The following is a 57,671-nucleotide window of genomic DNA, read 5'->3' as shown; positions in this document are numbered from 1 at the left end:
AGCAAAAACGATTAGCCCGGCAGGGCGCAGAGCAGAGCTGACTCAGCTACGCTGCCCGGCAGTAGAAAATTAACGGCAGCAGCGCAATATTTCCAATGTTCATCCTGTGCGGGTACAGTACCCTTCAGGAAATTAAACCCACTTACGTTGAGAATCTGTCGGTTATGTTCACGGTTTACCACTCCAATCAGCTGGATCTGCTTAAGACGCTGGCATCATGGCAGATAAAAAATCGGCCCTTGCCCAATCCGCTGAATCCGGAAGTGGTGCTGGTGCAAAGCCCCGGCATGGCGCAGTGGCTGCAAATGTCGCTGGCCGAAGATTTTGGTATTGCTGCCAATATTGATTTCCCGCTGCCCGCCAGCTTTATCTGGGACATGTTTGTGCGCGTGCTGCCGGATATTCCGCGCGAAAGCGCATTCAGTAAGTCCGGCATGAGCTGGAAACTGATGGCAATCCTCCCTGACATGCTGCCGGGAGAGGCGTTCGCTACGTTGCGCAATTACCTGAGCGATGACGAGGATAAGCGCAAGCTGTTTCAGCTGGCATCCAGGGTGGCGGATCTGTTTGACCAGTATCTGGTGTACCGGCCTCAGTGGCTGAACGGCTGGGAAAAAGGCGAGCTGACCGAGGGGCTTGGCGAGGCGCAAATCTGGCAGGCTCCGCTGTGGGCAGCGCTGGTTGAGTATACTCATCAGCTCGGCCAGCCCGAGTGGCATCGTGCCAACCTTTACCAGCGTTTTATTCATCGCCTGGAAAACAGCCCGACGCGCCCGGAAAACTTGCCCGACCGGGTGTTTATCTGCGGGATTTCTGCACTTCCGCCGGTCTATTTACAGGCTCTGAGCGCGCTGGGTAAACACATTGATATTCACCTGCTGTTTACCAATCCCTGTCGCCACTACTGGGGTGATATCCAGGATTACGCGTTTCTGGCCAAGCTGCAAAGCCGCAACCGCAGGCACTATCAGGATAATCATGAGGTCCCGCAGTTCCGTGATGCCGACAGCGCATCAACACTGTTCAATGAGGCCGGAGAGCAGCAGCTGAGCAACCCGCTGCTGGCCTCCTGGGGCAAGCTGGGGCGCGATAATCTCTACCTGCTGGCGCAGATAGAGCCCAATGAGGTTTTCGCCTTTGTCGATCTTGAACCGGTTAACCTGCTGCAAACCCTGAAACGGGATCTGCTGGAACTGGAAGATAACGCGGTTATCGGGCTGCAAAAAAGCGAGTGGGAAACCAGTGAGGCCAAACGCCTGCTGGCACCGGAAGATCGGTCAATAGTGATCCATCAGTGTCACAGTCCGCAGCGCGAGGTCGAAGTCCTGCAGGATCGCCTGCTGGCGATGATGGCCGAGGATCCGACGCTGACCCCACGCGATATCATCGTTATGGTGGCCGATATCGACGCCTACACGCCCTTTATTCAGGCGGTCTTTGGCAATGCGCCACCGGAGCGCACGTTGCCGTTTGCCATTTCCGACCGTCGAGCCAGCCAGGCGCACCCGGCGCTGCAGGCATTTATTTCGCTGCTGAGCCTGCCAGACAGCCGATTCACGGCGGAAGACGTGCTGGCGTTGCTTGAAGTGCCAGCGGTGGTGGGGCGATTTGCTATTGATGAAGAGGGCCTGCGGCTGCTGCGCCACTGGGTGGCCGAATCCGGCATTCGCTGGGGCCTGGATGATGACAACGTTAGAGAACTGGACCTGCCCGCCACCGGCCAGCATACCTGGCACTTCGGTCTGACGCGGATGCTGCTGGGCTATGCGATGAACAGCGAAGCGGGAGAATGGCAGGGGATCCTGCCCTATGATGAATCCAGCGGTCTGATTGCTGAACTGGCGGGGAATCTGGCCGATTTACTGATGCAGCTGCACCGCTGGCGGCGCTGGCTGGGTGATACCAGCGATCTGGCGCACTGGCTGCCGCTCTGTCGCCAGCTGTTGGATGATTTCTTTGTCTGTGACGCGGAAACGGAAGCGGCGCTGACGCTGATCGAAGAGCAGTGGAAGCTGGTGATTGGCTACGGCGTTGAGGCCAGCTATCAGCAGGCCGTGCCGCTGACCGTGCTGCGTGATGAACTGGTCTCCCGGCTCGATCAGCAACGCATCAGCCAGCGTTTCCTCGCCGGGCCGGTTAACTTCTGTACGCTAATGCCGATGCGTTCCATTCCCTTCAAGGTGGTGTGTTTGCTGGGCATGAACGACGGTATTTATCCTCGAACGCTGCCGCCGCTGGGTTTTGACCTAATGAGCAAGCAGCTGCAAAAGGGCGATCGCAGCCGCCGGGATGACGACCGCTATCTGTTTCTGGAAGCGTTGAATTCAGCCCAGCAGCAGCTGTATATCAGCTACATTGCCCGTTCAATTCAGGATAATACGGAACGATATCCCTCCGTGCTGGTCAGTGAATTAGTGGAGTACATCTGCCAGAGCTTCTGTTTGCCTGAAGACCGGTCACTGGACGTTGACCACAGTGCGCAAAACGTGGCGAATCATCTGCATCACCTGCACAGCAGGATGCCGTTTGCTGCCGAAAACTTCAGTGCGAATGCGGAGTTCAGAAGCTTTGCTGAAGAATGGCTCCCTGCCGCTAAAGCGTCGGGGATTGCTCATCCGCCATTTATGCAGCCTTTAGCGGCGGAAGATCTTGATACGCTGAGCTTTGAGCGGCTGGTGCGCTTCTGGCGTCATCCGGTCAGGGCATTTTTCAGCATGCGGCTGGGCGTCAGCTTCAGGCTGGAAGAGATGGAATTGCCGGACGCGGAGCCTTTTGCGCTGGACGGCCTGACTCGCTACCAGATGAATGCACAGTTGCTAAACAGTCTGATCGAGGGAGAGGAAAGTTCCCGGCTCTATGCCCGACAGCGTGCTTCAGGTGCCTTGCCCTACGGCGCTTTCGGCGAACTGATTTGGGAAGAACAGGAACAGGAAATGCGCGTGCTGGCCGGTCGCGTTCGCGAACAGCGCGCCGCGGCGGAAAGCCGGGAAATCTCGCTGCAGATTGACGGCGTACTGCTTACCGGCTGGCTGCCCCAGGTGCAGGACAGCGGGCTGCTGCGCTGGCGTCCGGGAAATCTCAACTTTAAGGATGGCCTGACTCTGTGGCTGGAGCACCTGGTTTACTGCGCGCTGGGCGGCAACGGTACCAGTCTGATGCTGGGCCGCAACGATAGCGAATGGCGTTTCCCGGCGATGGCGGCAGATGAAGCCGGGATACAGCTTGCCCACTACATTGAAGGATACCGGCAGGGCATGTGCTCGCCGCTGCTGCTGACAGAATCGGGTGCAGCCTGGCTGGAGGAAAGCTACGATGAATCATCCGGCGATCTGCTGCGCGACGAGGTCACGCAGAAAAAAGCGTGCGGCAAACTGCTGGCGCGCTGGCAGGGGAATTATCAGATTGAGGGCGAGGGCGGCGATCCTTATCTGCAACGGGTGATCCGCACGCTGGATGAAACGCACCTGCAGGTAATGACCGGGCATGCCGAGCGCTGGCTGTTATCGCTGCGTCAGGCGCACCGTTCTGTATAGTATTTGGTGATGTACCACTTTCCCCACGGAAGACATGGGAAGTTTTACGGACAATCAGGATGATCTCCTGTAGTGTTATTTTATAACAATTAAACACCAGCAAAATTGAGGGAGTTTGAATGCGTCGTTATGCAGTCTGGTTAGTTTACTTTGTCTTTTTCGCCCTGTTCAGCCCGCTGACGCAGGCAGAAACCGGATGGCAACCGGTTACAGACATTATCCGCAAAAGTGAAAAAGATCCTCGCGAGTATAAGGCCATCCGCCTTGATAACGGCATGACCGTCCTGCTGGTATCCGACGATAAGGCCACAAAGTCACTGGCCGCCCTGGCGCTGCCGGTGGGGTCTCTGGAAAATCCCACCGATCAGCTTGGCCTGGCCCACTACCTCGAGCACATGGTGCTGATGGGCTCAAAGCGTTACCCGCAGCCGGATAACCTCGCTGAATTTTTGAAAAAGCACGGGGGTAGCCACAATGCCAGCACCGCATCCTACCGCACAGCGTTTTATCTGGAAGTCGAGAACGATGCGCTGCAACCGGCTGCCGACAGGCTGGCCGATGCGATCGCCGAGCCGCTGCTCGATCCGGTGAACGCCGATCGTGAGCGTAATGCAGTGAACGCCGAACTGACCATGGCGCGCTCGCGCGACGGCCTGCGCATGGCTCAGGTTGGTGCAGAAACGCTTAATCCCGATCATCCCAGCTCTCGTTTCTCCGGCGGGAATCTGGAAACCCTGCGCGATAAGCCGGGCAGTAAACTGCACGATGCGCTGAAGGCGTTTTATCAGCGTTATTACTCAGCCAATCTGATGAAGGCGGTGATATACAGCAATAAACCACTTCCCGAGATGGAAAAAATTGCCGCCGAAACCTTTGGCCGCGTAGAAAACCGTCAGGCGACGGTGCCGGAGATCACCGTACCGGTGGTGACCGATAAGCAGAAAGGTATCATTATTCACTATGTGCCGGCACAGCCGCGCAAGCAGCTGCGTATTGAGTTTCGCATTGATAACAACAGCGCCGAGTTCCGCAGTAAAACCGATACGCTGATTGGCTATCTGATTGGTAACCGCAGCAAAAACACCTTATCCGACTGGCTGCAAAGCCGCGGACTGGCTGACTCCATCAGCGCCGGTGCCGATCCGGTTATCGATCGCAACGGCGGGGTATTCTCGATTTCCGTTTCCCTCACGGATAAAGGCCAGGCCAATCGCGACGAGGTCATCGCCGCCGTGTTCAGCTACCTGAATACCTTACGCACGCAGGGTATTGATAAAAGCTACTTTGATGAAGTGGCGCACGTGCTGGATCTGGATTTCCGCTACCCGTCTATTACCCGTGATATGGACTACATCGAATGGCTGGTAGACACCATGCTGCGCGTGCCGGTTGCCGACGTGCTGGATGCGCCTTATATCGCCGACCGCTACGATCCGCAGGCCATTAAAGCGCGACTGGACGGGATGACGCCGCAGAATGCCCGCATCTGGTTTATCAGCCCGAATGAACCGCACGATAAAACGGCCTACTTCGTTGATGCGCCTTACCAGGTGGATAAGATCACCAGCGAAAGATTCAGTCAATGGCAGACCGAGAGCAACAAACTCACTCTGTCTCTGCCGGTGCTCAATCCGTACATTCCTGACGACTTCAGCCTGATCAAGCAGGATAAGAAGTACGATCGTCCGCAGGAGCTGCTCAATCAGCCTGGGCTGCGGGTGTTCTACATGCCCAGCCAGTACTATGCTGACGAGCCGAAGGCCAATATCACTCTGGCACTGCGTAATAAAGCAGCGGTCGATACGGCGCAGAATCAGGTGCTGTTTGCACTGAATGACTATCTGGCCGGCGTAGCGCTGGATGAACTGAGCTCGCAGGCGTCGGTCGGCGGCATCAGTTTCTCCACCGGGGAAGATGATGGCGTGACCTTCAGTGCCAGCGGCTTTACCCAGCGTCTGCCGAAGTTGATGAAACAGCTGCTGGAAGGCTATGCCAGCTTCACGCCGACCGAACAGCAGCTGGAACAGGCCAAGTCCTGGTATCTTGAGCGCCTGGACTCGGCCGAAAAAGGCAAGGCATTTGAACTGGCTATCCAGCCCGCGCAGCTCCTGTCGCGTCTGCCTTATACCCAGCGCAGCGAGCGTCGTAAATTGCTGCCTGCAATCACCCTGCAGCAACTGCTGGACTACCGTAAAATGCTGCTGGAGCAGTCCACGCCGGAGCTGCTGGTGGTCGGGAATATGACCCCGACAGCGGTAAACGATCTGGCTGAACAGGTCAGGCAGCAGCTGAACTGTGAAGGCCACAGCTGGTGGCACAGCGAATTTATTAAAGTGGATAAAAAGGCGCTGGCTAACCTGCAGAAGGTGGGAAGCAGTACGGATTCGGCGCTGGCGGCGGTGTATGTGCCGGTGGGCTTTGATGAACATCAAAGCATGGCCAGCAGCACGATGCTGAGCCAGATTATCCAGCCGTGGTTCTATAACCAGCTGCGTACCGAAGAGCAACTGGGCTATGCGGTGTTCGCCTTCCAGATGCCCGTGGGCCGTCAGTGGGGGATCGGTTTCCTGCTGCAAAGTAACGTCAAGCAGCCTGCTTATCTGCTGCAGCGTTTCCAGGCATTTTATCCGACCGCTGAAAAACGCCTGCGTGCCCTGAGTAAAGAGGATTTTGCCCAGTATCAGGCGGCGATGATCAACGAGTTGAAACAGCGGCCGCAGACGCTGGACGAAGAGGCCGGTCGCTACAGCAAGGACTTTAACCGTGAGAACTATCAGTTTGATACCCGTGAAAAAGTGATTGCGCAGATCCAGGCATTGACCCCGGAAAGCATTGCTGATTTCTTCCACCAGGCCGTGATTGCCCCAACCGGTCTGGCACTGCTGTCGCAGATTTCCGGCAGCCATCACGGTAAGGCGGATTATGCGGCTCCGGCAGGCTGGAAGACCTGGAAAGATCTTTCTACTCTGCAGCAGTCGTTCCCGGTGAGCCAGGATAAACCATGAGTCAGCAGGTTGCCGAAAGGCTGAATGCCTTAAACCTGCCGCTGCACGGCGAGCGGCTGATTGAAGCATCGGCGGGTACGGGGAAAACCTTTACCATCGGTCTGCTTTACCTGCGCTTGCTGCTGGGGCTGGGAGGGGAGTCGGCATTCAACCGCCCGCTGTCGGTGGAGGAAATTCTGGTGGTGACCTTTACCGAGGCCGCCACCGCCGAACTCCGCGGGCGCATCCGTGAAAACATTCACGCGCTGCGCATTGACTGCGTGCGCGGCGAAAGCCGTAACCCGATGCTGCAAGCGCTGATTGAGCAGATCCCCGATCTGCGGCAGGCCTCGGCGGTACTGCTGGCGGCCGAACGGCAGATGGATGAGGCCGGTATCTTTACCATTCACGGCTTCTGCCAGCGGATGCTCAACCTGAACGCGTTTGAATCCGGCATGCTGTTCGAGCAGCAGTTGATAGAGGATGAAACGCCGCTGCGCCGTCGTGCGGCGGCAGATTTCTGGCGACGCCACTGCTATCCGCTGCCTCTGCCGGTTGCCCGAGTCGTTCGCCAGCTATGGGACGGTCCGGAACAGCTGCTCAGGGACCTGTCGCCCTGGCTGGGGGGCGAAGCCCCCTCGCTGAAGTCAGCGCCGGATCCGCAAGAAACGCTGGTACAGCGGCACGAGGCGATCATCGCGCAGATAACGGCCTTAAAGCAGGCGTGGCTGTCCGCAGAAAACCTGTTCGAGCTGGTTGATGGTTCCGGTATCGACAGGCGCAGCTACAACAGTAAGCACTTACCTAACTGGCTGAACAAAATCACCCAGTGGGCGCAAAGCGACACGCTTGATTACGAGGTGGCGAAAGATCTGGAACGCTTCGGCCAGCGGGTGCTGGTGGAAAAAACCAAAAAGGGCGTGGCGCCCGCCCATCCGCTGTTCGAGCAAATTGATGCCTTTCTGGCGCAGCCGCGCACGCTGCGCGACCTGATTATTGCCCGCGCGCTGGAAGAAATCCGCGCCGTCACCCGGCAGGAAAAGCGTCTGCACGCACAGCTGGGATTTGACGATCTGCTTGGCCGTTTCGATGCGGCGCTGCAGCAGCCCGGCGGAGATGTGCTGGCTGCGGCCGTGCGACAGCGCTTCCCGGTGGCGCTGATCGATGAATTCCAGGATACCGACCCGCAGCAGTATCGAATTTTTCAGACGCTGTACGTGGGACAGGCCGACAGCGCTCTGCTGCTGATTGGCGACCCGAAACAGGCCATCTACGCGTTTCGCGGTGCGGATATTTTTACCTACATGAAGGCGCGGGCAGAAGTCAGCGCTCACTACACTCTCGAAACAAACTGGCGTTCGTCACCGGCAATGGTGGCCAGCGTCAACCAGCTGTTTCAGCGTCATCCTGCGCCGTTTGTTTTTCAGGAAATTCCCTTTATTGCGGTGAGCCCGGCGGAGCCCAATCGCTCCCTGAGCTTTAGCGTGGACGGCATAGAGCAGCCCGCGCTGAAGTTCTGGCTGCAGCCCGGCGACGGCGTGGGGGTGACGGATTATCAGCACTATATGGCGCAGCAGTGTGCGACGGAAATTTGTCGCTGGCTGACCGCCGGACAGCAGGGGCTGGCACTGATCGGTAAAGCGCCGCACCTCAAGCCGCTCCAGGCGTCTGATATTACTATTCTGGTGCGCAGCCGCAGCGAAGCCGCCGTGATGCGCGATGCGTTGAACCGGCTGGCCATTCCTTCCGTCTATCTTTCCAACCGCGACAGCGTATTCACCACGCCGGAAGCACGCGAAATCCTTCTGCTTCTGCAGGCCGTGCTGGCACCGGAGCAGGAGCGTATTTTGCGCAGTGCGCTGGCCAGCAGCCTGTTTGGCCTTGATGCGCTGACGCTGGATGCCCTGAGCCGAGATGAGCGTGCATGGGATGCGCTGGTGGATGAGTTCGATCATTATCGTCAGCGCTGGCTGAAGCGCGGCGTGCTGCCAATGCTGCGTGAGCTGATGGTAAAGCGGCAAATCGCCGAAAATCTGCTGGCATCCGACAGCGGTGAACGGCGTCTGACCGACCTGCTGCACCTGGGCGAATTATTGCAGGAGGCGGCGACCTCGCTGGACAGCGAGCATGCGCTGGTGCGCTGGCTGGCGCAGCAGGTGGTGCAGCCCGATGGCCAGGTGGCCAATCAGCAGCTGCGGCTGGAGAGCGATCGCCATCTGGTGCAGATCGTCACTATTCACAAATCGAAAGGCCTGCAGTATCCACTGGTCTGGCTGCCGTTTGTGGCTAACTACCGCCCGGCGGAAAACGGTATCTATCACGACAGGCAGACCTTCGAGGCGCTGCTGGATTTACAGCAGGATGAGGAAAGCGCTCAGCTGGCGGAAGAAGAGCGGCTGGCCGAGGATTTGCGTCTGCTGTACGTGGCGCTGACGCGTTCGGTTTACCACTGCAGCGTCGGGATTGCTCCTCTGATTAAAGGAACGCGCAAGAAAGAGGGCAACAGCGATCTGCACCACAGCGCGCCGGGATATCTCATTCAGCGCGGCGAAGCGGCCGATGCAGCAACGCTGCATCGCCTGCTGCAGGAGATGGAAAGCGATCACACCGCTCTGGCCGCCGTACCGCTCACGGAGGCCAGTCTGTGGCGGCCGGAGGCGGAAGACCAGCTAAGCCTGAGCAGTCAGCAGCTCACCCGTTCGCTGCGGGATGACTGGCGGGTGACCAGCTATTCAGGTTTACAGCAGCACGGCCACGCCGCGGCGCTGGATCTGCTGCCGAGGCTGGATGTAGATGCCGCCGGCGAGGCGCAGGATTCGCTGCTGCCGCAGCTGACGCCGCATACATTCCCGCGCGGTGCGGCACCCGGAACGTTCCTGCACGGCCTGTTTGAGTCGCTGGACTTCTCAGCGCCGCTCGATGAACAGTGGCTGGCAGAACGGCTCGGCGCCGAAGGGCTGGATTTGGCCTGGCTACCGACGATGACGGAATGGATGCAGCGTATTTTGCAGACCCCGCTTAATGACAGCGGCGTCAGCCTGAATCAGCTTTCACCGGATACGTGCCGGGTGGAGCTGCAATTTTATCTGCCGATTTCCCGCCTGCTGATGGCCGACGATCTGGATCGGCTGGTGCGTCAGGATCCGCTCTCTGCCGGATGTCCACCCCTCGATTTCTATCAGGTCCGCGGCATGCTGAAAGGGTTTATCGACCTGGTATTCTGCTGGCAGGGAAAATATTACCTGCTCGACTACAAGTCTAACTGGCTGGGTGAGGAGAGCAGTGCCTATACCCAGGAGGCGATGGCGCAGGCGATGCAGTCTCATCGCTATGATTTACAGTATCAACTTTACAGCCTGGCGCTGCATCGCTACCTGCGGCAGCGTCTGGCCGGTTACGATTATGAACAGCACTTTGGTGGCGTGATCTATCTGTTTCTGCGCGGGCTGGACGGCACGGAAGGCAGTAACGGTATCTTCAGCACGCGGCCGCAGGCGGAGTTTATCAACGCGTTCGACCGGTTGTTTGCTGGCGAAGCGGAGAGTGAAGCATGACGCTTATCGATTACCTGCAGCTGGCCTGCCGCCAGCGCCTGCTGCGTACGCTGGACGTGCAGTTTGCCCTGATGGTAGCGGGTGAGCAGCAGCCCGCACTGATGCTCGCTGCGGCGTTAGTCAGCCGCGACGCCGGGGAAGGGCACGTTTGCCTGCCTCTTGAACTGCTAAATCCGCAGGAGATGTTCGCCGGGCGTCATCCGGAACTGGCGCAGGCAATCTGGCAGGCTGCCGGTTCACCCACTGACTGGCATCAACTGTTGTCGGATAATCCTGCTGTGAGCGACGGTTCGCATGCTACGCCGCTGGTGCTGCAACAGCAGAGGCTCTATTTGCACCGCATGTGGCAGAGCGAAGGGGAGGTGGTGGCGTTTATTCACCGCCAGCAGCAGCCTTTGCCGGTTGATGAGGCTGCGCTACGGGCAACGCTGGACCACTATTTCGGCCAGCAGCCGGAAGACTGGCAGAAAATTGCCGCAGCGGTTGCCCTCACCCGGCAGGTTGCTGTGATTTCCGGCGGCCCGGGCACGGGGAAAACCACCACGGTTGCCAAGCTGCTGGCCTGCCTGATTGAGCTGTATCCCGGCACGCCACGCATTGAACTGGCGGCACCCACCGGCAAGGCCGCAGCACGCCTGACCGAATCGCTGGGGAAAACGCTACAGCAGCTGGCGCTGGATGAGGCCGTGCTGAAACGCTTCCCCGCTGAAGCGACAACGCTGCACCGTCTGCTGGGGGCGCTACCCGGCAGCCAGCGTATGCGCTACCACGCCGGTAATCCATTACACCTTGATGTGCTGGTGGTGGATGAGGCGTCGATGGTGGACTTGCCGATGCTGGCGAATCTGATTGCCGCGCTGCCGCCGCAGGCGAGGGTGATCTTCCTCGGCGATCGCGATCAGCTGGCCTCCGTAGAGGCGGGGGCCGTGCTGGGGGATATCTGCCGATGCGCCGAGTACGGTTACAGTCCGGCGCGTGCCGCGGAACTGACCCGGCTCACCGGCTGTGAGGTGATCGGGAATGAGGATGCGGCCGCTCCGCTCGTCCGTGATGCGATCTGTCTGCTGCGCAAAAGCTATCGGTTTACGGCTTCCTCGGGGATTGGTCAACTGGCGATGGCGGTGAACGCCGGAGATATCAAACGCGCCGACGCGGTGTTTAGCGGTGAGTTCAACGATATCCGTCGCTGTGGCTTAAGCAGCAGCGACGAGTATCAGCAACTGCTTAACGACTGTGCGGCTGGCTATCGTGACTATCTCACGCTGCTGGCTCAGGGGGCGACGCCTGCTGAAGTACTGCTGGCATTTGGTCGCTTCCAACTGCTGTGTGCGCTGCGCGAAGGGCCGTTCGGCGTTAGCGGTCTGAATGAGCGCATTGAAGCCACGCTGCGCCACAGCGGGCTGATACGTCGTATGACGGCGGCAAACGGTAAGTGGTACGTCGGCAGGCCGGTGATGATTGCCCGCAACGATCGCATACTGGGACTGTTTAACGGTGATATTGGCATCGCCATGCTGGATGATGAGCGGGCGCTGAAGGTCTTTTTCCCGCTGCCGGATGGCTCGATCAAGGCGGTGCAGCCCAGCCGCCTGCCGCCGCACGACACCGCGTATGCGATGACGGTGCACAAATCGCAGGGATCGGAATTCGAGCACACGCTGATGGTGCTGCCGAATCAGGTGATGCCGGTATTAACCCGCGAGCTGGTTTATACCGGTATTACCCGTGCGAAGCATCAGCTGACGCTGTACGCCGATACCCGCGTCTTTAACAGCGCGGTGAAAATGCGTACCCAGCGGCGCAGCGGGCTGGTGGAACGACTGTAAAAACGGCGCGGCGCCGGTTAGCTCTGGCGCACGTGCACGCTGTTTTCCCGAAGATCCACCATCAGCACCTTGGAACGGCGCTGGTAGTTGTACATTTCTTTCTTACTGCTCGGCAGCAGCTCCACGTCCACCGGCTGGAAGCCGCGCTCCTGGAACCAGTGAATGCTGCGTGTGGTCAACACGAACAGCTTTTTCAGCCCCATCTGGCGGGCCTGTAGCGCAACACGCTCCAGCAGGGCTTCGCCGCGTGAGGAACTGCGGTAATCAGGATGGACCGCAACACAGGCCATTTCGCCAATCTGCTCTTCCGGGAACGGATACAGTGCGGCACAGCCAATGGTCAGATTATCGCGCTCGATAATGGTGAATTTGTCGATTTCCATTTCCAGCTGCTCGCGTGAGCGACGCACCAGAATACCCTGCTGCTCCAGCGGACGGATCAGCTCCAGGATGCCGCCGATATCGTTAATGGTGGCGCGGCGAATTTGTTCGGCGCTCTCCATCACGATCTGCGTACCAATACCGTCACGAGAGAACAGCTCCTGTAGCAGAGCCCCGTCTTCCTGATAGCTGATCAGGTGGCTGCGGCGTACGCCGCTGCGGCAGGCCTTCACCGCACCGCGCAGAAAACGCACGGTGCCGGAATGATAATCCCGATCGTTTTCCAGCTCTTCAATGCGCTGCTGCGCTTCATTCGGGAACAGCTCGGAGACAATATCACCGTTGCGGTTGGTCACGCCCTGTTCTGAGCAGAAGCCGATCATCTTTTCTGCCTTCAGCTTAATCGCCAGCTGGGTGGCCACTTCTTCCGAGGTCAGGTTGAAGCTTTCACCGGTAACGGAAACCGCCACCGGGCCCATTAACACGATGGCACCGCTGTCCAGCTGGCGGTGAATCGCCTCTTCATCAATGCGGCGGATACGGCCGCTGTGGCAGTAATCTACCCCGTCATCCACGCCCAGCGGCTGGGCGATAATAAAGTTGCCGCTGACTACATTAATATGCGCGCCCTGAAGCGGCGTATTGTTCAGGCTCATTGACAGGCGAGCGGTAATATCCAGCTGCAGTCGACCGGCCGCCTGCTTGACCAGCTCCAGCGACTGGGCGTCCGTTACGCGGGTGTGTTTGTGATAAATGGGCTCGAGATTTCGCTCAGACAGGTTGGCATCGATCTGTGGCCTGGCCCCGTAAACCACCACCAGGCGGATGCCGAGGCTGTGCAGCAGGCCAATATCGTTAATGATGCTCGAGAAGTTCTCATGCTCGATGGCTTCACCACCCAGCATAATGACAAACGTCTTACCACGGTGGGCATTGATATAGGGAACGGTATGGCGAAAACCCTGAACCAGCTCGGTACTACGTTCCTTCACGGCAAACCCTCTTTGCATTATTATTCGGTAATTGTGTATTTTTATTCTTTTATTGCTTCCGGTGCAAGTGGGATTTTTCCTTATTTATCACCCGGTACAGATTTTTTTCCTGGCTAATGTGCTGCATTTAATCGCTTTTTTGGGGTGACACTGGCAATGGGATTCGCTAAAGTTTTTGCAAAAAACGAACGTTTGTCTTTTTATTAAACAATTCACCGCAACTGGAGTGGCATGACCGATTCAACATCCCTTAACCGCCGACGGCTTTTACAGGGGGCAGGAGCAATATTACTGCTCAGCGTCAGCCGGGCAGGTATGGCTGCCGGCGGCCATGTTGTGGCCATTCGTATCTGGCCATCATCGACCTATTCTCGCCTGACCATTGAGTCCAATATCCCGCTGAAGTATAAGCAATTTGCGCTGAGTAATCCCGATCGCGTGGTCATCGATATTGAAAACATTCAGCTCAACCGTACGTTGAACGGCGTGGGCAATCTGGTTCGCCAGGACGATCCCTATATTAAAAATGCCCGCGTGGGTCAGTTTGATGCCAGCACCGTGCGTCTGGTACTGGAACTGAAGCAAAACGTTTCACCTAAGACCTTCACGCTGGCACCGGTCGCCGGGATCAAAAACCGTCTGGTACTGGATCTCTACCCGGTGAAACAGCCGCACGATGATGATCCGCTGCTGGCATTACTGGAAGATTACAACCAGGGCGAACTGGATCGCAGTCAGCCCGCCGCCGCACCGCTGCCGGGGAAAGCCGGGAAAGATCGTCCGATCGTGATCATGATCGATCCCGGGCACGGCGGTGAAGATTCCGGGGCGGTGGGTAAGCATAAAACCCGCGAGAAGGACGTGGTGCTAAAGATTGGCCGTCGTCTGAAGGCGCTAATCGATAAGCAGTCGAATATGCGTGCGTACATGACGCGTAATGAAGATGTATTTATTCCACTCAAGGTTCGGGTGGCGAAAGCGCGCAAGCAGCGTGCGGATCTGTTTGTCTCAATCCACGCCGATGCTTTTACCAGTCGCGCCGCTCGCGGGTCGTCGGTTTTTGCGCTGTCGACCAAAGGGGCAACCAGCACCGCCGCACGTTTTCTGGCGCAAACCCAGAACGAATCGGATTTAATTGGCGGCGTCAGCATGAGCGGCGATCGCTATCTGGACCATACGATGTTTGATATGGTGCAGAGCCTGACGATTAACGACAGCCTGAAATTCGGTAAAGAGGTGCTTTCAAGGATGGGGAAAGTGAACCATCTGCATAAGCGCAGCGTCGATCAGGCCGGGTTTGCGGTACTGAAAGCACCGGATATCCCATCAATACTGGTTGAGACGGCGTTTATTAGCAATATAGAAGAAGAGCGTAAGCTGCGAACCGCGCATTTCCAGCAGCAGGTGGCCGAGTCGATTTTTGCCGGGATTAAGGCTTACTTTGCTAACGGCGCATCGCTGAGCCGACATAAGTAGACAGGACAGGGCGGGTAAACCGTCCGCTTTGCGTCGATGGGTAAACTGCAGATACAAAAAAACACCCTGAAGGGTGTTTGATTGGTTGCGGGAGCCGGATTTGAACCGACGACCTTCGGGTTATGAGCCCGACGAGCTACCAGGCTGCTCCATCCCGCGTCCGTGTTGTCACTTCCATCGCGACATTTTCTTTACTGCTTTCGCATTACCGCTGCGAATTGGTTGCGGGAGCCGGATTTGAACCGACGACCTTCGGGTTATGAGCCCGACGAGCTACCAGGCTGCTCCATCCCGCGTCCGCGTTGTCGCTTCCATCACGACACTTTCTTTTTCTTTCTTTCGCCTGACTGCTGCGAATTGGTTGCGGGAGCCGGATTTGAACCGACGACCTTCGGGTTATGAGCCCGACGAGCTACCAGGCTGCTCCATCCCGCGTCCGTGGATGCGCACTATACGCCGCATGGTTTTTCTTGCAACCCCTTTTTTAAGATAAGTGGGAAAAAGCGCTCCTCTTACTCATTATTTGAACCAAATGGTGGAATGTTGCACAAAACAGAGCGCCGGGGCCGATGGCGCATTTAATTATGCCAGTGGCTTTGCTATCTTCGCGCAGGGTTTCTGCATAAAGGTAGATAAAGGATGAAAGGACATTGGGCTAAATATCTGGTGACCGGCACGCTGATGGCGTTGCTGGTTGGGTGTTCGTCAAAACCGACCGATCGCGGTCAGCAGTATAAGGACGGCAAGCTGGAGCAGCCGCTGGCTTTGGTTAATCAGCCCAATGCGAAAGGACGCCCGGTCAACGGCAAAGACTTTGCCGATCAGGTTTCACAGATTCGCTCGTCATCCTCCGGCATGTATTCACGCCAGTCCGGCACCTACAGCGCGGTGCAAAGCTGGCTGATGGCCGGCGGTGATACTCGCCAGCTGCGCCAGTTCGGCCTTGATGCATATCAGATGGAAGGGGCCGATAACTACGGCAACGTGCAGTTTACCGGCTACTACACCCCGGTGATTCAGGCGCGTTACACCCGTCAGGGTGAGTTCCAGTATCCTCTATATCGCATGCCGCCGCGCGGCAAGGGCAAGCTGCCCAGCCGGGCACAGATCTACAGCGGTGCGCTCGGGGATCGCTATATTGCGGCCTGGAGCAATTCGCTGATGGATAACTTTATTATGGATGTGCAGGGCAGCGGCTATGTCGACTACGGTGACGGCCGTCCTCTGATGTTCTTCGGCTACGGCGGCAAGAATGGCCACGCCTATCGCAGCATCGGTAAGGTGCTGATCGATCGCGGTGAGGTGAAGCGCGAAGATATGTCGATGCAGGCTATCCGTCAGTGGGGCGAAGAGCACAGCCCGGAGCAGGTGCGCGAACTGCTGGAGCAGAATCCTTCCTTTGTCTTCTTTAAGCCGGAGAGTTTTGCCCCGGTTCGTGGAGCCAGTGCTGTGCCGCTGATTGCGAAAGCCTCGGTGGCGGCCGACCGCGCATTAATCCCACCGGGAACCGCGCTGCTGGCTGAGATCCCGCTGCTGGACAATAACGGTAAATTTACCGGAAAATATGAGATGCGTATGATGGTGTCGCTGGATGTTGGCGGCGCAATTAAAGGGCAGCATTTTGATATTTACCAGGGCATTGGTCCGGAAGCCGGACATATGGCCGGATGGTTCAATCACTATGGCCGCGTCTGGGTGCTGAAAGCCGCGCCGGGAACCGGTATGCCGATGTTCTCTTCTGCCGCCACGCAAAACCAAACTCAGGGTTCGTTACTGGTCAGCCAGTAACTCCCTCACGGGCCGGATAACCGGCCCGACGTTTTTTTCGAGGAACAATCAATGACTGCTTTATCTGACGCCTGGCTGCAACGCTTCGGCGGTACGGCGCGCCTGTACGGTCAGTCCGCGCTACAGCTGTTCGCGGAGGCTCACGTCTGTGTGGTGGGTATCGGCGGCGTGGGCTCGTGGGCGGCTGAGGCTCTGGCGCGCACCGGTATCGGCGCGATTACGCTGATCGATATGGACGACGTTTGCGTCACCAATACCAATCGCCAGATCCACGCGCTGAAGGATAACGTCGGAAAGGCAAAAACAGAGGTCATGGCGGAGCGCATTCTGGAGATTAATCCGGAGTGCCGGGTGACCTGCGTCGATGACTTTATTACCCCGGACAATACCGCAGCGCTGATGGACCAGGGATTCAGCTACGTTATTGATGCCATCGACAGCGTCAGGCCCAAAGCGGCACTGCTGGCCTGGTGCCGCCGTAATAAGGTGCCGCTGATCACCACCGGCGGCGCGGGCGGGCAGATCGATCCGACGCAGATTCAGGTCGCCGATCTGGCGAAAACGATTCAGGATCCGCTGGCGGCTAAACTTCGCGAGCGGCTGAAGAGTGATTTTAAGATTGTTAAAGGCAGCAAGGGCAAGCTCGGCATCGACTGCGTGTTCTCTACCGAGGCGCTGAAGTATCCGCAGCCGGACGGCTCGGTTTGCGCCTCACGCAGCACCGCCGAGGGGCCAAAACGGATGGACTGTGCCGCCGGATTTGGTGCGGCGACGATGGTGACGGCCACCTTCGGCTTTGTTGCGGTTTCACACGCGCTGAAAAAAATGGTGGCGAAGGCCGAACGCGCGGAATAACGCGAATCCGACCAGATCCAGCAGGGACCTGGCGCTGTGATCAAAAGCAGACATTTTCCGACAGGATGACGTCAGGAAACAGAGGCGGTCGGAGTGATATTCGGGCTGCCTGTCATCCCAACGTTTTACCGACCCGCGACTAATATCTTTCATGCTGAGGGCCCGCCGGGGACGCCATTTTTCGCTTATTCCTTCGCCGCGCGGATCACCGCATCGGCCAGCGCCTGAAGCCCTGCGCTGCGCGAGGAGCTCAGCTGATCCTTCAGCCCCAACTGGCTAAACAGCTGTAGCGGATCCTCCTGCAGCAGTTCGTTCTGAGTTTTACCTTCCACGGCGGTCAGCAGCACCGCCAGCAGGCCGCGAACGATCCTGCCTTCACTATCACCGTAAAAATGCAGCCTGCCGTCGGCCGTGCGCTGATGCCCCAGCCAGACGCGATTTTCACAGCCGCTGAGCTCAATGCTGCTGGTTTTCAACGCCTCCGGCAGCGCGGGGAGCTGCTTGCCTAACAAAATCAGCTGGCGGTAGCGATCTTCCCACTGTTTGAAGGCGGCGAACTGTTCAAGCAGGGAGGCGGAGGTAATTTGCGTGCCAAAAGGATGTGGCGCAAGCGTTTCTGTACTCATTAATCAGTCTGCCAGTAGTGTCAGGGCGGTGGTCATGGCCGCGATCAGCGCGTCCACATCGGAAAGCGTATTATAGGGGGCAAATGAGGCGCGTAGTGTACCGCTGACCCCCAGCGCCGCCAGTAAAGGCTGGGCGCAGTGCTGCCCGGCTCGCAGGGAAATCCCGCTTTCCGCCAGCAGCGTCACGACATCGCTGTGATGCACCCCGGCAATATCAAAGGCCAGCAGGCTGGAGCCGCTGCTGCGGAAGCTGCGAAAACCCGGCAGTGAAGAGAGCCGGGCTTCCGCTAAATCAGCCAGATCGCAGGACCAGCGTTCTGCCGCCGCGACATCGATGGTCTCCAGCCACTCCAGTGCGGCACTCAGACCGACGACACCGGCAACATTTGGCGTGCCGGGTTCAAAACGCCAGGGCACGGCCTGCGGCGTAAAGCCGTCGAAGCTGACGGTGGTCAGCATTTTTCCGCCGCCCTGCCACGGGGCCATCTGCGCCAGCAGATCGGGATGACCGTACAGTGCGCCGATGCCCATCGGGCCATACAGCTTATGGCCGGAAAAGGCATAGAAATCAATATCCAGCGCCTGGACGTCCGGCGGGCAGTGAACGATGCCCTGCGCACCGTCAACCATCACTTTGGCACCTGCCGCATGGGCAAGGGGGATGATGGCTGCCAGATCCGGACAGCCGCCGGTCACGTTGGACATCTGCCCGATGGCCAGCAGGCGCGTGCGCGGGCCCAGCAGGGCGGGAAGCTGTGCCATATCCGGCAGGCGGTCCGGGCCAATCGGCCATTTCACTACCTTTGCACCGGTCTGCTCTGCCACCATCAGCCAGGGCACCAGGTTGGCATGATGCTCTGCCTCGCTGACGAGGATCTCATCCCCCGGCTGCAGCCGGGGGCGCAGATAGCTTTGGGCAACGAGGTTGATGGCTTCGGTGGTGCCTTTCGTCCAGACGATGCTGTTAGCGTCGGCAGCATTCAGCAGGCGAGCGACCTGGCTGCGGGCATGTTCGTAGCGTTCTGTCAGGCGGCGTGCGGCGGCAAACTGGCTGCGGTGTACGGTGCCTGCACTCAGGCGATAAAACTGTTCGGTGGCCTCAATGACCGCCTGAGGTTTCAGGGCGGTGGCGGCGCTGTCGAGATAGCAGCCGGTTTCGTTGAGCGCAGGAAACTGCTGGCGAAACCCCTGCGGGGTAAATGACTTCATACACTCCTCATTAACCCTGCGGGTTAGTCGATTCATTTAGGACCAGGCTGAAAAAGTCGCGGTTTCCTGGCAAAGCTGCAAAAGCGGGTTATGCTGAATATTGCATGCTTTAAGCAATTACCCGCATAAGAGAACCGTCTTGTCAGTTTTTTTTATCGTCATTTGTCGGTTTACAAGTCGTTCTGCGGGTGATTTTTCGAATTACTATCTGCAAGGAGATAAAGATGAAAAAATTAGCCGCAGTTCTGGTCGCAGGTACAATGGTGTTCACGCTGGCTGCCTGCTCAAGCAACTATGTGATGCACACCAATGACGGGCGCACGATTGTTGCTGAGGGTAAACCTTCGGTCGATAACGATACCGGTATGATCAGCTACAAAGATGCTAATGGCAACAAGCAGCAGATTAACCGTTCCGATGTGAAAGAGATGGCCGAGATGGGGCAGTAATTTTTGCCTGGCAATAAAAAAAGCACCGCAATTTGCGGTGCTGAAAAAATAACTATGGACAGACAGGGTAAATCTACAGGAATAAACGGTAGCCGGGCTACCAGACCTTAAAAGAGTCAGGTCAATTGCAAACACAACATCACGACCACAAGCCAAAAGCCCTCAAAATTCAGCGTGTTAACGCAAAACTCCAAAACACTTTTCGTTCCGGCTCAGGAAGTGCGGCAACTATAGGTATTTGCTGGTAGTTCCTCAACGGACAAATTATAATGTCTCGGATAAAAAAAACTAATACGTTACTCTGTGTTGCAAAGTAACTTCCGGCTGTGAATCAAAAGTGCCCATCTACCATGTCTAAACGTTTACCACCGCTTAATGCGTTGCGTGTTTTTGACGCTGCCGCGCGTCAGCTCAGCTTTACCAAAGCCGCAGAAGAACTGTTTGTTACCCAAGCTGCCGTCAGCCATCAGATTAAGTCCTTAGAGGATTTTCTGGGGCTGAAGCTGTTTCGTCGCCGCAACCGGTCGCTGCTGCTGACCGAAGAAGGGCAGAGTTACTACCTCGATATCAAAGAGATTTTTACCGCACTGAACGACGCCACCCGCAAGCTCCAGGCGCGCAGTGCCAAGGGCGCGTTGACCGTCAGCCTGCTGCCGAGTTTTGCCATTCAGTGGCTGGTTCCCAGGCTGACCAGCTTTAACTCAGCTTATCCGGGGATTGATGTGCGTATCCAGGCGGTAGACCGTGATGAAGAGAAACTGGCCGACGATGTGGATGTGGCGATTTTCTACGGCCGCGGCAACTGGCCGGGGCTACGGGTGGAAAAACTCTACGCGGAATATCTGCTGCCGGTATGTTCGCCGCAGCTGTTAACCGGTGAACATCCGCTGACCTCGCCCGCCGTGCTGAGCAACCACACGCTGCTGCATGACGCTTCACGCCGCGACTGGCAGGCCTACACCCGACAGCTGGGTCTGAATGCGATTAACGTGCAGCAGGGGCCGATTTTCAGCCACAGTGCGATGGTACTCCAGGCCGCTATTCACGGCCAGGGCGTGGCGCTGGCGAATAACGTGATGGCGCAGAGCGAAATTGAAGCGGGACGACTGGTGTGCCCGTTTAACGATGTATTAGTCAGTAAAAATGCTTTTTATCTGGTTTGTCATGACAGTCAGGCAGAACTGGGTAAAATAGCCGCCTTCCGCCAATGGATCCTGGCGAAAGCCGCGAGCGAACAAGAAAAATTTCGCTTTCGCTATGAGCAATGAGCGGCCAGAACGCGGTCATTTCCGCAGGTTTTGATTAAGGAATACTCGAATGTCCAGTCGTGCAATGCTGATTTTTTCAGCGATTAGTGGCCTGTTTTTCGTCGCGCTTGGGGCGTTTGGCTCCCACGTATTAAGTAAATCTCTGGGCGCGATAGAGATGTCATGGATGAAGACCGGCCTGGAGTACCAGGCGTTTCATACTCTGGCTATTCTCGGTATGGGCGCCGCGATGCTGCGCCGTGCCAATATCTGGTTCTACTGGAGCAGCGCATTTTTAGCTCTGGGCACGGTGCTGTTTAGCGGCAGCCTGTACTGCCTGGCGCTCTCACACCTGAAAGTCTGGGTATACGTTACACCGATTGGCGGCACCTGCTTCCTGATCGGTTGGATATTGATGTTGATTGGCGCACTGCGTCTGAACAAAAAGGCAGAACGCCATGAATAAAGTTTTACTCTATTGCCGTCAGGGTTTTGAGAAAGAGTGTGCGGCGGAAATCACGGCGAAGGCCGCCGAGCGCGAAGTGTATGGCTTTGCCCGGGTAAAAGAAGACTCGGCCTACGTACTGTTTGAGTGCTACCAGCAGGGCGAAGCGGAAAAGCTGATTAACGAGCTGCAGTTCAGCCAGCTGATCTTCGCCCGCCAAATGCTGGTGGTCGGTGAATTGCTGCGTGATTTACCGCAGGAAGACCGCATCACGCCGGTGGTCGGCATGCTGACCGGAGCGGTAGAGAAGGGCGGAGACCTGCGGGTTGAAGTGCCGGACACCAACGCCAGCAAAGAGCTGCTGAAATTCTGCCGGAAATTCACCGTGCCGCTGCGCGCCAGCCTGCGTAAAGCCGGCGTGCTGCTGAACTACGAAAGCACCAAGCGCCCCGTCGTTCACGTGTTCTTTATCGCGCCGGGCTATTGCTACGTCGGTTATTCGCTGTCGCATAATAATTCGCCGTTCTTTATGGGGATTCCGCGTCTGAAGTTCCCGTCGGATGCGCCAAGCCGCTCAACCCTGAAGCTGGAAGAGGCCTTCCACGTGTTTATTCCTGCCGATGAATGGGATGAACGCCTGGCCAGCGGAATGTGGGCGGTTGATCTGGGTGCCTGCCCCGGCGGCTGGACCTATCAGCTGGTCAAACGCAGCATGATGGTAAACGCGGTAGATAACGGCCCGATGGCGCCGAGCCTGATGGATACCGGGCAGGTTTTCCACCAGCGTGAGGACGGCTTCAAATATCGGCCTACCCGTAATAACAACTACTGGCTGGTCTGCGATATGGTGGAAAAGCCGGTGCGCGTGGCTAACCTGATGGTTGACTGGCTGCTGAACGGCTGGTGCCGGGAAGCGATCTTTAACCTCAAGCTGCCAATGAAAAAACGCTATGAAGAGGTGTCGCAAAACCTGGCGATGATTGATGAAAAGCTGAAGGCGGAAGGGATCAATGCCCAGATCCAGGCGCGCCAGTTGTATCACGATCGTGAAGAGGTGACGGTGCATATTCGTCGTATCTGGAGCGCCGTTCCCGGCCGCCGCGACGAGCGCTGATTGGTTTTACGATCATCGTAATGAATTTGCCTGCTGTACCGCTACGGCAGGCATTCAGTTTACCCATCCCAACGTTTCATCACTCAGGAGTATGTCGATTCCAGGGCGAATTTCATCCGGCGCATTTGCAACCGAACAGACACAAGACGGCGCTTAACCTCTGACGGGCAGCCGTAATTCCTTCAGATTGCCTTCCAGCTGCAAATCGGTTTTCAGCGTAGCCACCTGCTTACAGATCCCGGCCATTTCCTGATGCTCGATTAATTTAGTGCGCCACTTTTCGGGTACCGCATCAATCTGCCGGTAGATCTCTGCCAGCGTACCGAACTGCTGAAGCAGCTGCGTCGCGCTTTTCCCGCCGATGCCGACAACGCCCGGGATCTTACTGCTGCTGATTCCCGCCAGCCCCCAGTAGTCGGTGAGCTGCGCTGGCGACACGCCAAACTCGGCGGCGATAAAGGGCACGTCCAGCCAGCGTTTCTGGAAGTAGTCGCGGATCATTACCTTAGGGGCCAGCAGCTGGCAGTAGCCTTTATCGGTTGAAACAATCGTTGCCTGATGGCCAGCTGAGGCGACCTTACTGGCCAGCGTGGCGGCAAGATCGTCAGCTTCATCGCCCGCAGAGTGCCAGCTGGCAATGCCGACGCTGGCGAAAGCCGCCCGCAGCAGCGGCATCTCATCGCGCAGTGAATCAGGCATCGGCGAGCGCCCGGCTTTGTACTCCGGCAGCAGCTGATGTCGCCAGCTGTCATGCCGATCCTCATCATCAAACACCGCCACCGCATGGCTGGGCTGGCTGTGCATCAGCAACTGCCTGACCGCATTCAGACAGGCTTCCTGGCAGGGCGATCCCTGAACCGCGTGAATGCGCCGAATCAGATTCAGCGCATCGATAATTAACAGGTGAACAGACATAAACACGAGTCCTGAGCGGCCCGCAGACCGCTCGCAGGGTTACTTAATGATTTCGTAGCAGGGGACATAAGCGCTGCCCGGCAGTTTCATGCGCTGCTGGGCAACAAAGCCCTGCAGCAGCTCATCCATACGGAGCATAAGCTGGGGATCGCCGTGCAGTTTATACGGGCCTTTTTCTTTGATTGCGCGAATGCCCACGTCTTTAACGTTGCCCGCCACAATGCCGGAAAACGCCCGGCGCAGTGCGGCCGCCAGTTGCTCTGCGGGCTGATCGGGATAGAGGTTCAGGTTGGCCATATTCTCATGGCTGGGGACGAACGGGATCTGCAGATCCGGTGCGATACGTAGCGCCCAGTTGAAACTGTAGGCGTCACCGGTTTCCCGGCGATACTCTTTCACCTTCGGCATCGCTTTTTTCATCTGCCGTGCGACTTCAGCCGCATCATCAATGATAATGCTGTAGTGTTTGCGCGCCTGCTCGCCCAGCGTGGTGACGATAAACTCATCCAGCACGCGGAAGTAATCGGCACTCTCTTTTGGCCCGGTCAGGATCAACGGCAGCACCTGATCGTGGTTGTGCGGATTCATCAGAATACCCAGCAGGTAGAGCAGTTCTTCCGCCGTTCCCACTCCACCCGGGAAGATCAGGATACCGTGCGCAATCCGTACAAACGCTTCCAGCCGCTTTTCGATATCCGGCATGATGATCAGCTCATTGACCAGCGGATTTGGCGGCTCGGCGGCAATGATTGACGGCTCAGTCATACCGATAAAACGGCCTTCTTTGTAACGCTGCTGTGCATGGCCTACCGCCGCGCCTTTCATCGGAGCCTCCATCACGCCGGGCCCGCAGCCGGTACAGATATTCAATTCGCGCAGACCCAGCTGGGCACCGACGCTGCGGCAGTACTGATATTCCACCGCATTGATGGAGTGGCCACCCCAGCACACCACGGTGTTCGGCTCTTCGCCCACGTGCAGCGCGCGCGCGTTACGCAGAATCGAGAACACCATGTTGGTGATATGCACGGAGTTTTCGGTGTTCAGGTCCTGTAAACGTCCGGCATTATCAATTTGACCGCTGACGAAAAGAATATCGCGCAGCACGGCAAACAGGTTGGCCTGCAGCGCACGGATCAGGCGCCCGTCGACAAAGGCATCCTCAGGGGGATTGATCAGTTCAAGCTTTACGCCGCGTTCGCGGCGCAGCACGTTAATATCAAAACTTTCAAATCGGGAGAGTAACTCCTGGCTGCTGTCGGTCTGGCTTCCGGAGTTAAGTACGGCAAGAGAGCAGTTACGGAACAGCTGGTAGAGATCGCTGCTGGCCGTGCGCTTCAGCATATCGACTTCCAGTTGGGAAAGCAGGTCCATTGAGCCGAGTGGGCTGATTTGTGTAATCAATTGAACTCCTTTACACCCGCCAGGGTGAGCAGTAACGCCATGGCAGCCGCGACAGGATACATCGTGGCCACCCTGGTCATAATCCTGGGCAGCTAAGCCGCTGCCTCCCTTCAGATTAGCCCTGTCTGATGATGTTTAACAACAGGATACGTGCTTCGCTTCGCAATTACTGACGCACCAGCCGCGCCCGACCAGGTGCAAAATCGGCGTTGGTTCGCCACGGATTGATATCCAGCCCGCCGCGCCGCGTGTAGCGAGCGTAAACGCTCAGGGTTTCCGGCTGGCAGAAGCGCAGAATATCGCTGAAGATGCGTTCAACGCACTGCTCATGAAATTCATTATGGTGGCGGAATGAGACCAGATAGCGCAGCAGCGCTTCCCGCTGGATGCGTGGGCCACGATAGCTGATTTGTACCGATCCCCAGTCCGGCTGGTTGGTGATCAGGCAGTTTGATTTTAGCAGGTGGCTGACCAGCTGTTCTTCCACCACGTCGCCGTCGGCGGCATCGCGCAGATAGTCGGCGTTAAATTCATAGCTGTCGATGACGATGTCCTGCTCATCAATGCAGTGGCCGTCAAAGTGCCCGATGGGCTGCCCTTCAATGTCCTGCAGACGAAACAGATTCGCGCTGACTTCGCCTTCGGCGCAGGCGCTCAAATCGCGTTCCAGCGTGTGGCGAACGTCATCCCAGTCGCTGAACGACGTCTGATTAAAGCTGTTGAGGTAAAGCTTAAAGCTTTTGGATTCGATCAGATTCACGCTGTCGGCAGACAGGGACACTTCCCCTACGGCAACCTGCGGCAGGCCCTTGCTGTTCAGCCAGGACAGTTCATACAGTGTCCAGATATCGGCGCCGCAGAAGGGCAGATTATCGGGATATAACCCCAGAGGTTCACGGTTCAGGCTACGCGGCACCGCCTGCAGCAGCGCAGGCTGATAGCTGTCGTGGTATTCTGTGGGCTGACCCAGCGTCAGGCCCTGCAGTGCCTGATGATTGTTGTAGTTAGACATCGTGTTACCTTATCGCCCGTACTGGCAGGCGCTGTTGCGAATTCGTCGGTCATCCGTCCGGAGGCGATCCGGGCAATAGTGGGCGCTAGTGTACCTCAGCCAGGAAAGAGTGAAAAAAGAATGATTGAACAAACCCCCGAGGCTTTAAACGATTTTACCCGGCGCTACTGTGAACGGTGGCAACAGCAGACCGGCCATGCCCCGGCCAGCAGCGATCTTTACGGCATTCCCTCGCCCTGCATCGTGGCGACACAGGAGGATGAAGTCTGGTGGCTGCCGCAGCCATTCTCGCTGGCAAAAAATCTGGATGCCGTTGAGCGCGCGCTGGATATTCACCTTCAGCCTGCAGCCGTGGCGTTCTATACCGCACAATTTGCCGGTGACATGGCCGGAACTTATGATGGAAAAGTGCTGTCATTAGTACAGGTATGGAGTGAAGACGATTTTACCCGCGTTCAGGAGAACCTGATCGGCCATCTGGTGATGAAGCGTCGTTTGAAACATTCTCCCACGTTATTTATCGCCACCACCGAGTCTGAACTGGAAGTGGTTTCGGTATGCAACCTCAGCGGTGAGGTAATTATTGAGCAGTTAGGCACACAGAAAAAGCAGGTAATTGCCCCCTCGATTGAGACTTTTCTTAACTATTTACAACCTCTTACTTCATCTGATTAAGACTGTGACGATTCATGGTGTGAGAGATATCTCACATGGCGTGTGAGAGATCGCTATGGATCGCAGAGACATCTCATACGTAAAAGTTATGAAGTGTCGATAGATCATGAAGTTAACAAAATTACCCCAAATTACCTCCCTTCGCCTGGGAAAAAACTGCCTACAGGTACCTTGTTTGCTTATCTCAATCAGGCAAACTTATCGCCATCACGAAGGACACTCAGAACATCGAGGCTAACATCAGGATGATGTACTCATGGAACGAGTGGAACCCATCGGGATGATGATGCAGGGACAGGCTTCACAGATGAAGCAAGGACACCTCAGGGAGAGGTAAGGGACACCTCCAGGATGGAGAATGTGAACCGCACAGGAAGGCGGTGGTTACGGATATTAAAGGATTACCGCCAGGACGGCATCGCTCAGGATAGCGCAGGAAAAGTTTTCAAGGATGAGCAGGGAGCATTAAGGTAGCAGGATAGCTGCAAACGAACCGGGAGCACTGTTTTACAGTGCTCCCTTTTTTTATGCCTGTTTTTCGCCAGCAAGCCGCTAATCTTATGATGATGGCCGGTGTTGCGGGTCTGGCCGCGATAGGTATATGCTTTGCGCCCTTTTCCTGGCACATATTTAAGAGGTGAATCATGAGCCGTGAACTCGAAGTTCAGGAACGTTTGCAGGCTATTGAGCAGCAGCTTAAGTCCTGTGGCCTGTGGCAGTCCTTTGCCCCTAACAGCCAGGCCTTTGCCAGCACAGAACCCTTCTGCGTCGATACGATGACTCCGCCACAGTGGCTGCAGTGGATTTTCCTGCCGCGTATGCAGGCGCTGCTGGACGCGGGAGCACCTTTGCCGACGGCGCTGGCGATTGCGCCTTATTATGAAGTGGCGCTGGAAGGCGATATCCCGCAGCGTGCGCAGCTGCTGCACTGTCTGAATGCTATTGACCAGTTGTTTGAGTCGCCGAACTGATGCTGGAAATCATCTATCAGGATCGCTGGCTGGTGGCAGTGAATAAGCCCTCCGGCTGGCTGGTACACCGCAGCTGGCTGGATCGTCATGAAACGGTTTTTGTGATGCAGACGGTGCGTGACCAAATCGGCCAGCACGTTTTCACCGTTCACCGGCTCGATCGCCCCACCTCCGGCGTTCTGCTGATGGCATTGTCGAGTGAAACGGCTCGCCTGCTTTCGCAACAGTTTGAGCAGCATCAAATTCAGAAAACTTACCATGCCGTGGTGCGGGGCTGGCTGGAGGGGGATGAACTGCTGGATTATCCTTTGACCGAAGAGCTGGACAAAATCGCCGATAAATTCAGCCAGCCGGATAAGGCGCCGCAGCCCGCCACGACACACTGGCGCGGTGTGGCAACCACCGAACAGCCGGTGGCGGTCAGCCGCTATCCCAGCTCGCGCTATTCTCTCGTGGAGATGCTGCCGCAGACCGGGCGTAAACATCAGCTTCGTCGCCATATGACCCACCTGCGCCACCCGATAATTGGCGACAGCGCCCATGGGGACCTGAAGCAAAACCGCAGCGCCGCGCAGCATTTTGGGATGAACCGGCTGATGCTGCATGCCAGCAAACTGCAGCTCATCCACCCGGTAACCGGTGAGCCGCTTGAGCTGCTCGCCGGGCTGGACGGCGTCTGGCAGGGGGCAATGCAGCAGTTTGGCTGGCAGGATTGTCTCCCTGAGCTTCCCAGGGTTGAGTTAAACGAGGAAACCCCGCAGGATAGTGGGCAAATTTAGCATCCGGAGAAAATGATGGCTGAAGTAGGCATTTTTGTGGGTACGGTATACGGCAACGCGCTGTTGGTGGCTGAAGAAGCAGAACCGCTGCTGGTGGAAGCCGGTCACCAGGTGAAGATTTTTGAAGATCCTAAGCTGGATGACTGGAAGCGCTATGAAGGCCAGGTGGCGCTGGTGATTACCTCAACGACCGGGCAGGGCGATCTGCCGGACAGTATCGCGTCGTTGTTCCACGGGATTAAAGACAGCCTCGGCTATCAGCCAACCCTGCGCTACGGCGTTATCGCGCTGGGTGACAGCAGCTATGACGATTTCTGTGGTGCGGGCAAAAAGTTCGACGAACTGTTGCAGGAACAGAGTGCGGTCCGCGTGGGTGATGTGCTGCTGGTGGATGCCGGTGAAAACCCGGAGCCGGAAGAAGTGACCTCGCCGTGGGTAGAGCAGTGGGCTAAGCTGATTAGCTAATCCATGCTCAAGGGCGGCCCTGGCGGTCGCCCTGCTTTCAGACGTGACGGGATAGCCTGTGAAAATTGTTATCGCCCCAGACTCATATAAAGAAAGCCTTTCTGCCCTGGAAGTCGCCTCGCAGATTGAAAAAGGCTTTCGCGAAATCTTCCCCCATGCCCACTACGTTAAACTGCCGGTTGCCGACGGCGGTGAAGGGACCGTTGACGCCATGGTCGCCGCGACGGGCGGTAAGATTATCCCTCTTCGCGTTACCGGTCCGCTCGGCGATACCGTGGATGCCTTCTACGGTCTTTCCGGCGACGGGCGCTGCGCGATTATCGAAATGGCGGCGGCCAGCGGACTGGAGCGGGTTCCTCCGGCTCGGCGTGATGCTCTGCGTGCCACCAGCCGGGGAACCGGCGAGCTGATCCGCCACGCGCTGGATAGCGGTATTGAACATCTGATCATCGGTATCGGCGGCAGCGCAACCAACGACGGCGGTGCTGGCATGGTGCAGGCGTTGGGGGCAAAACTGCTGGATGAGCAGGGGGCATCTATCGATCCCGGTGGTGCTGCGCTGGCTCGCCTTGCCGCGATTGACGCCAGCGGTTTTGACCCACGCATTGCGCGCTGCCGGATTGAGGTGGCCTGCGACGTCACTAATCCTTTGACCGGCGAGCAGGGAGCCTCTGCGGTATTTGGCCCACAAAAGGGCGCAACCCCGCAGCAGGTAATACAGCTGGATGCGGCGCTGACGCATTTTGCCGCTATTGTTCAGCGTGACCTGGCGGTGGATGTGCTTACCGTTCCCGGCGGCGGTGCCGCGGGCGGCATGGGGGCCGGGCTGTATGCGTTTTGCAGCGCGACGCTGCGTCCGGGCATTGAGATCGTCACCGATGCGCTTGGGCTGGATGCGCTGGTACAGGATGCCACGCTGGTGATCACCGGTGAAGGTCGCATCGACAGCCAGACCATTCACGGTAAAGTGCCGGTCGGCGTGGCACGCGTTGCGAAACGCTACAACAAGCCGGTGATCGGCATCGCGGGCAGCCTGACGGCGGATGTTGGCGTGGTTCACCAGCACGGGTTGGACGCGGTATTCAGCGTGCTTTATCGGATTTGCAGCCTTGATGAAGCATTACAGGAAGCGGCGGATAACGTGCGGCTGACCGCACGCAATGTCGCGGCGACGCTGGCCGCCGGGCAGCAGTTCTCCGGCAGCTAACCGCTTCTGTCTGAGTCCGTAGCCGGGTCGCTGCGGACTCAGGCTCGTTATATTTTCAGCTGTTCTCTGGCCAGTTCCGCCACATTGTCCATCTCATCGAGCAGCTCCAACAGTTCCGGCTCAATGGCGGCGATATCCTCATGGTTCATTAAACTCTGTTCCAGCGCCTGGCACAGCTTTTTCATGTGCGGTACGCCGCTGTAGCTGGCGCTGCCGTGCAGTTTATGAATGATATCGCGCAGGCCTGCCGGGTTGTTGCTGGCCATATACTGCTCCACCAGCGTGCGCACCTCGGGCAGGAAATCCACCAGCATTTGCAGCAGATCGCGTGCCAGATCGGGTTTGTTCGCGGCCTGGCGCAGCGCAAGCGGCCAGTCAAGGGACGCGGACGTGCCCGATGTCGGCGGCAGAACCTCTTTCCGGGCGGGTAGATAGCGGGCCAGCAGGTGACTCAGCTTTTGTTCATCAATCGGTTTCGCCAGGTAGTCGTTCATTCCGGCTTTCACCAGCTGCTCGCGTTCCCCTTCCAGCGCGTGGGCCGTCACTGCAACAATCGGCGTATTGTGATGCTGAGGAAGTTCGCGGATCACTTCACTGGCGCGGATGCCGTCGATATCGGGCATCTGAATATCCATCAGAATAATATCCAGATTCTGCTGCCTCGCCTGCTGAATCGCGGCCTCACCGCTGTCGCACAGGACGATATGCTCAACCAGTTCCTCCAGCAGTGCGCCGATCAGCTTCAGATTGGCCGGGTTATCATCAACGGCCATCACCCGGATAGGCAGGCGGGTGGTACCGGACTGTGGCGTCATCTCCCGCGCATGGTGATCCACGAGGATTGGCAGCAGCCTGGTCATGGAAAGCGGCTTAATCAGACAGGCGGTGACGCCCCGCGCTTTAAGCTGTTCGGCATAGATTTGCATCTGGAACGGCAGCGCCAGGATCAGGCTGTCGGCGCGCTGCAGCAGCGGCTTCAGCCGTTCCCCGGTGATTTCCTGATTGTTCTGCATATCAATCGATAACCCGACTAACAGCACATCGTAGTGCGCGTCCTGCAGTTCGGCCAGCGACGGGCTGTAGGTGACTTTCATCGGCGTGGCGCTCAGCATGCCCAGCATTGCCTGGGCGGCCGCATTATTGGGTTCAACATACGCCATATGCTGACCGGTGAGGCAGTCGAGCATGCGCGGATCGCTGGCGGCGTTGGGATTCAAGGCCAGATTAACGTGGAACCAGAAGGTCGAACCGTGATTCAGACGGCTGTGGAAGGAGATTTCTCCGCCCATTTCATTGACTAGTTTCTGTGTTATCACCAGCCCCAGTCCGGTACCACCGTGGCGGCGGGAGATACTGGCATCCGCCTGGCGGAAGGCCTGGAACAGCTGCGACTGCTGCTTTTCCGAGATGCCGATGCCGGTGTCGTGGATCTGCACCTCCAGCTCCATGCGATTGTTGCTCAGCGCGCGTTTCTCCACGCGGATGTCGATATTGCCGCGTTCGGTGAATTTAATGGCGTTGCCGAGCAGGTTCACAATGATTTGCTGCATGCGCAGCGGGTCACCGATGGCGTTATCCGGCACATCGCTCTGAATGTTCAACGTCAGTTCCAGACCCTTCTCATGGGCCGACTGCGCCAGCAGCACCACTACCTCATCCAGCGTTGCGCGCAGCGGGAACGGAATGGTTTCCAGCACCAGCTTACCGGCCTCAAGCTTGGAGAAGTCCAGCACGTCGTTAATGATGCTCAGCAGATTATTCGCCGACCGCTCAATGGTATTCAGGTAGTCGCGCTGGGTGGAGTTCAGCGTGGTTTTCAGCGTCTGGCGGGTAAAACCGATCACCCCGTTGAGCGGCGTTCGAAGCTCGTGGGACATATTGGCCAGGAATTCCGATTTGATGCGCGCCGCTTCCTGCGCGCGTTTCTTGGCCAGGTCCAGCTCGACGTTCTGAATTTCCATCTGCTCAAGGGTTTCACGCAGATCGGACGTTGCCTGATCGATATTCTGCTGCATCTCCTCATGATAGGCGGTCAGCGACATCGCCATTGAGTTAATGCCGTTTTTCAGCACGTCCAGCTCACCGAGCATATAGCCCTCCATCCGGCTGTCGAGCTGGCCGCGACGAATGCGGTCGACGGTGCTGACCATATTACGGATCGGCCCGGTCACGTCGCGCATAAGGCGATAGGCAAACAGCATCGCGATGCACAGGCAGAGCAGCACCAGCAGCGTGGAAATAAACACCTCTTTATACTGCTGTAGTCTGACGGATTGCAGATCGAGCTCAATCGCAACGTAGCCCAGCGGATTACCGTCAGGCTTGGCGTCCCAGCCCGGCGATTCATCCGGGTAGTAGCTTTCCGAGAGGATCGGCGTGCGCAGGATCACCGAGTTACCGTGGCGTTCTTTCAGGTAGCGGGCGGTCAGCGGTGTATGGTCGGGCAGGCGCAGCAGATCGGGGTTTTGCAGATAGTTTGAGGTCACGAACAGCTGGTTTTTGTCATCAAATACCGAAATAGCCCGCACGATATCGGAGTGGCGGCGGTGCAGCAGACTGACCAGCTGGCGCACCGACTCGCGGCTGCGGAAGGTCATGCCATACTCACTGGAGACGGCCAGCGGCTCAATAATATTGATCCCGGCGTCGGTGAGCTGGCTCTGTAGTTCGTTATAGCGGTTGACCACGAAAAAAGTCGAGAGCAGCAGTCCGATCATCAGCGTTGGCGCCAGGATCAGAATCATCATTCGCGCCCGCAGGCTGTATTTGGTCATAGTATTCCCTGTGAGAAACGGCTTGCTCCGCTTTCCTGCGACATTTTATCCTGTACAGGTCGAATTCCATCACTCGCAAGGGTAGGCTACGCCGGTTTTTTCGGCACTGAGTTTGAGAAGCAATGAAATAATGGCGCAATTCTACTCTGCAAAACGACGCGTGACGACCCGGCAACATAGTATTACGCAATGCCCCATTATGAAGCCCGAACTTAATGCGTTAATTCAGCCACTTTATGCTTCGTTAAGCGATTTACAGGCCTTCAGGCGCCTCGGCCAGGTCGCGCTGGTGCTGGCCGATAACGGTCCGCTGCTGGTTTTGCGTCATTTTGCTGTGCTTCGCGCTGCGGATCGTCAAAAACTGGAACAGTTTTCGCATAAACATCAGCTGTCGCTGTTACTTGCGCCAGGCACTGACAAACTGGAGCAGCTTAAGGGGAGATGCCGGTTATCCACTTTGGTCAGCGGGATCTGCTCTGTTGAATAGGCAACTTTACCCTCTCAATGGGAAATTTGGCTGAAAATGTCGTGGGTGTGGAAGGCGTTGCAGCATTAGTGGCAAAGGCTGGGTATAATGCAGCATTAAATAATCTGAACAATGTCGCGTTTTATCAACATAACCTTGAGGAAGACGTGACAAGCCAGCCCTGGGCCGGCGAAGGATTCAATAAGGTGTTACTGGACCCGGCGCGTGCCGGACAGCCGGGGTGATGGAGCATATGGTTAAACTTGCGCCGGAACTCGTGGTCTATGTTTCCTGTAACCCGACCACACTTGCAGGGACAGTCAGGGACTCCTGAAGTCCGGCTACCAATTGGAGCGGGTGCCAATGCGCGATATGTTCCCACATACCGGGCATCTGGAATCCATGGTGCTGTTTAGCCAAAATAAGCCCTGAACGGGGCCATGCCAGGAGAGGATATGGTTGCGGTAAGAAGTGCACATCTGAATACGGCAGGCGAGTTTGCCCTGGACCAATGGATCACCAGTCTGGGGATTGCCAACCCGCAGTCATGTGAACGACTGGCCGAGACCTGGCGCTATTGTGAAACCGCGACCAAAGAACACCCTGATGCCGCGCTGCTGCTGTGGCGCGGCGTTGAAATGGTGGAAATCCTCTCCATGCTCAGCATGGATAACGAAACGCTGCGCGCGGCACTGCTGTTCCCGTTGGCCGATGCCAATGTGGTTACCGAAGAGGTGCTGGAAGAGCACTTCGGCAAGGCTATCGTTTCACTGGTCCACGGCGTGCGCGACATGGATGCCATCCGCCAGTTGAAAGCCACCCATAATGATTCGATGGCCTCCGAGCAGGTCGATAACGTTCGCCGCATGCTGCTGGCGATGGTGGAAGATTTCCGCTGCGTGGTGATCAAACTGGCCGAGCGTATTGCCCATCTTCGCGAGGTCAAGGACGCGCCCGAGGACGAGCGCGTGCTGGCGGCGAAAGAATGTACCAACATCTATGCTCCGCTGGCTAACCGGCTGGGTATTGGTCAGCTGAAGTGGGAGCTGGAAGACTTCTGCTTCCGCTATCTGCACCCCGATGAATACAAACGCATTGCGAAACTGCTGCACGAGCGCCGTATCGATCGTGAAGATTATATTGATACTTTCGTGCAGTCGCTGCGTGACGAAATCGTTAAAGAGGGCGTGAAGGCCGAGGTGTACGGTCGACCGAAACATATCTACAGCATCTGGCGCAAGATGCAGAAAAAATCGCTGGCCTTCGACGAACTGTTCGACGTGCGCGCGGTGCGCATCGTGGCCGAACGTCTGCAGGACTGCTACGGCGCGCTGGGGATCGTCCATACCCTTTATCGCCATCTGCCCAGCGAGTTCGATGACTATGTGGCTAACCCGAAACCGAACGGCTACCAGTCAATTCATACCGTGGTGCTGGGGCCGAAGGGCAAAACCGTTGAGGTCCAGATCCGTACCCGCCAGATGCATGAAGACGCTGAACTGGGTGTGGCCGCGCACTGGAAGTATAAAGAGGGCGGTACGGGCGGCAGCGCGCGCGGTGCCTCCGGCCATGAAGAGCGCATTGCCTGGCTGCGTAAGCTGATTACCTGGCAGGAAGAGATGTCGGACTCCGGCGAAATGCTTGACGAAGTTCGCAGCCAGGTATTCGACGATCGGGTCTACGTGTTTACCCCTAAAGGCGACGTGGTGGATCTGCCCGCCGGTTCCACGCCACTGGACTTTGCTTATCATATTCACAGCGATATCGGCCACCGCTGCATCGGCGCCAAAATCGGCGGCCGCATTGTGCCGTTTACCTATCAGCTGCAGATGGGCGATCAGATCGATATTATCACCCAGAAGCAGCCGAACCCGAGCCGCGACTGGCTGAACCCGAACCTGGGCTATGTCACCACCAGCCGCGGGCGTTCGAAGATCCACGCCTGGTTCCGCAAGCAGGATCGCGACAAGAATATTATTGCCGGTCGGCAGATTCTGGATAATGAACTGGATCATCTGGATATCAGCCTGAAGGATGCCGAGAAGCTGCTACTGCCGCGCTACAACTTCAACACGCTCGACGAACTGCTGGCGGCGATTGGCGGCGGCGATGTGCGCCTCAATCAGATGAGCAATTACCTGCAGTCGAAGCTGAACAAGCCGAGTGCGGAAGAGGAAGATCGCGAAGCGCTACGCCAGCTGACGCAGAAATCGTCCAACAGCGTGCCGCGCAGTAAAGAAAGCGGCAGGGTAGTGGTGGAGGGCGTGGGCAATCTGATGCACCACATTGCCCGCTGCTGCCAGCCGATCCCGGGTGATGACATTACCGGTTTTATCACCCAGGGCCGCGGTATTTCGATTCACCGCGCGGACTGCGATCAGCTGGCCGATCTGATGTCGCATGCGCCGGAGCGCATTGTGGATGCGGTGTGGGGGGAAACGTATTCCAGCGGTTATTCGCTGGTGGTGCGGGTGACGGCCAACGATCGCAGCGGTTTGCTGCGCGACATTACGACCATTCTGGCGAACGAGAAGGTTAATGTGCTCGGCGTTTCCAGCCATAGCGATACCAAGAAGCAGTTGGCGACGATTGATATGGATATTGAGATTTACAATCAGCAGGTACTGAGTCGGGTGCTGGCGCGGTTGAATCAGGTGCCGGATATTATTGATGCGAAGCGTTTGCACTGATAGTTGGTGGTGATTGCTGGCTGCGTGGCGGGGGATCGTCGCGGCGCGATCGGCGGTTGGCTTATCGGTGCAGGCCAGCTTGGCTGATAATCGGTGATGTATTCCTGGATGGGGCGTGGCTGGGTGTTTCGTCGCTACAGGATCGGCGATTGGCCTATCGGTGCAGGCGGGCTAGGCTGATAATCGGTGATGTATTCCTGGATGGGGCGTGGCTGGGTGTTTCGTCGCTGCAGGATCGGCTGTTGGCCTATCGGTGCAGGCGGGCTTCGCGGACTCGCCGTGGATACCTCCCTGTAGGCTCGACGGGCGCGTCCATGCGCCCGACGGTCCGCGAAGCCCGCCTGCACCGATTGCTTAACGGCTTTTGTGTTGCTGTGAGTTAAACCGAATTATCTCTGTTGGCCTTGCGTCTGTTCGAAAGCATATCGTTGCAATAAACCCCTTGCCGGTTAGCTTTTTGAGCGCTGTTGCTTTCCCAACGCTCATTATGATGCTGGAACTGGAACTGGAACTGGAACTGGAACTGGAACTGGAACTGGAACTGGAACTGGAACTGCGATTGCGACCAGAACCAAAGCTGGAAGAAGAAAACCGTGTTCGTGTAAGCCATATGAGTTCTTTACAGCCAGCGCGAAAGAGATATTATCGCGACACGTTTATCTGCATGGTGAACGTGTATGCCGAATAAGTCAGATCTTCGTAACAGTAATGAAATCAATATCATCCTACCCTTTTGCCAGAATCCCAGAATCCCAGAATCCCAGAATCCCAGAATCCCAGAATCCCAGAATCCCAGAATCCCAGAATCCCAGAATCCCAGAATCCCAGAATCGCCAACCAATACGACTTTGTTGATCTTCCCGGCGCTGTTACCTGCAAGTTGAATTCTGCAGGGTTGATAAGCTTGGACCCTGGGTTACGACATCAATATCACTCACTTTTTTGCTACAATCCCGCAATCGCTAAACACGCAGACTTGTAGTTTCTTGCTTGCAGCAACACGATGATCTGAAGGTGAACGTTATGGGGCAGAAAAGCCGAGTGTCTGCGGCAGGGAGGCCGCAGCCAAGCCCACACGGACGTGTTAACGGCGGCTCGGCGTTCTGCCCCATAACGGTCGCCCGGGCACAGAGCCTGAAGCGCCTTTAAAGCCCCATTAACGAAAACAAGGACTCACCACTATGAACGCTCTCGATCGCCTGCTGGGCATCATGAAAACCCTGCGCGATCCGGAACACGGCTGCCCGTGGGATCGCCAGCAAACCTATGCCACTATCGCTCCCTACACCCTGGAAGAAACCTATGAAGTGCTCGATGCCATCGACCGCGCCGACTTCGACGACCTGCGCGGTGAACTCGGCGACCTGCTGTTCCAGGTGGTGTTTTACGCCCAGATGGCGCAGGAGGAAGGGCGCTTTAACTTTGACGATATCTGTAACGCCATCAGCGACAAGCTGGAGCGCCGCCACCCGCATATCTTTGCCGGCGCGACGGTGGCAGACAGCGCTGAGGTGCTGGTGAACTGGGAAAAAATCAAAAGCGACGAGCGTGCGGAAAAGGCACAGCACTCGGTGCTGGATGATATTCCCCTGGCGCTGCCTGCGCTGATGCGTGCGCATAAAATCCAGAAGCGCTGCAACAGCGTCGGGTTTGACTGGGACACGCTGGGACCGGTGCTGGGTAAAGTGTACGAAGAGATCGACGAAGTGATGCATGAAGCGCAGCAGGCCGTGGTCGACCAGCAGAAGCTGGAAGAGGAAATCGGCGATCTGCTGTTTGCGACGGTGAATTTGTCACGCCATTTGGGTACAAAGGCAGAAACCGCGCTGCAAAAAGCCAATGTTAAGTTTGAGCGTCGATTCCGCCAGGTTGAGCAAATTATCACCGAACAGGGAATGGAAATGCAGCAGGCCACACTTGAACAGATGGAAGCAGCGTGGCAGCATGTCAAATCTAAGGAATAATTGGCTGACACGATTCAACAAAAATGTGACGCACATCAACATCCTGATTTAAGAAATCAGGTAGTCTCGGAGTGATAAAAGCGGTGGAATAGTCACAACATGGAAACGATTAATTGTCGGCAACAGGGGTTTCGGGTATACTATTTTCCCGTCCTGGTTATTCATTCCATCGTCTTTAAACCTACATTCTCAGGTTCAGCATGACAACGAACTATATATTTGTGACCGGCGGGGTCGTTTCCTCTCTGGGTAAAGGCATTGCCGCAGCCTCCCTGGCCGCCATCCTCGAAGCGCGTGGTCTTAACGTGACCATCATGAAGCTGGATCCGTACATTAATGTGGATCCGGGCACCATGAGCCCAACTCAGCACGGCGAAGTGTTCGTCACTGATGACGGCGCGGAAACCGATCTGGATCTCGGTCACTACGAGCGCTTCATCCGTACCAAGATGAGCCGTCGTAACAACTTCACTACTGGCCGTATTTACTCTGAAGTCCTGCGCAAAGAGCGTCGTGGCGACTATCTGGGTGCGACCATTCAGGTGATCCCGCATATCACCAATGCCATTAAAGAACGCATCATTGAAGGTGGCGAAGGCCACGATGTCGTGCTGGTGGAAATTGGCGGTACCGTGGGTGACATCGAATCCCTGCCGTTCCTCGAAGCGATCCGCCAGATGGCGGTAGACGTCGGCCGTGAACACACCATGTATATGCACCTGACTCTGGTGCCGTATATGGCGGCAGCGGGAGAGGTGAAAACCAAACCTACTCAGCATTCAGTGAAAGAACTGCTGTCTATCGGTATTCAGCCTGATGTGCTGATCTGCCGTTCAGATCGCGCCGTACCGGCTAACGAACGTGCGAAAATCGCCCTGTTCTGTAACGTCCCGGAAAAAGCGGTTATCTCACTGAAAGATGTTGATTCAATCTACAAAATCCCAGGCATGCTGAAGTCTCAGGGCCTGGATGATTACATCTGTAAACGCTTCAACCTGAACGCGCCGGAAGCAAACCTGGCCGAGTGGGAGCAGGTGATTTACGAAGAAGCCAATCCGGGCGGCGAAGTGAATATCGGTATGGTCGGCAAATACGTCGAACTGCCTGACGCTTACAAATCCGTGATTGAAGCGCTGAAGCACGGTGGCCTGAAAAACCGTGTAACCGTAAACATCAAACTGATTGATTCACAGGATGTTGAAACCCGCGGCGTTGAACTGCTGAAAGATCTGGATGCTATTCTTATCCCTGGCGGCTTCGGCTATCGCGGTGTGGAAGGCAAGCTGATGACCGCGCAGTATGCCCGTGAAAACAACATTCCATACCTGGGTATCTGCCTGGGTATGCAGGTTGCGCTGATGGAGTTCGCTCGTAACGTGGCGCATATGGAAGGCGCGAACTCTACCGAGTTCGTACCGGACTGTAAGTATCCGGTTGTGGCGCTGATCACCGAATGGCGTGATGAAGAAGGCAACGTTGAGCAGCGTACCGAGCAGAGCGATCTGGGCGGCACCATGCGCCTGGGCAGCCAGCAGTGTCAGCTGACCGACGACAGCCTGGTGCGCAAGCTGTACGGCAGCGACACCATCGTTGAGCGTCACCGTCATCGTTATGAAGTCAACAATATGCTATTGAAGCAGATTGAAGCGGCGGGATTACGTATTGCAGGCCGCTCCGGGGATGACCAGCTGGTAGAGATTATCGAAATCCCTAACCATCCATGGTTTGTTGCGTGTCAGTTCCATCCGGAATTCACCTCAACACCTCGTGACGGACACCCGCTGTTCAGTGGCTTTGTTAAAGCCGCCAGCGAGCACCAAAAGCGTTTGGCAAAATAAGTATTTTCATAACTCTCTGAAACCGCAGGGTTTCAGAGGGTGTGTCTAAGTTTAAGCTAACTTGTACTGAGGAAAAACTAATGTCCAAAATCGTTAAAGTCATCGGTCGCGAAATCATCGACTCCCGTGGAAACCCGACCGTTGAAGCCGAAGTGCATCTGGAAGGCGGTTTCGTTGGTCTGGCAGCGGCACCATCAGGCGCTTCTACCGGTTCCCGCGAAGCGCTGGAACTGCGTGACGGTGACAAATCTCGTTTCCTGGGTAAAGGCGTAACTAAAGCCGTTGCAGCCGTTAACGGTCCTATCGCTGAAGCGGTAACCGGTAAAGATGCAAAAGACCAGGCAAACATCGATAAGATCATGATCGATCTGGACGGTACCGAGAACAAATCCAAGTTTGGTGCTAACGCCATTCTGGCTGTTTCTCTGGCTGCTGCTAAAGCCGCAGCTGCCTCTAAAGGTCAGCCACTGTACGAGCACATTGCTGAACTGAACGGCACCCCGGGCAAATTCTCTATGCCACTGCCAATGATGAACATCATCAACGGTGGTGAGCACGCCGACAACAACGTCGACATCCAGGAATTCATGATCCAGCCTGTTGGCGCGAAAACCATCAAAGAAGCGATCCGTATCGGTTCTGAAGTTTTCCACAACCTGGCTAAAGTTCTGAAAGCGAAAGGCCTGAGCACCGCTGTAGGTGACGAAGGTGGCTACGCGCCTAACCTGGGTTCTAACGCAGAAGCACTGGCTGTTATCGCTGAAGCGGTTAAAGCAGCAGGCTACGAGCTGGGCAAAGATGTTACCCTGGCGATGGACTGTGCCGCTTCTGAGTTCTACAAAGACGGTAAATACGTGCTGGCTGGCGAAGGCAACAAAGCCTTCTCTTCCGAAGAGTTCACTCACTTCCTGGAAGACCTGACCAAACAGTACCCAATCGTTTCTATCGAAGACGGTCTGGACGAATCTGACTGGGCTGGTTTCGCATACCAGACCAAAGTGCTGGGCGACAAAATTCAGCTGGTGGGTGACGACCTGTTCGTAACCAACACCAAGATCCTGAAAGAAGGTATCGATAAAGGCATCGCTAACTCCATCCTGATCAAATTCAACCAGATCGGTTCTCTGACCGAAACTCTGGCTGCGATCAAAATGGCGAAAGACGCTGGCTACACTGCGGTTATCTCTCACCGTTCAGGCGAAACCGAAGATGCAACCATCGCTGACCTGGCGGTAGGTACTGCAGCGGGCCAGATCAAAACCGGTTCTATGAGCCGTTCTGACCGTGTTGCTAAGTACAACCAGCTGCTGCGTATTGAAGAAGCGCTGGGCAACCGTGCGCCATTCAACGGTCTGAAAGAAGTTAAAGGTCAGTAATCACTGACGGTTCGCAGCGGCCTGCGCGGCTGCGGACAGATTGAAAAAGCCCCGTCTTGACGGGGCTTTTTTATTTCTGGCTGGCGAGATTGCCAGCCGATAGTCAGTGCTTTTAACCTACTGCGGCCACTTCATTTCGCCCTTCAGCACTTTGGCACTCAGTTCCAGTGAAGACTCATCCTTCAGCTGCGGATAGTGCTGCTTCATCGCATTAATAAACGCCTGAGAGTCTTTGGTTTTTACCAGTTCTGCCTCAGCCGTTTGCAGGTAGCGCAGGGTGAAATTGACCGAGGCGACACTCTCATCGGCACCCGGCAGGAAGTGCCCAGGTACCACACGGACTGGTCTCAGCGCCTTGATATCTTCCAGCTTCTGCTGCCACGCCGAGCGCTCCTGTTTACTCTGCGCATCCGCCAGCCAGACGTGGATATTATTGCCGGACACCACCACGCCGCCGAGCACGGTTTTCAGTGCCGGAACCCACAGATAGCTGTCGTGCGGCTGCGGCCCTTTCAGCCCTTTAATCTCTACCGTCTCGCCATCAACCTTAAAGCTGTCGCCCTGAATCACCTCGGGCACGATCAGCGACTGCGGCGCGTTGTCGCCCATCTTCGGCCCCCAGAAAGCCAGCTTGCCGTCTTTGGTCTGCTTGATCAGCTCAACGGTCGGCGCGGTAGCGACGATTTTCGCGTCGGGGAAGGCGCGGTGCAGGGTGTCCAGACCGAAATAGTAATCCGGGTCCGACTGGCTGATAAAGATGGTCGTCAGGCGCTTACCGCTGGCCTTGATACGCTTAACCAACGCTTCGGCATCGTTGCGCTGGAACTGAGCGTCGATCAGCACCGCTTCGGTCGGACCGGTGATGATTTCCGATGAAACGGCGAAAATGCTGTTTTCTCCGGGGTTATAGACGTCAAGATTGAGCGGTTGGGCGGCATACAGCGACGGGCTGGCAGCAAAAGCCAGCAGCAGGGCGAAACGAGTTTTCATTTTAAAATTACCTTAGCCGTAAAATAACCAGTTTAGGTTGCATATCCCGTGGAATAAACCGACTATCAGGCAACAGATTGTTGCATAAATCGGACATATAATGGACAGACTGACGGCGGCAAATGTTTTTATCACCATTGTGCAACGGGGCAGCCTGACGGCAGCGGCGGACGTACTCGGCATGTCGCGGGCGATGATCACGCGTTATCTGAGCGAAATGGAAACGTGGTCCGGCGCGCGGCTGTTGCATCGCAGCACCCGTCGACTGAGCCTGACTCCGGCCGGAGAGCACGCGCTGGTGCGATGTCGGCAGATGCTCCTTCTGGCGGGTGAAATTGAGCAGAGCAACCAGCCGGAGGGAGAAGCGCTCGCCGGGCTGCTGCGGATTTCCTGTTCTCTGTCGCTGGGCAACAGCGTGCTGGCCGCGGCGATAACCGCCTTCCAGCAGCGCTATCCGCGCATTCGCATCGATCTGCATTCCAGCAACCAGCTGGTGAATCTGGTGGAGGAGCGTATCGATCTGGCGCTGCGCATCACCGGCCAGTTGGAGCCGAATCTGATCGCCCGACCGCTGAACACCTGCGAGTCGGTCCTTTGCGCCACGCCGGCTTATCTGGCCCGTGAAGGCACGCTGCAGCATCCTGAACAGCTCATCCACCATAACTGCCTGACCTATTCGAACTTTGGCAAAAGCCTGTGGAACTTCAGCCGGGGGGAGGAGCACGACACGGTCGCGGTCAGCGGCAGTATCAGCGCTAACGACTCTCTGATGCTGCTCAGCGCCACGCTGGCCGGGGCGGGCATTTCTATGCAGCCGCTGCACAGCGTGGGGGCGCTGCTGGAGAGCGGCAGGCTGGTTGCGCTGCTGCCGGAGTATCAGCTCGACAGACTGGGGATTTTTGCCATCTATACCTCCCGCCAGCACCAGTCGCGTCAGCTGCGCGCGCTGCTCGATTTTCTGGTGGAATGGTTTGCCGGTGAAGAGGCCTCCAGGCGTTTACAGGGGTTAATTTAGGCAGCCTTAAATTTTCTTACCACATGCAGCGCAGGCTTTGGTTGGTCCCGGGCCGACAATCTGCCATAATCTGCGACCGTAATTTAACCATCAGCCGAGAAGTCGATGCAGTACCCGATAAATGAAATGTTCCAGACGTTGCAGGGCGAAGGTATTTATACCGGCGTACCGGCAATTTTTATCCGCTTACAGGGCTGCCCGGTGGGCTGCAGCTGGTGTGATACCAAACACACCTGGGATAAGCTGGCCGATCGGGAAACCTCGCTGGGGGATATTCTGCTCAAGACGGTGGAAACCGATGCCTGGGGCGCGGCGGATGCCGATGCGCTGATTGGCGTGATCCGTGGTAACGGCTGGACGGCCAACCATATCGTGATCACCGGCGGCGAGCCGTGCATTCACGATTTGACTCCGCTGACAGCAAGCCTGCAGCAGCAGGGCTTCAGCTGTCAGATTGAAACCAGCGGCACGCACCCGGTGCGCTGTACGCGGGAAACCTGGGTCACGGTATCACCGAAGGTCAACATGCGCGGCGGCTATGACGTGCTGAATCAGGCGCTGGTTCGCGCCGATGAGGTGAAGCATCCGGTGGCGCGTCAGCGCGACGTCGATGCGCTGGATGCGCTGCTGGCTACGCTGGATGACGACAAAGCCCGCATTATTGCCCTGCAGCCGATCAGCCAGAAAGCGGATGCGACTCAGCTGTGCATCGATACCTGTATTGCCCGCAACTGGCGGCTGTCGATGCAGACGCATAAATACCTGAACATCGCCTGACGAAAGAGGGGACAGCCGCAACGATGCAGCGTCCCCTTATCGCTTACTGACCTGATTTCGCTTTCCAGGCATCGTACGCCGACTTAATTTCTGTCTTCGCCGCAGCGGTATCACCGAAACCGTTCAGCTCAACTTTCTTTCGTCCGTCCGGCAGCTGCTTGTAGACGCGGAAGAATGCTTCCAGACGTTCCTGCTCGATCTTAGGCAGGTCGCTCATCGATTTGATATCGTCATAGGTCGGATCGATCTTGCTGGCCGGAACCGCGACGATCTTGTCGTCGGACTCGCCGCCATCGATCATCTTCAGCACGCCGATCGGACGCAGTTTGATCAGCGTACCCGGCGCCATCGGTGCGCGAGTGTAGAAGATCACATCCAGCGGATCGCCGTCACCGCCCAGCGACTGGGTCAGCGAGCCGTAGTTGGCCGGATAGGCCACCGGCATGGACTGGAAGCGGTCGGCAACGATAAAGCCGGTTTTCGCGTCGGTTTCATACTTGATGATGCCACCGGCCGGGATCTCGGTCAGCGCGTAGAACTCTTCCGGGTTGTTATCCGGCTGAGGGAAGTCGAGGATGTTAATGGTGCTGGCCTGGGCGCAGGCGGAAAAAACCAGAGCGATAACGGAAAGTTTGCTGAAAAGCTTCATTGAGATTCTCTCGATCTTTAGTGGAGAGCGACAGACTAGAGAGCGGGCGTGACAGGAATATGACAAAATATTTCAAATACGCCCGCGAACGGGCGTGGGAGGCGGTGGCGCAATCGCAGGCGCAAAACGGGCTGAGGATGCAGCCCGCTGCGGGTTTATTTGGACACGTCAGTGCCGAAGTATTTGACTGAGATACGCTGCCAGGTGCCGTCGCTCTTGATATCGGCCAGCGCCTTATCAATCGCCTCTTTCAGCTGCGGGTTACCTTTCTCAATCAGAATGCCTACCTGCTCGGCATCGGAACGGCTGGCGACGATCTTCACCGGCGCATCGGGCTTGTGCTTTTTGAAATCGAGGAACGACAGGTTATCGTTGATCGTGGCATCTGCGCGGCCCTGGGCCACCAGATCAACCGACTGGTTAAAGCCATCGGTAGCAACGATTTCCGCGCCGTAGCCGCGCGCCAGCTGGGCATAGTTACTGGTCAGGGTGTGCGCAGATTTTTTCCCCTTCAGGTCCTCAAAGGTTTTGATCGTCTTATTGTCGTCACGCACAATCAGCGCCGCTTTTGAAGACAGGTACGGCGTAGAGAAATCATATTTCGCCTGGCGCTCCGGGGTGATCGACACCTGGTTAATCACTGCCTCATAGCGTTTCGCATCCAGACCGGCGATCAGGCCGTCCCATTTACCCTCAACGAATTCAGCCTTCACCTTCAGGCGTTTTGCCACTTCGCGGCCAATATCAACGTCAAAACCGGTTAACGCGCCGGAAGCATCGTGGAAGGTAAACGGCGGATAGGTGCCTTCGGTACCGATTTTAAACACGCCCGCCGACTGGATTTTTGCCAGATCGGTTTCCGCCAGCGCTGCGCCAGAAAAACCGATTTGTACCATGCCTGCCAGCAGCAGCGTTGCGATAGTTTTCATAGTCATAACTCCTGAATGGGTTGGGTAATACAGTCTTAACGTCAAATTTCCCATGAATCGGGCAGGGTTTCGGTCAGGGTGGAGATAAACGCTTTAGTTCGGGCTTTTTGCGCCCGGGTAAAAATGTCCTGTGAGGTGCCGGTTTCAACAATTTCACCCGCTTCCAGGAATACCACCTGCTGGGCAATGTTGGCCGCCAGCCGCAGGTCGTGAGTGGCCATCAGCATGGTCATCCCTTCTTTGGCCAGCTGTCGTAATACCGCCACCACTTCAAGCGACAGTTCGGGATCCAGCGCGGAAGTCGGCTCGTCGCACAGCAGCACCTTCGGCGAGGGGGCCAGCGCGCGGGCAATCGCCACGCGCTGCTGCTGGCCGCCGGAAAGATTGGCTGGCCAGGCATCGCGCTTGTGCAGCAGCCCTACTTTGGCCAGCAGTTCCTCAGCGCGTTCCTTAGCCTGTTTCACCGACTGCTTATGCACGGTAATCAGGCCTTCGGTAATGTTTTCAATCACCCGCAGATGAGGGAACAGCTGGAAGCTTTGAAATACCATGCCGGTCTGCTGGCAGATGCGATAAACATCTTTTCTGCCGGCGCGCCCGCTGCCGTTAAATACGAGTTTTTCTTTTCCGAGCGTTAATTCCCCGGCCTGCGGAACTTCAAGAAGATTCACGCAGCGCAGCAGGGTACTTTTCCCACTGCCCGACGGACCGATCAATGCCGTCACGCTGCCTTCTTTAATCGTCAGGTTAATGTTTTTTAATACGGGATTGTCGTCGAATCTTTTTTCAATGCCGGACAGCGTTATCATTCTCTTTCTCCTTCACTGCGCCTGTATTTTCCAGTTTTTTCTCCAGACGGGTCTGTAGAGAAGAGAGTACTGAACTGATAATTAAATAAACGATTGCCGCTTCGGTATATAATATTAATGGCTGATAGGTCACTGCCGCAATTCGCTGCGCGGCAAGGAACAGCTCGGGCACGGTAATCACCGAGGCCAGCGACGTATCTTTTACCAGTGAAATAAAGGTATTCGACAGCGGCGGCACGGCAATGCGCGCCGCCTGGGGAATAATCACCCGGCGCAGCGCCTGAGCCCAGTTCATGCCGATAGAGTGCGCCGCCTCCCACTGGCCTTTCGGCACGGAAAGCAGAGTGGCGCGGATCACCTCTGACGTATAGGCGCCGATATTCAGCGTAAAGCCAATTATCGCGGCGGGAAACGCATCCAGCGTAATACCGGCGCTGGGCAGAGCATAGAAGATCAGAAACAGCTGCACCAGCAGCGGGGTGCCGCGAATAAGCCACACATAAAAACGAACAACCTTCTTTAACGGCTCCGGTCCATATAAACGGGCCAGTGCAGCAACAAAGCCCAGGGATAAACCCAGAATAAAGGAAATTAACGTTAATGGGATGGTAAAGGTCAGTCCGGCATAAAGCATCGGCCAGAATGAATCAATTGCTAAATTAAGCCATGCGGGCACGCGACACCTTCTCTTAATAAGTTATTATTATTGACCTGAACTTATGGCGAGAGACTATCACGAACTCAAAAAACGACCATATATCGTGATTTGCTATTATATATTCGATAAGAATATATAAATATGAACAAAGCTATGCCAGATTTCGCATAAGGAAGTAAGATTGATTTTTAAGGCTTATTTTCATTTTACCGAGATATATCAGTGTAAGGGCAGAGAGAACGATACAGATGGGGATGAGGTCAGTCTGAGGTAAGCCGGACGTCACGCGGCAGGGATGCCGCGTGCCGAGGCCCGCATGGAGCGTCTTTTGCCGTTCCGGTGTGCTCAGACTGGCCTTATCCCGGACGCCGACTATCAGGCAACGGAATGAGGATCGCTCTGCGTTGCCAGCGGTGACCGGCAACGGGACCAATTAGCCGCGATAAACGCACCCGGCGGTGCAGGTCTCTTTTACCATCACCGCACTCAGCAGCGGCAGTGCTGGCTTCATCTGCTGCCAGATCCAGGCTGCGAGCACTTCACTGGTGGGATTTTCCAGACCAGGAATATCGTTCAGGTTGTAATGGTCCAGTCGATCGTAAACCGGCTTAAAGGCCGCTTTGATCTCGGAAAAGTCCATTACCCAGCCGGTATGCGCATCTACTTCGCCGGTGATCTCCAGACGCACCATAAAAGAGTGCCCGTGCAGTCGGCCGCATTTGTGCCCGGCAGGCACATTCGGCAGATGGTGTGCGGCTTCGAATTGAAAATCTTTAAACAGCGTGGTCGCCATGGTTACAGTCTCAGTCTTGATGGTGAAAACCGCCGCAGGATACCGGAAAACGGCTTTTTTCGCACCCGTTTCCCGGCAACGGCGCCCGGTCAAAGTGTAAACCAAATGCCTGATGTTTTAACTGGCTGATAAATAAAAACATTATCAACCTGTTTTGCCAATAAGCCTTACCTGAAAAACCATTTAGTCATTTTGGTTATTAATTATTGCCAACCCTTATTTAAGGGTTATTCTGCTTGCCCTTACCCTGTCAGTAAACAGATCTCCGACACTGGAATTATCGACGCAATGACGACTCAGGCACCTCTCAATATGCTTCCGCTGAATCCCGATCAGCTTGCCCGCTTACAGGCAGCGACCGGAGATTATACCCCTACCCAGCTGGCGTGGCTGTCCGGTTATTTCTGGGGCATGGTCAACCAGGCTCCCGGTGCCGTTGTCGCTGCCGCACCGGCTCAGGTTGAAGTGCCAATCATCACCATCCTTTCTGCCTCACAGACCGGCAACGCGCGCCGCTTGTCAGAGCAACTGCGGGATGACCTGCTTGCGGCGAAGCTTAACGTCAACCTGGTGAATGCCGGTGACTATAAGTTCAAGCAGATTGCGCAGGAAAAACTGCTGGTGGTGGTGACCTCCACGCAGGGCGAGGGTGAACCGCCGGAAGAGGGCGTGGCGCTGCATAAATTCCTGATGTCGAAGAAAGCGCCAAAAATGGACGCCAGCGCCTTTGCGGTGTTCGGCCTGGGCGATACCTCTTATGAATTCTTCAGCCAGGCGGGGAAAGATTTCGATAACCGGCTGGCCGAGCTGGGTGCCGCACGCCTGCTGGATCGCGTGGATGCTGACGTTGAGTACGCCGCGGCGGCCGAAGCCTGGCGTAAACAGCTGGTGGAAATCCTACAGGCGCGCGTGCCGAAAGAAGCCCCTGCCGCTGCGGCGGTCACGGCGGCAGGCAGCGTCAATGAGATCCACAGCAGCCCTTACACTAAAGAAGCGCCGCTGACTGCCAGCTTTGCGGTCAACCAGAAAGTCACCGGCCGTGATTCCGATAAAGACGTGCGCCATATTGAGATCGATCTCGGTGAATCAGGGCTGCGCTACAAGCCGGGTGACGCGCTGGGCGTGTGGTTTGAGAACGATCCCGCGCTGGTGGAAGAGCTGCTGGCCCTGCTGTGGCTGAAGGGCGATGAGCCGGTCAGCGTGCACGGTGAAACGCTGCCGCTGGCGGAAGCGCTGCAAAAACACTACGAACTGACGGTGAATACTCCGCAGATCGTCGAGCAGTATGCCAAACTTTCCCATAACGACGCGCTGCTGGCGCAGATCACGGATAAGGCCAGCCTGCAGCAGTATGCGCAGAATACGCCGATCGTCGATATGGCCCGCTTCGCGCCGACCGAGCTGAACGCCGAGCAGCTGACCGCTCTGCTGCGTCCGCTGACGCCGCGCCTGTATTCGATCGCCTCTTCTCAGGCCGAGAACGAAACGGAAGTGCACATTACCGTTGGCGTGGTGCGCTATGAAATTGAAGGCCGCGCCCGTGCGGGTGGAGCCTCCAGCTATCTGGGCGATCGCCTGGCCGAAGACGATGAAATCCGCGTGTTTATCGAACACAATGACAATTTCCGTCTTCCTGCCAACCCGGAAACCCCGGTGATTATGATTGGCCCGGGCACCGGTATCGCACCGTTCCGCGCCTTTATGCAGCAGCGCGATAACGACGGCGCGGGCGGCAAAAACTGGCTGTTCTTTGGTAATCCGCACTTTACCGAAGACTTCCTTTATCAGGTGGAGTGGCAGCGCTACGTGAAAGACGGCCTGCTGACCAACATTGATTTAGCCTGGTCACGCGACCAGAAACATAAAATATACGTACAAGATAAAATCCGCGCGAAAGGGGCGGAAGTGTGGAGCTGGATTCAGGAAGGCGCACACATTTATGTCTGCGGCGATGCCAATCGCATGGCTAAAGACGTTGAGCAAGCATTACTGGAAGTGGTAGCCGAATACGGTGGCATGGACATCGAAACGGCAGATGAATTTTTAAGTGAGCTGCGCATTGAGCGCCGTTACCAGCGAGATGTGTACTAATGAGCAATGAAAGATACCCTGGGCCGCTGGTCGTCGAAGGTAAGCTGGTCGACGCCGAGCGCCTGAAAAAACAGAGCAACTATCTGCGTGGCGGCATTGCCGAAGATCTGCACGACGGCCTGACCGGCGGCTTCAACGGCGACAACTTCCTGCTGATCCGTTTTCACGGTATGTATCAGCAGGATGACCGCGACATTCGCGCCGAGCGCGCCGAGCAGAAGCTGGATGCGCGCCATGCGATGATGCTGCGCTGCCGTCTGCCGGGCGGCATCATGACGCCGAAGCAGTGGCTGGGCATTGATAAATTCGCCACGGATAACACCATTTATGGCAGCATCCGCCTGACTAACCGCCAGACCTTCCAGTTCCACGGCATTCTGAAGGGCAACGTCAAACCTGCCCACCAGATGCTGCATGAAGTGGGTCTGGACGCGCTGGCGACCGCCAATGACGTGAACCGTAACGTGCTGTGCAGCTCAAACCCGATTGAGTCTGAACTGCATCAGGAAGCGTACGAGTGGGCGAAGAAGCTGTCCGAGCACCTGCTGCCGCAGACCCGCGCCTATGCGGAAATCTGGCTGGATCAGGAGAAGGTAGCGACCACCGACGTTGAGCCGATCCTGGGTGAAACCTATCTGCCGCGTAAGTTCAAAACTACCGTGGTGGTGCCGCCGCATAACGATGTGGATCTGCACGCCAACGACCTGAACTTTATCGCCATTGCTGAGAACGGCAAGCTGATTGGCTTTAACCTGCTGGTCGGCGGGGGTCTGTCCATCGACCACGGTAACAAAGCCACCTATGCGCGCACCGCCAGCGAGTTTGGTTATCTGCCGGTCGAGAAAATTCTCGACGTGGCGGCTGCGGTGGTGACCACCCAGCGCGACTGGGGCAACCGTACCGACCGTAAAAATGCCAAAACCAAATATACGCTGGAGCGCGTGGGGCCGGACGTCTTCAAAGCTGAAGTGGAGCGCCGTGCCGGTATCACCTTCGAGCCGATCCGTCCGTATGAGTTCACCACCCGTGGCGATCGCTTCGGCTGGGTAAAAGGCATTGATAACAAATGGCACCTGACGCTGTTTGTGGAAAACGGCCGCCTGCTCGACTATCCGGGCCGCCCGCTGAAAACCGGTCTGGCGGAGATCGCCAAGATCCACCAGGGCGACTTCCGCTTAACCGCTAACCAGAACCTGATTGTGGCCGGCGTGCCGGAGTCTGAAAAAGACAAGATTGAGCAACTGGCGAAGCAGCACGGCCTGATGGAAAGTGTCAGCCACCAGCGTGAGAACTCCATGGCCTGCGTGGCGTTCCCGACCTGCCCGCTGGCGATGGCGGAGGCCGAACGCTTCCTGCCGGAGTTTGTTACCCGCGTGGAAGGCATCATGACCGCGCACGGCGTGGGCGATGAGCATATCGTGCTGCGTGTCACCGGCTGCCCGAACGGCTGCGGTCGTGCGCTGCTGGCTGAGATCGGCCTGGTGGGCAAGGCGCCTGGGCGCTATAACCTGCACCTGGGCGGTAACCGCATGGGAACCCGTATTCCGCGTATGCATCGCGAGAACATTAATGAAACGGAAATCCTGGCGACGCTTGATGAACTGATCGGCCGCTGGTCGAAAGAGCGCGAAGCAGATGAAGGCTTCGGAGACTTTACGATTCGCACCGGCATCGTCAGACCGGTGCTCGATCCGGCCCGTGATTTCTGGGAATGATGGAGGTGTAAGATGGCGGTACTCGATCTCTCTGAACTGAATGCACTACCGAAGGTGGAGAGCGTGATGGCGCTCGCCGAGATCAATAACCGGCTGGATAAGCTTTCAGCCGAAGATCGGGTGATCTGGGGGCTGGAAAACCTGCCGGGCGAAGCGGTGCTGACCTCCAGCTTCGGTATTCAGGCGGCGGTGAGCCTGCATCTGGTCGCCCGCCAGAAGCCGGATATCCCGGTTATCCTCACCGATACCGGCTACCTGTTCCCGGAAACCTATCAGTTTATTGATAAACTGACCGAGCAGCTGGATCTAAATCTGAAGGTGTTCCGTGCAGAACACAGCGCGGCCTGGCAGGAAGCACGCTACGGTAAACTGTGGGAGCAGGGCGTGGAGGGCATTGAACGCTACAACCAGATCAATAAGGTTGAGCCGATGAACCGCGCGCTGGAAAGCCTGAATGCACAAACTTGGTTCGCCGGTCTGCGCCGCGATCAGTCCGGTAGCCGGGCGCATCTTCCGGTGCTGGCGATCAAGAAAGGCGTATTCAAGCTGTTGCCGATTATCGACTGGGATAACCGCCAGGTTTATCAGTACCTACAGCAGAACGGTCTGGACTACCATCCGCTGTGGGAGCAGGGCTACCTCTCCGTTGGCGATACCCACACTACCCGTAAATGGGAGCCGGGTATGGCTGAGGAAGAGACGCGCTTCTTTGGTCTGAAGCGCGAGTGCGGCCTGCACGAGTAACATCCGTGCGATATGATATTCGCCTGCATAATATGCCGGGGCTGAACGCTGAAGAGTTCTATTTTGGTGCGTTACGGGCGAGTGATACGGCGAATATCATTCCCGGCAAAGATCTGCTGAAACTGACGGTGCTACCCCAATAAACCTGTTACGAATTCAATAATGTCTTGCAGATAAATCGTAATCAGTGCGAACAGTATAATTAGAGCGAAGACTGTCATCGCGGGCTGAAAGGCTATCGTTGCCATTCCCAGTATTCCTGCGGCGGCCGCAACGCGGTGCTCTTCCTTATGCGCCCAGCCGATGATGCCCAGGATCACCGCACCGCAGGCCATTACCGTAAACTTCCTATATTCACCCGTTACCCAACATCTCCCGGCGTGACGCGTATTGCGCGCAAAACGCAGGGAGAAGCGGCAGGATCAAATCCCCGTCAGTGCCGCGAATTTATTCGCCGAGCGGGTGATATTGATTTTGGTCACCTCATAACTCGCCACCTGCTGGAACGGATCTTCGGCCAGAATGACATCCAGCTGCTTACGGTCCATTTCTTTCACCATAATCATCCCCCCGGTGCGCGGCTCTTTACGCCCGGCACTGATAAATGCGCCAGCGGTGAAGTAGCGGTTCAGCCACTCAATATGCGGTTGCAGCAGCGCTTCCACTTCTTCCATCGGGCGGGTGTAACTCAGAAAAACGATATACATTAGTGTCTCCACATATCAGGGATTGGCCAGTTCGCGGATCAGCGGCAGCAGCACGGCCACGGTACTGTGGGTTCGGCTGGTAATGCGGCCCGGAAGCCAGCGGTCAATGTAGGCCAGATTATCACGTTGCGCCTGATTGCGTAGCCCAGCGGGAAAATGCTGTTTCAGCACCGTGGGCACTTTGCCAGGCGGGCCGTCGCTGGTGCTGACCGTCATTAGCGGAAAACCGGCGCGGTCGAACGGGCTGCCGTTAGCATTTTTTTCTTTTTTACCGACGGCATAAATCCCGCTGCGCCTGGCCAGCGTCAGCGCCCGATCGCGAGTCTGGCGCATCACCGCCTGCGGGGTCGTGTTTCCGCTGCTGAAGGTGAGATGATTGCCGACGATCAGGCTGTTGAGGTTTATCACCAGCAGAGTATTTTGTTTCTCTTCCGGCTTCATTCGCGCCAGATAGTCTTCGCTGCCGCGCTGGCCGATCTCTTCCCCGCTGAGCGCGACAAAGCGCAGGCTGTAGTGCAGATGCTCCTTGCTTAAGCGCTCAGCCAGTTCCAGCATCACTCCCAGACCGGAGGCGTTATTGTCCGCCGCCTGAGCGGTCAGCCCGCCGAGGTTTTTCTGCACGTCGGCGTCGCTCTGCGGTGATGTGCTGTCGCTGTGGGTGATAATCAGGATCTGCTGCGGGACCTCGCCTTCGCGGGCGGCAATCACCGAGGTTGCACTGATGTTGCGCCAGGTATCTTCGCCGTCCCGATGGTGCCAGGGGTAGCGAGTGTTAAAGCGGCGCGTATCGCTTTTGTAGCCCAGTGCGCTGAACTGCTGCTGCAGGTAGTCGGCGGTCAGCATCTCCGCCGGGCTGCCCGCCATGCGTCCGGGAAAATAGGTGGCAATATGGCGCAGCTGCTGCTCGGCAATGCTGCCCACTTTTCCCGTCGTTGCGCCTGCCGGCAGGCTTATCCCGCACCCGATTAACGCTGCCAGCGCCCCCAGACGCAGTAAGGTGAACATTCGAAATTCCTTAGTCGTTATCCCGGGTTAAATCGGGCGAAAATTTTTGCCCCGCTAGTATGAAATTGTGACGCGGGTTGCACAATTTCATTTGCTCTGAAATACCCGAAATATCATCCGTTAAGCACATTTTGTTCGCAGCTTTACCAGTACGTTATTCCATTAGGTAACTACTCATTCCAATTAGTAATTTCATAAGCCTTAATGCGGGGACGTATAGTCCTGTTAACTTTATGTGATAAGCGACAGGGTTTACGTGGATTATCTTCCTCTATTTGCTGATATCAGACACAAACCGGTGCTGGTAGTGGGCGGCGGCGATGTGGCTGCGCGCAAAATTGAACTCCTGCGACGCGCCGGAGCGCGGGTACTGGTGGTATCACGCGAACTCTGCGACGAGCTGGCCGAACTGGAAGCTCAGGGCGAAATCGACTGGCTGGCGAAGGCCTACGATGCCGGTCAGCTTGACCGCGTATTTTTTGTCATTGCCGCCACCGACGACGGCGACCTAAACGGCCAGGTGTTCCAGGACGCCACCGATCGTTTCCTGCTGGCGAACGTGGTGGATGACCAGCCGAAATGCTCCTTTATTTTCCCGTCGATCGTCGATCGCTCGCCGCTGGTGGTCGCTATCTCTTCCGGCGGTACCGCGCCGGTGCTGGCGCGCCTTCTACGTGAAAAAATTGAAACCCTGCTGCCCGCCACGCTGGGCCAGATGGCGGAGATTGCCGGCCAGTGGCGCGGCAAGGTCAAAGCCCGCTTCAGTAAAATGTCCGATCGCCGTCGCTTCTGGGAAAAAGCCTTTAACGGGCTGTTTGCCAGCCAGGTCGGTTCCGGCAACGTGGACGGCGCTCGCCGCACGCTGGATAAGCAGCTGGATGAGCCGGAAGCCGCGCAGGGAGAGATTATCCTTGTGGGTGCCGGTCCGGGCGACAGCGGTCTGCTGACGCTGCGCGGGCTGCAGGTGATGCAGCTGGCCGACGTGGTGCTGTATGACTATCTGGTCAGCGATGAAATTCTGGATTTAGTCCGCCGCGATGCCGACCGCATCTGCGTTGGTAAGCGCGCTAACGCCCACAGCGTACCGCAGGAAGAAACCAACCGACTGCTGGTCGAGCTGGCCAAACAGGGTAAACGCGTGGTGCGCCTGAAGGGCGGCGATCCGTTTATCTTCGGCCGCGGCGGCGAAGAGCTGCAGGCGGCGGTGGAAGCCGGTATTCCGTTCCAGGTGGTGCCGGGCGTGACCGCAGCCGCAGGTGCCACCGCCTATGCCGGGATCCCGCTGACCCATCGCGATCACGCGCAGAGCGTGCTGTTTGTTACCGGCCAGTGCCGCGCCGACAGCAGCGGCACCGACTGGCCGTCGCTGGCGCGTGCGCGTCAGACGCTGGCAATTTATATGGGTTCGGCAAACGCCGGCGACATCGCCAGCCAGCTTATCGCCCACGGGCGCGACCCCAAAACCCCGGCGGCGGTAATTGGCCGCGGCACCCGGCAGGATCAACAGGTGCTGACCGGCACGCTGGACCAGCTGGACGAACTGGCACGCAACGCCCCAACCCCGGCGCTGTTAGTGATTGGCGAAGTGGTCAATCTGCATCAGCAGCTGGCGTGGTATCAACATTCTGCGCAGCAGGACGGACGCGAGTCCGCCGTTGTGAATTTGGCTTGAGGAAAAGTTATGGATCAAAAACGTCTGACTCATCTGCGTCAACTGGAGGCGGAGAGTATCCATATTATCCGCGAAGTGGCGGCAGAGTTCGCCAATCCGGTGATGATGTACTCCATCGGTAAAGACTCATCGGTGATGCTGCACCTGGCGCGTAAGGCCTTCTATCCGGGAACCCTGCCGTTCCCGCTGCTGCATGTTGATACCGGCTGGAAATTCCGTGAAATGTACGAATTCCGCGACCGCACGGTAAAAAACATCGGCGCCGAGCTGCTGGTTCACCGTAACCCAGAAGGCGTGGCCATGGGCATTAGCCCGTTTGTCCACGGCAGCGCCAAGCATACCGACATCATGAAAACCGAAGGGCTGAAGCAGGCGCTGAATAAGTACGGTTTTGATGCGGCCTTTGGCGGCGCGCGTCGCGACGAGGAGAAATCCCGCGCGAAAGAGCGTATTTACTCCTTCCGCGACCGCTTCCACCGCTGGGATCCGAAAAACCAGCGCCCGGAACTGTGGCACAACTACAACGGCCAGATTAACAAAGGCGAAAGCATCCGCGTGTTCCCGCTGTCCAACTGGACCGAGCTGGATATCTGGCAGTATATCTTCCTGGAAAATATCGAAATTGTTCCGCTTTACCTGGCCGCAGAGCGCCCGGTACTGGAGCGTGACGGCATGCTGATGATGATCGATGACGAGCGTATTAATCTGCAGCCCGGCGAAAAAATCGAGCAGCGCATGGTCCGTTTCCGCACCCTCGGCTGCTGGCCGCTGACCGGCGCGGTAGAGTCCGAAGCGCAAACGCTGCCGGAAATTATCGAAGAGATGCTGGTATCCACCACCAGCGAGCGTCAGGGGCGGGTGATTGACCGCGATCAGTCCGGCTCCATGGAGCTGAAGAAACGCCAGGGTTATTTCTAAGGAGCCGTCATGAATACCATTATTGCACAACAGATCGCCGATCAGGGCGGGGTGGAAGCCTGGCTGCACGCTCAGCAGCATAAAAGCCTGCTGCGCTTTCTGACCTGCGGCAGCGTTGACGACGGCAAAAGTACGCTGATTGGCCGCCTGCTGCACGACACCCGACAGATTTATGAAGATCAGCTCTCCACGCTGCATAACGACAGCAAGCGTCACGGTACGCAGGGTGAGAAGCTGGACCTGGCGCTGCTGGTGGATGGCCTGCAGGCCGAGCGCGAGCAGGGCATCACCATTGATGTCGCCTACCGCTATTTCTCCACCGAGAAGCGTAAATTCATCATCGCCGATACCCCGGGACACGAGCAGTACACGCGTAACATGGCGACCGGGGCTTCGACCTGCGACCTGGCGATTTTGCTGATCGATGCCCGTAAAGGCGTGCTCGATCAAACCCGTCGTCACAGCTTTATCTCCACGCTGCTGGGCATTAAACATCTGGTGGTGGCGATCAATAAAATGGATCTGGTGGACTACAGCCAGCAGACCTTTGAAGAGATCAGGCAGAGCTACCTCGACTTTGCGGAACAGCTACCCGGCGATCTGGATATCCGCTTTGTGCCTCTGTCCGCGCTGGAAGGTGAGAACGTGGCGTCACCGAGCGCCGCGATGAACTGGTACAGCGGCCCGACGCTGCTCGACGTGCTGGAAACCGTTGAGGTGCAGCGCGTGGTGGAGCAGCAGCCGATGCGCTTCCCGGTGCAGTACGTTAACCGCCCGAACCTCGATTTCCGTGGCTATGCAGGTACGTTGGCATCAGGCGTAGTGCAGGTCGGTCAGCGGGTGAAAGTGCTGCCGTCCGGCGTGGAGTCGGCAATTGCCCGCATCGTCACCTTCGATGGCGATCTGCAGCAGGCCAGCGCGGGCGAAGCGATTACCCTGGTGCTGAAAGATGAAATCGACATCAGCCGAGGCGATCTGCTGGTGGCCGTTGATGCCGATCTCAAAGCGGTACAGGGCGCGTCGATCAACGTGGTATGGATGGCCGAGCAGCCGCTGGTGCCGGGCCAGAGCTTTGACGTGAAAATCGCCGGTAAAAAGACCCGCGCCCGCGTGGAGAAAATTCAGTACCAGGTTGAGATCAATAACCTGACCCGTCATGCGACGGAAGCGCTGCCGCTGAACGG

47 protein-coding genes, 3 tRNA genes and 2 pseudogenes (2 of these 52 running past the window's edge) are annotated in these 57,671 nt (G+C 56.8%); 33 read left to right on the top strand and 19 right to left on the bottom strand.

Features of this window, described 5'->3' with window-relative positions; all coding sequences use genetic code 11:
• The 5 genes from EC836_RS05650 to recD form a co-directional block, all read left to right on the top strand.
• Positions 1 to 73, top strand: partial view of a prepilin-type N-terminal cleavage/methylation domain-containing protein gene (locus EC836_RS05650; RefSeq protein ID WP_123330992.1) — the end only. The gene continues 245 nt to the left of window position 1, outside the view; only the last 73 of its 318 coding nucleotides appear in the window; its start codon lies beyond the left edge, outside the window; the stop codon is at positions 71 to 73.
• A gap of 91 nt (positions 74 to 164) precedes the next feature.
• Positions 165 to 3,533: an exodeoxyribonuclease V subunit gamma gene (recC, locus tag EC836_RS05645; RefSeq protein WP_123332120.1), complete on the top strand. Its 3,369-nt coding sequence runs from the start codon at positions 165 to 167 to the stop codon at positions 3,531 to 3,533.
• A 119-nt stretch (positions 3,534 to 3,652) separates the two neighbouring features.
• The gene (gene ptrA / locus EC836_RS05640; RefSeq protein WP_123330990.1) at positions 3,653 to 6,538 is read left to right on the top strand and encodes a pitrilysin; all 2,886 of its coding nucleotides are present in this window, start codon (positions 3,653 to 3,655) and stop codon (positions 6,536 to 6,538) included.
• Positions 6,535 to 10,071, top strand: a complete 3,537-nt coding sequence (recB, locus tag EC836_RS05635; RefSeq protein ID WP_123330988.1) for an exodeoxyribonuclease V subunit beta — start codon at positions 6,535 to 6,537, stop codon at positions 10,069 to 10,071. Before ptrA ends, recB begins: the two co-directional genes overlap by 4 nt.
• On the top strand, positions 10,068 to 11,897 hold the full coding sequence (gene recD, locus EC836_RS05630; RefSeq protein WP_123330986.1) for an exodeoxyribonuclease V subunit alpha: 1,830 nt from the start codon (positions 10,068 to 10,070) through the stop codon (positions 11,895 to 11,897). The genes recB and recD overlap by 4 nt, the downstream gene beginning before the upstream one ends.
• A gap of 17 nt (positions 11,898 to 11,914) precedes the next feature.
• On the opposite strand, the gene argA is transcribed toward recD, so the two are convergent.
• The gene (gene argA / locus EC836_RS05625) at positions 11,915 to 13,288 is read right to left on the bottom strand and encodes an amino-acid N-acetyltransferase (RefSeq protein WP_199735038.1); all 1,374 of its coding nucleotides are present in this window, start codon (positions 13,286 to 13,288) and stop codon (positions 11,915 to 11,917) included.
• A 213-nt stretch (positions 13,289 to 13,501) separates the two neighbouring features.
• On the opposite strand from argA, the gene amiC reads away from it, so the two are divergent.
• Complete coding sequence (gene amiC / locus EC836_RS05620; RefSeq protein WP_123330982.1) at positions 13,502 to 14,746, top strand: N-acetylmuramoyl-L-alanine amidase AmiC; 1,245 nt, start codon at positions 13,502 to 13,504, stop codon at positions 14,744 to 14,746.
• Between the two features lie 82 nt (positions 14,747 to 14,828).
• On the opposite strand, the gene EC836_RS05615 is transcribed toward amiC, so the two are convergent.
• The 3 genes from EC836_RS05615 to EC836_RS05605 form a co-directional block, all read right to left on the bottom strand.
• A tRNA-Met gene (locus tag EC836_RS05615) sits at positions 14,829 to 14,905 on the bottom strand.
• Between the two features lie 60 nt (positions 14,906 to 14,965).
• Positions 14,966 to 15,042, bottom strand: a tRNA-Met gene (locus EC836_RS05610).
• A gap of 62 nt (positions 15,043 to 15,104) precedes the next feature.
• A tRNA-Met gene (locus EC836_RS05605) sits at positions 15,105 to 15,181 on the bottom strand.
• Between the two features lie 204 nt (positions 15,182 to 15,385).
• On the opposite strand from EC836_RS05605, the gene mltA reads away from it, so the two are divergent.
• Complete coding sequence (mltA, locus tag EC836_RS05600) at positions 15,386 to 16,534, top strand: murein transglycosylase A (protein WP_123330980.1); 1,149 nt, start codon at positions 15,386 to 15,388, stop codon at positions 16,532 to 16,534.
• Positions 16,535 to 16,585: 51 nt separating this feature from the next.
• Positions 16,586 to 17,389, top strand: a complete 804-nt coding sequence (tcdA, locus tag EC836_RS05595; protein WP_123330978.1) for a tRNA cyclic N6-threonylcarbamoyladenosine(37) synthase TcdA — start codon at positions 16,586 to 16,588, stop codon at positions 17,387 to 17,389.
• Between the two features lie 185 nt (positions 17,390 to 17,574).
• Here the strand turns inward: tcdA and csdE are convergent, their stop codons facing one another.
• Positions 17,575 to 18,015: a cysteine desulfurase sulfur acceptor subunit CsdE gene (csdE, locus tag EC836_RS05590; RefSeq protein WP_123330976.1), complete on the bottom strand. Its 441-nt coding sequence runs from the start codon at positions 18,013 to 18,015 to the stop codon at positions 17,575 to 17,577.
• Between the two features lie 3 nt (positions 18,016 to 18,018).
• Positions 18,019 to 19,224 (bottom strand): cysteine desulfurase CsdA, encoded by a 1,206-nt coding sequence (gene csdA / locus EC836_RS05585; RefSeq protein ID WP_123330974.1) that lies wholly within the window; start codon positions 19,222 to 19,224, stop codon positions 18,019 to 18,021.
• Positions 19,225 to 19,448: 224 nt separating this feature from the next.
• Between csdA and EC836_RS05580 the strand changes: the two genes are divergently transcribed.
• From EC836_RS05580 to rlmM, 4 genes are all read left to right on the top strand, one after another.
• Positions 19,449 to 19,673 (top strand): YgdI/YgdR family lipoprotein, encoded by a 225-nt coding sequence (locus tag EC836_RS05580; RefSeq protein WP_123330972.1) that lies wholly within the window; start codon positions 19,449 to 19,451, stop codon positions 19,671 to 19,673.
• A 350-nt stretch (positions 19,674 to 20,023) separates the two neighbouring features.
• The gene (locus EC836_RS05575; RefSeq protein WP_123330970.1) at positions 20,024 to 20,941 is read left to right on the top strand and encodes a transcriptional regulator GcvA; all 918 of its coding nucleotides are present in this window, start codon (positions 20,024 to 20,026) and stop codon (positions 20,939 to 20,941) included.
• Positions 20,942 to 20,990: 49 nt separating this feature from the next.
• Positions 20,991 to 21,386 (top strand): DUF423 domain-containing protein, encoded by a 396-nt coding sequence (locus tag EC836_RS05570; RefSeq protein WP_123330968.1) that lies wholly within the window; start codon positions 20,991 to 20,993, stop codon positions 21,384 to 21,386.
• Positions 21,379 to 22,479, top strand: a complete 1,101-nt coding sequence (gene rlmM / locus EC836_RS05565) for a 23S rRNA (cytidine(2498)-2'-O)-methyltransferase RlmM (RefSeq protein WP_123330966.1) — start codon at positions 21,379 to 21,381, stop codon at positions 22,477 to 22,479. Before EC836_RS05570 ends, rlmM begins: the two co-directional genes overlap by 8 nt.
• Positions 22,480 to 22,632: 153 nt before the next feature.
• Here the strand turns inward: rlmM and xni are convergent, their stop codons facing one another.
• The 3 genes from xni to queF all read right to left on the bottom strand — a co-directional run bounded on the left by xni (position 22,633) and on the right by queF (position 25,810).
• Complete coding sequence (gene xni / locus EC836_RS05560) at positions 22,633 to 23,394, bottom strand: flap endonuclease Xni (RefSeq protein WP_123330964.1); 762 nt, start codon at positions 23,392 to 23,394, stop codon at positions 22,633 to 22,635.
• Between the two features lie 39 nt (positions 23,395 to 23,433).
• Positions 23,434 to 24,798, bottom strand: a complete 1,365-nt coding sequence (gene ppnN / locus EC836_RS05555) for a nucleotide 5'-monophosphate nucleosidase PpnN (RefSeq protein WP_123330962.1) — start codon at positions 24,796 to 24,798, stop codon at positions 23,434 to 23,436.
• A 166-nt stretch (positions 24,799 to 24,964) separates the two neighbouring features.
• Positions 24,965 to 25,810 carry an NADPH-dependent 7-cyano-7-deazaguanine reductase QueF gene (queF, locus tag EC836_RS05550; protein WP_123330960.1) on the bottom strand — a complete coding sequence of 282 codons (846 nt, stop codon included), beginning with the start codon at positions 25,808 to 25,810 and terminating at the stop codon, positions 24,965 to 24,967.
• A gap of 120 nt (positions 25,811 to 25,930) precedes the next feature.
• On the opposite strand from queF, the gene syd reads away from it, so the two are divergent.
• From syd to EC836_RS05525, 5 genes are all read left to right on the top strand, one after another.
• Entirely contained in the window at positions 25,931 to 26,485 is a 555-nt protein-coding gene (gene syd, locus EC836_RS05545; RefSeq protein WP_123330958.1) for a SecY-interacting protein, read from the top strand.
• A gap of 644 nt (positions 26,486 to 27,129) precedes the next feature.
• Entirely contained in the window at positions 27,130 to 27,456 is a 327-nt protein-coding gene (locus EC836_RS05540; RefSeq protein ID WP_123330956.1) for a YqcC family protein, read from the top strand.
• Positions 27,456 to 28,235 (top strand): tRNA pseudouridine(65) synthase TruC, encoded by a 780-nt coding sequence (gene truC, locus EC836_RS05535; protein WP_123330954.1) that lies wholly within the window; start codon positions 27,456 to 27,458, stop codon positions 28,233 to 28,235. Before EC836_RS05540 ends, truC begins: the two co-directional genes overlap by 1 nt.
• A 15-nt stretch (positions 28,236 to 28,250) precedes the next feature.
• Positions 28,251 to 28,700: a flavodoxin gene (locus tag EC836_RS05530; protein WP_123330952.1), complete on the top strand. Its 450-nt coding sequence runs from the start codon at positions 28,251 to 28,253 to the stop codon at positions 28,698 to 28,700.
• Between the two features lie 58 nt (positions 28,701 to 28,758).
• Entirely contained in the window at positions 28,759 to 29,907 is a 1,149-nt protein-coding gene (locus EC836_RS05525) for a glycerate kinase (protein WP_123330950.1), read from the top strand.
• Between the two features lie 47 nt (positions 29,908 to 29,954).
• Here the strand turns inward: EC836_RS05525 and barA are convergent, their stop codons facing one another.
• A complete protein-coding gene (gene barA, locus EC836_RS05520) occupies positions 29,955 to 32,681 on the bottom strand; it encodes a two-component sensor histidine kinase BarA (RefSeq protein ID WP_123330948.1) in 2,727 nt (908 codons plus the stop codon).
• A gap of 181 nt (positions 32,682 to 32,862) precedes the next feature.
• On the opposite strand from barA, the pseudogene rumA (EC836_RS25110) reads away from it, so the two are divergent.
• From rumA (EC836_RS25110) to eno, 7 genes and pseudogenes are all read left to right on the top strand, one after another.
• A pseudogene (gene rumA, locus EC836_RS25110) lies at positions 32,863 to 33,128 on the top strand (23S rRNA (uracil(1939)-C(5))-methyltransferase RlmD); the annotation flags it as partial.
• An 18-nt stretch (positions 33,129 to 33,146) separates the two neighbouring features.
• A pseudogene (gene rumA, locus EC836_RS25105) lies at positions 33,147 to 33,579 on the top strand (23S rRNA (uracil(1939)-C(5))-methyltransferase RlmD); the annotation flags it as partial.
• 23 nt (positions 33,580 to 33,602) lie between these two features.
• Positions 33,603 to 35,837 (top strand): GTP diphosphokinase, encoded by a 2,235-nt coding sequence (gene relA, locus EC836_RS05510; RefSeq protein WP_123330946.1) that lies wholly within the window; start codon positions 33,603 to 33,605, stop codon positions 35,835 to 35,837.
• Between the two features lie 457 nt (positions 35,838 to 36,294).
• Positions 36,295 to 36,525, top strand: coding sequence for a hypothetical protein (locus EC836_RS05505; protein ID WP_123330944.1), 231 nt, complete (start codon positions 36,295 to 36,297; stop codon positions 36,523 to 36,525).
• A gap of 493 nt (positions 36,526 to 37,018) precedes the next feature.
• The gene (gene mazG / locus EC836_RS05495) at positions 37,019 to 37,801 is read left to right on the top strand and encodes a nucleoside triphosphate pyrophosphohydrolase (protein WP_123330940.1); all 783 of its coding nucleotides are present in this window, start codon (positions 37,019 to 37,021) and stop codon (positions 37,799 to 37,801) included.
• Between the two features lie 200 nt (positions 37,802 to 38,001).
• Positions 38,002 to 39,639, top strand: coding sequence for a glutamine hydrolyzing CTP synthase (gene pyrG, locus EC836_RS05490; RefSeq protein WP_123330938.1), 1,638 nt, complete (start codon positions 38,002 to 38,004; stop codon positions 39,637 to 39,639).
• Between the two features lie 80 nt (positions 39,640 to 39,719).
• Positions 39,720 to 41,015 (top strand): phosphopyruvate hydratase, encoded by a 1,296-nt coding sequence (eno, locus tag EC836_RS05485; RefSeq protein ID WP_123330936.1) that lies wholly within the window; start codon positions 39,720 to 39,722, stop codon positions 41,013 to 41,015.
• A gap of 117 nt (positions 41,016 to 41,132) precedes the next feature.
• Here eno and EC836_RS05480 read toward each other — a convergent pair whose 3' ends face one another.
• Positions 41,133 to 42,005, bottom strand: a complete 873-nt coding sequence (locus EC836_RS05480; protein WP_123330934.1) for an MBL fold metallo-hydrolase — start codon at positions 42,003 to 42,005, stop codon at positions 41,133 to 41,135.
• Positions 42,006 to 42,105: 100 nt separating this feature from the next.
• Between EC836_RS05480 and EC836_RS05475 the strand changes: the two genes are divergently transcribed.
• Together EC836_RS05475 and queE are read left to right on the top strand one after the other, a co-directional pair.
• Positions 42,106 to 43,020 (top strand): LysR family transcriptional regulator, encoded by a 915-nt coding sequence (locus EC836_RS05475; protein WP_123330932.1) that lies wholly within the window; start codon positions 42,106 to 42,108, stop codon positions 43,018 to 43,020.
• Positions 43,021 to 43,125: 105 nt separating this feature from the next.
• Positions 43,126 to 43,797: a 7-carboxy-7-deazaguanine synthase QueE gene (gene queE, locus EC836_RS05470; protein ID WP_123330930.1), complete on the top strand. Its 672-nt coding sequence runs from the start codon at positions 43,126 to 43,128 to the stop codon at positions 43,795 to 43,797.
• A gap of 43 nt (positions 43,798 to 43,840) precedes the next feature.
• Here queE and EC836_RS05465 read toward each other — a convergent pair whose 3' ends face one another.
• The 5 genes from EC836_RS05465 to queD form a co-directional block, all read right to left on the bottom strand.
• Positions 43,841 to 44,446 (bottom strand): inorganic diphosphatase, encoded by a 606-nt coding sequence (locus EC836_RS05465; protein WP_123330928.1) that lies wholly within the window; start codon positions 44,444 to 44,446, stop codon positions 43,841 to 43,843.
• A gap of 155 nt (positions 44,447 to 44,601) precedes the next feature.
• Positions 44,602 to 45,375, bottom strand: a complete 774-nt coding sequence (locus tag EC836_RS05460) for an amino acid ABC transporter substrate-binding protein (RefSeq protein ID WP_105593935.1) — start codon at positions 45,373 to 45,375, stop codon at positions 44,602 to 44,604.
• A gap of 41 nt (positions 45,376 to 45,416) precedes the next feature.
• Positions 45,417 to 46,184: an amino acid ABC transporter ATP-binding protein gene (locus tag EC836_RS05455; RefSeq protein ID WP_123330926.1), complete on the bottom strand. Its 768-nt coding sequence runs from the start codon at positions 46,182 to 46,184 to the stop codon at positions 45,417 to 45,419.
• On the bottom strand, positions 46,162 to 46,860 hold the full coding sequence (locus tag EC836_RS05450) for an amino acid ABC transporter permease (protein WP_199735035.1): 699 nt from the start codon (positions 46,858 to 46,860) through the stop codon (positions 46,162 to 46,164). The genes EC836_RS05455 and EC836_RS05450 overlap by 23 nt, the downstream gene beginning before the upstream one ends.
• Before the next feature lie 415 nt (positions 46,861 to 47,275).
• The gene (queD, locus tag EC836_RS05445) at positions 47,276 to 47,635 is read right to left on the bottom strand and encodes a 6-carboxytetrahydropterin synthase QueD (protein WP_123330924.1); all 360 of its coding nucleotides are present in this window, start codon (positions 47,633 to 47,635) and stop codon (positions 47,276 to 47,278) included.
• 288 nt (positions 47,636 to 47,923) lie between these two features.
• Here queD and cysJ point away from each other — a divergent pair, with 288 nt between their 5' ends.
• The 4 genes from cysJ to EC836_RS24715 are packed head-to-tail and all read left to right on the top strand — an operon-like array spanning position 47,924 to position 52,328.
• Positions 47,924 to 49,726 (top strand): NADPH-dependent assimilatory sulfite reductase flavoprotein subunit, encoded by a 1,803-nt coding sequence (gene cysJ, locus EC836_RS05440; protein ID WP_123330922.1) that lies wholly within the window; start codon positions 47,924 to 47,926, stop codon positions 49,724 to 49,726.
• Positions 49,726 to 51,441 carry an assimilatory sulfite reductase (NADPH) hemoprotein subunit gene (cysI, locus tag EC836_RS05435; RefSeq protein WP_123330920.1) on the top strand — a complete coding sequence of 572 codons (1,716 nt, stop codon included), beginning with the start codon at positions 49,726 to 49,728 and terminating at the stop codon, positions 51,439 to 51,441. Before cysJ ends, cysI begins: the two co-directional genes overlap by 1 nt.
• A 12-nt stretch (positions 51,442 to 51,453) precedes the next feature.
• Positions 51,454 to 52,185: a phosphoadenylyl-sulfate reductase gene (locus tag EC836_RS05430; protein ID WP_123330918.1), complete on the top strand. Its 732-nt coding sequence runs from the start codon at positions 51,454 to 51,456 to the stop codon at positions 52,183 to 52,185.
• Between the two features lie 5 nt (positions 52,186 to 52,190).
• Positions 52,191 to 52,328 carry a hypothetical protein gene (locus EC836_RS24715; protein ID WP_158612771.1) on the top strand — a complete coding sequence of 46 codons (138 nt, stop codon included), beginning with the start codon at positions 52,191 to 52,193 and terminating at the stop codon, positions 52,326 to 52,328.
• On the opposite strand, the gene EC836_RS05425 is transcribed toward EC836_RS24715, so the two are convergent.
• The 3 genes from EC836_RS05425 to EC836_RS05415 form a co-directional block, all read right to left on the bottom strand.
• The gene (locus EC836_RS05425; protein WP_123330916.1) at positions 52,317 to 52,520 is read right to left on the bottom strand and encodes a hypothetical protein; all 204 of its coding nucleotides are present in this window, start codon (positions 52,518 to 52,520) and stop codon (positions 52,317 to 52,319) included. The two genes, EC836_RS24715 and EC836_RS05425, sit on opposite strands and share 12 nt — an antisense overlap.
• An 87-nt stretch (positions 52,521 to 52,607) precedes the next feature.
• Entirely contained in the window at positions 52,608 to 52,892 is a 285-nt protein-coding gene (locus EC836_RS05420) for a YciI family protein (RefSeq protein ID WP_123330914.1), read from the bottom strand.
• A 15-nt stretch (positions 52,893 to 52,907) separates the two neighbouring features.
• On the bottom strand, positions 52,908 to 53,897 hold the full coding sequence (locus tag EC836_RS05415; RefSeq protein ID WP_123330912.1) for an aminopeptidase: 990 nt from the start codon (positions 53,895 to 53,897) through the stop codon (positions 52,908 to 52,910).
• 256 nt (positions 53,898 to 54,153) lie between these two features.
• Between EC836_RS05415 and cysG the strand changes: the two genes are divergently transcribed.
• The 3 genes in view from cysG to cysN are tightly spaced (at most 9 nt apart) and all read left to right on the top strand, a layout consistent with a single transcriptional unit that may run on beyond the window.
• Positions 54,154 to 55,569 carry a siroheme synthase CysG gene (gene cysG, locus EC836_RS05410; RefSeq protein ID WP_123330910.1) on the top strand — a complete coding sequence of 472 codons (1,416 nt, stop codon included), beginning with the start codon at positions 54,154 to 54,156 and terminating at the stop codon, positions 55,567 to 55,569.
• Between the two features lie 9 nt (positions 55,570 to 55,578).
• The gene (cysD, locus tag EC836_RS05405) at positions 55,579 to 56,487 is read left to right on the top strand and encodes a sulfate adenylyltransferase subunit CysD (protein ID WP_105593945.1); all 909 of its coding nucleotides are present in this window, start codon (positions 55,579 to 55,581) and stop codon (positions 56,485 to 56,487) included.
• A gap of 9 nt (positions 56,488 to 56,496) precedes the next feature.
• Positions 56,497 to 57,671 carry the 5' portion of a sulfate adenylyltransferase subunit CysN gene (cysN, locus tag EC836_RS05400; RefSeq protein ID WP_123330908.1) on the top strand. The gene runs 253 nt beyond the window's last position, so the window shows 1,175 of its 1,428 coding nt (coding positions 1-1,175); its start codon is at positions 56,497 to 56,499; its stop codon lies off the right edge, out of view.

Origin of the sequence: Erwinia sp. JUb26 (assembly GCF_003751505.1) — a bacterium.
Classification (GTDB): Bacteria; Pseudomonadota; Gammaproteobacteria; order Enterobacterales; family Enterobacteriaceae; genus Erwinia.
Note: the sequence above shows the minus strand (reverse complement) of the source record. Positions and strands in the feature narration are given on the sequence as shown.

What these genes read in the sequence shown, in the direction of transcription:
- recB (WP_123330988.1), top strand. Translation starts at nt 6,535, where the DNA reads ATGAGTCAGCAGGTTGCCGAAAGGCTGAATGCCTTAAACCTGCCGCTG.
- EC836_RS05455 (WP_123330926.1), bottom strand. Translation starts at nt 46,184, where the DNA reads ATGATAACGCTGTCCGGCATTGAAAAAAGATTCGACGACAATCCCGTA.
- queF (WP_123330960.1), bottom strand. Translation starts at nt 25,810, where the DNA reads ATGTCTAACTACAACAATCATCAGGCACTGCAGGGCCTGACGCTGGGT.
- queD (WP_123330924.1), bottom strand. Translation starts at nt 47,635, where the DNA reads ATGGCGACCACGCTGTTTAAAGATTTTCAATTCGAAGCCGCACACCAT.
- queE (WP_123330930.1), top strand. Translation starts at nt 43,126, where the DNA reads ATGCAGTACCCGATAAATGAAATGTTCCAGACGTTGCAGGGCGAAGGT.
- EC836_RS05425 (WP_123330916.1), bottom strand. Translation starts at nt 52,520, where the DNA reads ATGGCCTGCGGTGCGGTGATCCTGGGCATCATCGGCTGGGCGCATAAG.
- xni (WP_123330964.1), bottom strand. Translation starts at nt 23,394, where the DNA reads ATGTCTGTTCACCTGTTAATTATCGATGCGCTGAATCTGATTCGGCGC.
- barA (WP_123330948.1), bottom strand. Translation starts at nt 32,681, where the DNA reads ATGACCAAATACAGCCTGCGGGCGCGAATGATGATTCTGATCCTGGCG.
- argA (WP_199735038.1), bottom strand. Translation starts at nt 13,288, where the DNA reads ATGCAAAGAGGGTTTGCCGTGAAGGAACGTAGTACCGAGCTGGTTCAG.
- EC836_RS05430 (WP_123330918.1), top strand. Translation starts at nt 51,454, where the DNA reads ATGGCGGTACTCGATCTCTCTGAACTGAATGCACTACCGAAGGTGGAG.
- csdA (WP_123330974.1), bottom strand. Translation starts at nt 19,224, where the DNA reads ATGAAGTCATTTACCCCGCAGGGGTTTCGCCAGCAGTTTCCTGCGCTC.
- EC836_RS05420 (WP_123330914.1), bottom strand. Translation starts at nt 52,892, where the DNA reads ATGTATATCGTTTTTCTGAGTTACACCCGCCCGATGGAAGAAGTGGAA.
- recD (WP_123330986.1), top strand. Translation starts at nt 10,068, where the DNA reads ATGACGCTTATCGATTACCTGCAGCTGGCCTGCCGCCAGCGCCTGCTG.
- rlmM (WP_123330966.1), top strand. Translation starts at nt 21,379, where the DNA reads ATGAATAAAGTTTTACTCTATTGCCGTCAGGGTTTTGAGAAAGAGTGT.
- syd (WP_123330958.1), top strand. Translation starts at nt 25,931, where the DNA reads ATGATTGAACAAACCCCCGAGGCTTTAAACGATTTTACCCGGCGCTAC.
- eno (WP_123330936.1), top strand. Translation starts at nt 39,720, where the DNA reads ATGTCCAAAATCGTTAAAGTCATCGGTCGCGAAATCATCGACTCCCGT.
- relA (WP_123330946.1), top strand. Translation starts at nt 33,603, where the DNA reads ATGGTTGCGGTAAGAAGTGCACATCTGAATACGGCAGGCGAGTTTGCC.
- EC836_RS05460 (WP_105593935.1), bottom strand. Translation starts at nt 45,375, where the DNA reads ATGAAAACTATCGCAACGCTGCTGCTGGCAGGCATGGTACAAATCGGT.
- EC836_RS05530 (WP_123330952.1), top strand. Translation starts at nt 28,251, where the DNA reads ATGGCTGAAGTAGGCATTTTTGTGGGTACGGTATACGGCAACGCGCTG.
- mazG (WP_123330940.1), top strand. Translation starts at nt 37,019, where the DNA reads ATGAACGCTCTCGATCGCCTGCTGGGCATCATGAAAACCCTGCGCGAT.
- EC836_RS05415 (WP_123330912.1), bottom strand. Translation starts at nt 53,897, where the DNA reads ATGTTCACCTTACTGCGTCTGGGGGCGCTGGCAGCGTTAATCGGGTGC.
- recC (WP_123332120.1), top strand. Translation starts at nt 165, where the DNA reads ATGTTCACGGTTTACCACTCCAATCAGCTGGATCTGCTTAAGACGCTG.
- EC836_RS05540 (WP_123330956.1), top strand. Translation starts at nt 27,130, where the DNA reads ATGAGCCGTGAACTCGAAGTTCAGGAACGTTTGCAGGCTATTGAGCAG.
- cysJ (WP_123330922.1), top strand. Translation starts at nt 47,924, where the DNA reads ATGACGACTCAGGCACCTCTCAATATGCTTCCGCTGAATCCCGATCAG.
- cysI (WP_123330920.1), top strand. Translation starts at nt 49,726, where the DNA reads ATGAGCAATGAAAGATACCCTGGGCCGCTGGTCGTCGAAGGTAAGCTG.
- mltA (WP_123330980.1), top strand. Translation starts at nt 15,386, where the DNA reads ATGAAAGGACATTGGGCTAAATATCTGGTGACCGGCACGCTGATGGCG.
- EC836_RS05570 (WP_123330968.1), top strand. Translation starts at nt 20,991, where the DNA reads ATGTCCAGTCGTGCAATGCTGATTTTTTCAGCGATTAGTGGCCTGTTT.
- cysD (WP_105593945.1), top strand. Translation starts at nt 55,579, where the DNA reads ATGGATCAAAAACGTCTGACTCATCTGCGTCAACTGGAGGCGGAGAGT.
- EC836_RS05475 (WP_123330932.1), top strand. Translation starts at nt 42,106, where the DNA reads ATGGACAGACTGACGGCGGCAAATGTTTTTATCACCATTGTGCAACGG.
- pyrG (WP_123330938.1), top strand. Translation starts at nt 38,002, where the DNA reads ATGACAACGAACTATATATTTGTGACCGGCGGGGTCGTTTCCTCTCTG.
- truC (WP_123330954.1), top strand. Translation starts at nt 27,456, where the DNA reads ATGCTGGAAATCATCTATCAGGATCGCTGGCTGGTGGCAGTGAATAAG.
- EC836_RS05465 (WP_123330928.1), bottom strand. Translation starts at nt 44,446, where the DNA reads ATGAAGCTTTTCAGCAAACTTTCCGTTATCGCTCTGGTTTTTTCCGCC.
- EC836_RS05480 (WP_123330934.1), bottom strand. Translation starts at nt 42,005, where the DNA reads ATGAAAACTCGTTTCGCCCTGCTGCTGGCTTTTGCTGCCAGCCCGTCG.
- EC836_RS05575 (WP_123330970.1), top strand. Translation starts at nt 20,024, where the DNA reads ATGTCTAAACGTTTACCACCGCTTAATGCGTTGCGTGTTTTTGACGCT.
- ptrA (WP_123330990.1), top strand. Translation starts at nt 3,653, where the DNA reads ATGCGTCGTTATGCAGTCTGGTTAGTTTACTTTGTCTTTTTCGCCCTG.
- tcdA (WP_123330978.1), top strand. Translation starts at nt 16,586, where the DNA reads ATGACTGCTTTATCTGACGCCTGGCTGCAACGCTTCGGCGGTACGGCG.
- EC836_RS05580 (WP_123330972.1), top strand. Translation starts at nt 19,449, where the DNA reads ATGAAAAAATTAGCCGCAGTTCTGGTCGCAGGTACAATGGTGTTCACG.
- amiC (WP_123330982.1), top strand. Translation starts at nt 13,502, where the DNA reads ATGACCGATTCAACATCCCTTAACCGCCGACGGCTTTTACAGGGGGCA.
- csdE (WP_123330976.1), bottom strand. Translation starts at nt 18,015, where the DNA reads ATGAGTACAGAAACGCTTGCGCCACATCCTTTTGGCACGCAAATTACC.